General features: G+C 56.5%; 55 protein-coding genes, 2 tRNA genes and 2 pseudogenes (2 of these 59 only partly in view). 37 read left to right on the forward strand and 22 right to left on the reverse strand.

What is annotated here, in order from left to right; all coding sequences use genetic code 11:
* The 10 genes and pseudogenes from mutY to KQP88_RS25675 all read left to right on the forward strand — a co-directional run.
* Positions 1-142: the end of an A/G-specific adenine glycosylase gene (gene mutY / locus KQP88_RS24045; RefSeq protein ID WP_025262450.1), read on the forward strand. Its footprint begins 926 nt before the window's first position; 142 of the gene's 1,068 nt are visible here — the last part of the coding sequence; the start codon falls outside the window, past its left edge; its stop codon occupies positions 140-142.
* Positions 139-411, forward strand: coding sequence for an oxidative damage protection protein (locus tag KQP88_RS24050; protein ID WP_025262451.1), 273 nt, complete (start codon positions 139-141; stop codon positions 409-411). The genes mutY and KQP88_RS24050 overlap by 4 nt, the downstream gene beginning before the upstream one ends.
* A gap of 102 nt (positions 412-513) precedes the next feature.
* Positions 514-589 (forward strand) — tRNA-Phe (locus tag KQP88_RS24055).
* A 214-nt stretch (positions 590-803) separates the two neighbouring features.
* The gene (locus tag KQP88_RS24060) at positions 804-1,064 is read left to right on the forward strand and encodes a type II toxin-antitoxin system RelE family toxin (protein WP_216704375.1); all 261 of its coding nucleotides are present in this window, start codon (positions 804-806) and stop codon (positions 1,062-1,064) included.
* Complete coding sequence (locus KQP88_RS24065) at positions 1,048-1,374, forward strand: helix-turn-helix domain-containing protein (RefSeq protein ID WP_216704376.1); 327 nt, start codon at positions 1,048-1,050, stop codon at positions 1,372-1,374. The genes KQP88_RS24060 and KQP88_RS24065 overlap by 17 nt, the downstream gene beginning before the upstream one ends.
* A 197-nt stretch (positions 1,375-1,571) precedes the next feature.
* Positions 1,572-1,703 carry a YHYH domain-containing protein gene (locus KQP88_RS24070; protein WP_200993812.1) on the forward strand — a complete coding sequence of 44 codons (132 nt, stop codon included), beginning with the start codon at positions 1,572-1,574 and terminating at the stop codon, positions 1,701-1,703.
* Between the two features lie 29 nt (positions 1,704-1,732).
* Entirely contained in the window at positions 1,733-1,969 is a 237-nt protein-coding gene (locus KQP88_RS24075) for a hypothetical protein (protein WP_200993813.1), read from the forward strand.
* 267 nt (positions 1,970-2,236) lie between these two features.
* Positions 2,237-2,722: a hypothetical protein gene (locus KQP88_RS24080; RefSeq protein ID WP_200993814.1), complete on the forward strand. Its 486-nt coding sequence runs from the start codon at positions 2,237-2,239 to the stop codon at positions 2,720-2,722.
* 182 nt (positions 2,723-2,904) lie between these two features.
* A pseudogene (locus KQP88_RS25670) lies at positions 2,905-3,660 on the forward strand (MCP four helix bundle domain-containing protein); the annotation flags it as partial.
* Positions 3,661-3,786: 126 nt separating this feature from the next.
* The gene (locus tag KQP88_RS25675; protein WP_374011494.1) at positions 3,787-4,515 is read left to right on the forward strand and encodes a methyl-accepting chemotaxis protein; all 729 of its coding nucleotides are present in this window, start codon (positions 3,787-3,789) and stop codon (positions 4,513-4,515) included.
* 80 nt (positions 4,516-4,595) lie between these two features.
* Here the strand turns inward: KQP88_RS25675 and KQP88_RS24090 are convergent, their stop codons facing one another.
* From KQP88_RS24090 to gabP, 3 genes are all read right to left on the reverse strand, one after another.
* On the reverse strand, positions 4,596-4,934 hold the full coding sequence (locus KQP88_RS24090) for a type II toxin-antitoxin system RelE family toxin (protein ID WP_216704378.1): 339 nt from the start codon (positions 4,932-4,934) through the stop codon (positions 4,596-4,598).
* Positions 4,903-5,172, reverse strand: a complete 270-nt coding sequence (locus tag KQP88_RS24095) for a type II toxin-antitoxin system Phd/YefM family antitoxin (RefSeq protein WP_117167450.1) — start codon at positions 5,170-5,172, stop codon at positions 4,903-4,905. The genes KQP88_RS24090 and KQP88_RS24095 overlap by 32 nt, the downstream gene beginning before the upstream one ends.
* 194 nt (positions 5,173-5,366) lie before the next feature.
* Positions 5,367-6,758: a GABA permease gene (gene gabP, locus KQP88_RS24100; RefSeq protein WP_216704379.1), complete on the reverse strand. Its 1,392-nt coding sequence runs from the start codon at positions 6,756-6,758 to the stop codon at positions 5,367-5,369.
* A gap of 62 nt (positions 6,759-6,820) precedes the next feature.
* Between gabP and KQP88_RS24105 the strand changes: the two genes are divergently transcribed.
* The 6 genes from KQP88_RS24105 to KQP88_RS24130 all read left to right on the forward strand — a co-directional run bounded on the left by KQP88_RS24105 (position 6,821) and on the right by KQP88_RS24130 (position 11,555).
* Positions 6,821-7,204 carry a hypothetical protein gene (locus KQP88_RS24105; protein WP_216704380.1) on the forward strand — a complete coding sequence of 128 codons (384 nt, stop codon included), beginning with the start codon at positions 6,821-6,823 and terminating at the stop codon, positions 7,202-7,204.
* A gap of 82 nt (positions 7,205-7,286) precedes the next feature.
* Positions 7,287-8,060: an ABC transporter ATP-binding protein gene (locus KQP88_RS24110; protein WP_200993817.1), complete on the forward strand. Its 774-nt coding sequence runs from the start codon at positions 7,287-7,289 to the stop codon at positions 8,058-8,060.
* Positions 8,061-8,073: 13 nt separating this feature from the next.
* The gene (locus tag KQP88_RS24115) at positions 8,074-8,838 is read left to right on the forward strand and encodes an ABC transporter substrate-binding protein (protein ID WP_216704381.1); all 765 of its coding nucleotides are present in this window, start codon (positions 8,074-8,076) and stop codon (positions 8,836-8,838) included.
* A 66-nt stretch (positions 8,839-8,904) separates the two neighbouring features.
* Positions 8,905-9,600 carry an ABC transporter permease gene (locus KQP88_RS24120; protein WP_025262468.1) on the forward strand — a complete coding sequence of 232 codons (696 nt, stop codon included), beginning with the start codon at positions 8,905-8,907 and terminating at the stop codon, positions 9,598-9,600.
* Positions 9,597-10,286 carry an ABC transporter permease gene (locus tag KQP88_RS24125; protein ID WP_200993820.1) on the forward strand — a complete coding sequence of 230 codons (690 nt, stop codon included), beginning with the start codon at positions 9,597-9,599 and terminating at the stop codon, positions 10,284-10,286. Before KQP88_RS24120 ends, KQP88_RS24125 begins: the two co-directional genes overlap by 4 nt.
* Before the next feature lie 51 nt (positions 10,287-10,337).
* On the forward strand, positions 10,338-11,555 hold the full coding sequence (locus KQP88_RS24130; RefSeq protein ID WP_216704382.1) for a methyltransferase: 1,218 nt from the start codon (positions 10,338-10,340) through the stop codon (positions 11,553-11,555).
* Between the two features lie 332 nt (positions 11,556-11,887).
* Here KQP88_RS24130 and KQP88_RS24135 read toward each other — a convergent pair whose 3' ends face one another.
* The 4 genes from KQP88_RS24135 to KQP88_RS24150 all read right to left on the reverse strand — a co-directional run bounded on the left by KQP88_RS24135 (position 11,888) and on the right by KQP88_RS24150 (position 15,797).
* Positions 11,888-12,211: a DUF6124 family protein gene (locus KQP88_RS24135; protein WP_200993822.1), complete on the reverse strand. Its 324-nt coding sequence runs from the start codon at positions 12,209-12,211 to the stop codon at positions 11,888-11,890.
* Between the two features lie 456 nt (positions 12,212-12,667).
* Positions 12,668-12,997 (reverse strand): hypothetical protein, encoded by a 330-nt coding sequence (locus tag KQP88_RS24140; protein ID WP_025262471.1) that lies wholly within the window; start codon positions 12,995-12,997, stop codon positions 12,668-12,670.
* A 157-nt stretch (positions 12,998-13,154) separates the two neighbouring features.
* Positions 13,155-14,429 carry a glucarate dehydratase family protein gene (locus KQP88_RS24145; RefSeq protein ID WP_216704383.1) on the reverse strand — a complete coding sequence of 425 codons (1,275 nt, stop codon included), beginning with the start codon at positions 14,427-14,429 and terminating at the stop codon, positions 13,155-13,157.
* A gap of 21 nt (positions 14,430-14,450) precedes the next feature.
* Positions 14,451-15,797, reverse strand: coding sequence for an MFS transporter (locus KQP88_RS24150; RefSeq protein ID WP_216704384.1), 1,347 nt, complete (start codon positions 15,795-15,797; stop codon positions 14,451-14,453).
* Positions 15,798-15,903: 106 nt separating this feature from the next.
* Here KQP88_RS24150 and KQP88_RS24155 point away from each other — a divergent pair, with 106 nt between their 5' ends.
* The 3 genes from KQP88_RS24155 to KQP88_RS24165 all read left to right on the forward strand — a co-directional run bounded on the left by KQP88_RS24155 (position 15,904) and on the right by KQP88_RS24165 (position 18,682).
* Positions 15,904-16,815, forward strand: a complete 912-nt coding sequence (locus KQP88_RS24155) for a LysR family transcriptional regulator (protein ID WP_216704385.1) — start codon at positions 15,904-15,906, stop codon at positions 16,813-16,815.
* A gap of 204 nt (positions 16,816-17,019) precedes the next feature.
* On the forward strand, positions 17,020-17,853 hold the full coding sequence (locus KQP88_RS24160; protein ID WP_216704386.1) for a glycosyltransferase: 834 nt from the start codon (positions 17,020-17,022) through the stop codon (positions 17,851-17,853).
* 25 nt (positions 17,854-17,878) lie between these two features.
* Positions 17,879-18,682, forward strand: coding sequence for a 2OG-Fe(II) oxygenase (locus KQP88_RS24165; RefSeq protein ID WP_117167438.1), 804 nt, complete (start codon positions 17,879-17,881; stop codon positions 18,680-18,682).
* Between the two features lie 15 nt (positions 18,683-18,697).
* Here KQP88_RS24165 and KQP88_RS24170 read toward each other — a convergent pair whose 3' ends face one another.
* A complete protein-coding gene (locus KQP88_RS24170; RefSeq protein WP_216704387.1) occupies positions 18,698-19,708 on the reverse strand; it encodes a J domain-containing protein in 1,011 nt (336 codons plus the stop codon).
* A 652-nt stretch (positions 19,709-20,360) separates the two neighbouring features.
* On the opposite strand from KQP88_RS24170, the gene KQP88_RS24175 reads away from it, so the two are divergent.
* From KQP88_RS24175 to KQP88_RS25355, 3 genes and pseudogenes are all read left to right on the forward strand, one after another.
* Positions 20,361-20,436, forward strand: a tRNA-Thr gene (locus KQP88_RS24175).
* Between the two features lie 411 nt (positions 20,437-20,847).
* Positions 20,848-21,108 carry a DUF6124 family protein gene (locus tag KQP88_RS24180; protein ID WP_216704388.1) on the forward strand — a complete coding sequence of 87 codons (261 nt, stop codon included), beginning with the start codon at positions 20,848-20,850 and terminating at the stop codon, positions 21,106-21,108.
* 662 nt (positions 21,109-21,770) lie between these two features.
* Positions 21,771-22,679: pseudogene (locus tag KQP88_RS25355) on the forward strand (integrase domain-containing protein).
* A gap of 250 nt (positions 22,680-22,929) precedes the next feature.
* On the opposite strand, the gene KQP88_RS24190 reads toward KQP88_RS25355, so the two are convergent.
* Both KQP88_RS24190 and KQP88_RS24195 read right to left on the reverse strand, forming a co-directional pair.
* On the reverse strand, positions 22,930-24,447 hold the full coding sequence (locus tag KQP88_RS24190; protein WP_216704389.1) for an ApeA N-terminal domain 1-containing protein: 1,518 nt from the start codon (positions 24,445-24,447) through the stop codon (positions 22,930-22,932).
* 155 nt (positions 24,448-24,602) lie between these two features.
* The gene (locus KQP88_RS24195; protein WP_216704390.1) at positions 24,603-26,192 is read right to left on the reverse strand and encodes a DUF6119 family protein; all 1,590 of its coding nucleotides are present in this window, start codon (positions 26,190-26,192) and stop codon (positions 24,603-24,605) included.
* Positions 26,193-26,637: 445 nt separating this feature from the next.
* Between KQP88_RS24195 and KQP88_RS24200 the strand changes: the two genes are divergently transcribed.
* Together KQP88_RS24200 and KQP88_RS24205 are read left to right on the forward strand one after the other, a co-directional pair.
* Positions 26,638-27,627: an Abi family protein gene (locus tag KQP88_RS24200; protein WP_216704391.1), complete on the forward strand. Its 990-nt coding sequence runs from the start codon at positions 26,638-26,640 to the stop codon at positions 27,625-27,627.
* A 518-nt stretch (positions 27,628-28,145) separates the two neighbouring features.
* A complete protein-coding gene (locus KQP88_RS24205; RefSeq protein WP_216704392.1) occupies positions 28,146-28,460 on the forward strand; it encodes a hypothetical protein in 315 nt (104 codons plus the stop codon).
* 275 nt (positions 28,461-28,735) lie between these two features.
* Here the strand turns inward: KQP88_RS24205 and KQP88_RS24210 are convergent, their stop codons facing one another.
* Positions 28,736-29,524: a hypothetical protein gene (locus KQP88_RS24210; protein WP_216704393.1), complete on the reverse strand. Its 789-nt coding sequence runs from the start codon at positions 29,522-29,524 to the stop codon at positions 28,736-28,738.
* Positions 29,525-30,306: 782 nt separating this feature from the next.
* Between KQP88_RS24210 and KQP88_RS24215 the strand changes: the two genes are divergently transcribed.
* Complete coding sequence (locus tag KQP88_RS24215; RefSeq protein ID WP_216704394.1) at positions 30,307-31,065, forward strand: hypothetical protein; 759 nt, start codon at positions 30,307-30,309, stop codon at positions 31,063-31,065.
* Positions 31,066-31,134: 69 nt separating this feature from the next.
* Here the strand turns inward: KQP88_RS24215 and KQP88_RS24220 are convergent, their stop codons facing one another.
* The 7 genes from KQP88_RS24220 to KQP88_RS24250 form a co-directional block, all read right to left on the reverse strand.
* Positions 31,135-32,577 (reverse strand): RNA-binding domain-containing protein, encoded by a 1,443-nt coding sequence (locus KQP88_RS24220; RefSeq protein ID WP_216704395.1) that lies wholly within the window; start codon positions 32,575-32,577, stop codon positions 31,135-31,137.
* Positions 32,570-33,202: a DUF4062 domain-containing protein gene (locus tag KQP88_RS24225; protein WP_216704396.1), complete on the reverse strand. Its 633-nt coding sequence runs from the start codon at positions 33,200-33,202 to the stop codon at positions 32,570-32,572. The genes KQP88_RS24220 and KQP88_RS24225 overlap by 8 nt, the downstream gene beginning before the upstream one ends.
* 225 nt (positions 33,203-33,427) lie before the next feature.
* Positions 33,428-34,741, reverse strand: coding sequence for an OprD family porin (locus tag KQP88_RS24230; RefSeq protein WP_216704397.1), 1,314 nt, complete (start codon positions 34,739-34,741; stop codon positions 33,428-33,430).
* Positions 34,742-34,975: 234 nt separating this feature from the next.
* Positions 34,976-35,176: a hypothetical protein gene (locus tag KQP88_RS24235; protein WP_117167423.1), complete on the reverse strand. Its 201-nt coding sequence runs from the start codon at positions 35,174-35,176 to the stop codon at positions 34,976-34,978.
* 203 nt (positions 35,177-35,379) lie between these two features.
* On the reverse strand, positions 35,380-36,492 hold the full coding sequence (aguA, locus tag KQP88_RS24240) for an agmatine deiminase (protein WP_216706037.1): 1,113 nt from the start codon (positions 36,490-36,492) through the stop codon (positions 35,380-35,382).
* A gap of 5 nt (positions 36,493-36,497) precedes the next feature.
* Positions 36,498-37,376, reverse strand: a complete 879-nt coding sequence (gene aguB / locus KQP88_RS24245; protein ID WP_216704398.1) for an N-carbamoylputrescine amidase — start codon at positions 37,374-37,376, stop codon at positions 36,498-36,500.
* A gap of 251 nt (positions 37,377-37,627) precedes the next feature.
* On the reverse strand, positions 37,628-40,540 hold the full coding sequence (locus tag KQP88_RS24250; protein WP_216704399.1) for an aminotransferase: 2,913 nt from the start codon (positions 40,538-40,540) through the stop codon (positions 37,628-37,630).
* 260 nt (positions 40,541-40,800) lie between these two features.
* Between KQP88_RS24250 and rfbB the strand changes: the two genes are divergently transcribed.
* The 6 genes from rfbB (at position 40,801) to KQP88_RS24280 (ending at position 47,233) form a co-directional block, all read left to right on the forward strand.
* Positions 40,801-41,883, forward strand: a complete 1,083-nt coding sequence (gene rfbB, locus KQP88_RS24255) for a dTDP-glucose 4,6-dehydratase (RefSeq protein WP_216704400.1) — start codon at positions 40,801-40,803, stop codon at positions 41,881-41,883.
* Entirely contained in the window at positions 41,880-42,755 is an 876-nt protein-coding gene (gene rfbA, locus KQP88_RS24260; RefSeq protein WP_122321604.1) for a glucose-1-phosphate thymidylyltransferase RfbA, read from the forward strand. The genes rfbB and rfbA overlap by 4 nt, the downstream gene beginning before the upstream one ends.
* Positions 42,752-43,297 carry a dTDP-4-dehydrorhamnose 3,5-epimerase gene (gene rfbC, locus KQP88_RS24265; RefSeq protein ID WP_122321602.1) on the forward strand — a complete coding sequence of 182 codons (546 nt, stop codon included), beginning with the start codon at positions 42,752-42,754 and terminating at the stop codon, positions 43,295-43,297. Before rfbA ends, rfbC begins: the two co-directional genes overlap by 4 nt.
* Before the next feature lie 282 nt (positions 43,298-43,579).
* Positions 43,580-45,394: a sensor histidine kinase gene (locus tag KQP88_RS24270; RefSeq protein WP_216704401.1), complete on the forward strand. Its 1,815-nt coding sequence runs from the start codon at positions 43,580-43,582 to the stop codon at positions 45,392-45,394.
* Positions 45,391-46,776 carry a sigma-54-dependent transcriptional regulator gene (locus KQP88_RS24275; protein WP_216704402.1) on the forward strand — a complete coding sequence of 462 codons (1,386 nt, stop codon included), beginning with the start codon at positions 45,391-45,393 and terminating at the stop codon, positions 46,774-46,776. The genes KQP88_RS24270 and KQP88_RS24275 overlap by 4 nt, the downstream gene beginning before the upstream one ends.
* Positions 46,763-47,233 carry a YiiD C-terminal domain-containing protein gene (locus tag KQP88_RS24280; RefSeq protein WP_216704403.1) on the forward strand — a complete coding sequence of 157 codons (471 nt, stop codon included), beginning with the start codon at positions 46,763-46,765 and terminating at the stop codon, positions 47,231-47,233. The genes KQP88_RS24275 and KQP88_RS24280 overlap by 14 nt, the downstream gene beginning before the upstream one ends.
* A 26-nt stretch (positions 47,234-47,259) precedes the next feature.
* On the opposite strand, the gene cysQ is transcribed toward KQP88_RS24280, so the two are convergent.
* A complete protein-coding gene (gene cysQ, locus KQP88_RS24285; protein ID WP_216704404.1) occupies positions 47,260-48,099 on the reverse strand; it encodes a 3'(2'),5'-bisphosphate nucleotidase CysQ in 840 nt (279 codons plus the stop codon).
* On the reverse strand, positions 48,096-48,662 hold the full coding sequence (gene nudE, locus KQP88_RS24290; RefSeq protein WP_198729196.1) for an ADP compounds hydrolase NudE: 567 nt from the start codon (positions 48,660-48,662) through the stop codon (positions 48,096-48,098). The genes cysQ and nudE overlap by 4 nt, the downstream gene beginning before the upstream one ends.
* A gap of 99 nt (positions 48,663-48,761) precedes the next feature.
* Here nudE and yrfG point away from each other — a divergent pair, with 99 nt between their 5' ends.
* Positions 48,762-49,424, forward strand: a complete 663-nt coding sequence (gene yrfG, locus KQP88_RS24295) for a GMP/IMP nucleotidase (protein ID WP_216704405.1) — start codon at positions 48,762-48,764, stop codon at positions 49,422-49,424.
* A 54-nt stretch (positions 49,425-49,478) separates the two neighbouring features.
* Here the strand turns inward: yrfG and lysM are convergent, their stop codons facing one another.
* Positions 49,479-49,925 carry a peptidoglycan-binding protein LysM gene (lysM, locus tag KQP88_RS24300; RefSeq protein WP_216704406.1) on the reverse strand — a complete coding sequence of 149 codons (447 nt, stop codon included), beginning with the start codon at positions 49,923-49,925 and terminating at the stop codon, positions 49,479-49,481.
* Positions 49,926-50,078: 153 nt separating this feature from the next.
* Here lysM and KQP88_RS24305 point away from each other — a divergent pair, with 153 nt between their 5' ends.
* The 5 genes from KQP88_RS24305 to KQP88_RS24325 all read left to right on the forward strand — a co-directional run bounded on the left by KQP88_RS24305 (position 50,079) and on the right by KQP88_RS24325 (position 55,906).
* Complete coding sequence (locus KQP88_RS24305; protein ID WP_216704407.1) at positions 50,079-50,960, forward strand: LysR family transcriptional regulator; 882 nt, start codon at positions 50,079-50,081, stop codon at positions 50,958-50,960.
* A gap of 101 nt (positions 50,961-51,061) precedes the next feature.
* Positions 51,062-51,901: a formate dehydrogenase accessory sulfurtransferase FdhD gene (gene fdhD / locus KQP88_RS24310; protein WP_216704408.1), complete on the forward strand. Its 840-nt coding sequence runs from the start codon at positions 51,062-51,064 to the stop codon at positions 51,899-51,901.
* On the forward strand, positions 51,898-54,234 hold the full coding sequence (locus KQP88_RS24315) for an FdhF/YdeP family oxidoreductase (protein WP_216704409.1): 2,337 nt from the start codon (positions 51,898-51,900) through the stop codon (positions 54,232-54,234). Before fdhD ends, KQP88_RS24315 begins: the two co-directional genes overlap by 4 nt.
* 203 nt (positions 54,235-54,437) lie before the next feature.
* A complete protein-coding gene (locus tag KQP88_RS24320; protein WP_025262507.1) occupies positions 54,438-54,914 on the forward strand; it encodes a YMGG-like glycine zipper-containing protein in 477 nt (158 codons plus the stop codon).
* Positions 54,915-55,072: 158 nt separating this feature from the next.
* Positions 55,073-55,906: a hypothetical protein gene (locus KQP88_RS24325; RefSeq protein ID WP_216704410.1), complete on the forward strand. Its 834-nt coding sequence runs from the start codon at positions 55,073-55,075 to the stop codon at positions 55,904-55,906.
* A gap of 528 nt (positions 55,907-56,434) precedes the next feature.
* Here the strand turns inward: KQP88_RS24325 and KQP88_RS24330 are convergent.
* Positions 56,435-56,931 carry the 3' portion of a YdgA family protein gene (locus KQP88_RS24330; RefSeq protein WP_216704411.1) on the reverse strand. 988 nt of this gene lie beyond the right edge of the window, so only the last 497 of its 1,485 coding nucleotides appear in the window; the start codon falls outside the window, past its right edge; it ends in the stop codon at positions 56,435-56,437.

Consider the following 56,931-nt stretch of genomic DNA (forward strand, 5'->3'; position numbering starts at 1 on the left):
CCAGGAGTCTGCCCATCACGTGGCCGAAGCCGACTGGCTCTGGTATAACCTCGCCACCCCGCCGCGCCTGGGCCTCGCCGCCCCGGTGAAAAAGCTGCTCAAACGCGCGGCCGACGTATTGAATGCAGGAGAGTCGTCATGACCCGCACCGTAATGTGCCGCAAATACAAAGAAGAACTGCCCGGCCTGGAACGCGCTCCGTATCCGGGTGCCAAGGGCGAAGACATTTTCAACAACGTCTCGCAGAAAGCCTGGGCCGACTGGCAGAAACACCAGACCCTGCTCATCAACGAACGTCGCCTGAACATGATGAACGCCGAAGACCGGAAATTCCTCCAGACCGAGATGGACAAGTTCCTTTCCGGCGAGGAATACGCCAAGGCCGAAGGCTACGTTCCCCCCGAGAAATAAAGCGTTTCCAGCAATGAAGGTCGTAAGCGTCGGTAATAATTCAAATTTTTTTCAACATGACGCTTGACGACCTCCTGAAAAACACGTCTAATGCGCCCCGTTGCCCAGATAGCTCAGTCGGTAGAGCAGGGGATTGAAAATCCCCGTGTCGGCGGTTCGATTCCGTCTCTGGGCACCACTAATTAGATTCAGGTGGTGTCAAAGCCATCTGAAAAACAGAAACCCGCCTAGTGCGGGTTTTTTGTTGTCCGGGATTTAACCTCAAGCTGCAAACATCCCCGCCGCCATAGGTGCTCAATACCTTTGCAGAAACATCAGGATAAATCTCAAACGTTGTAAGCCTATAGATTTATAAGTAAAAATCCGTGCATTACTTATAAAAGACCTATATTTTGCCTGTAAACACGATCAACTGGACCAGAAAAGCCGTTAAGCAGCTCCTGAAACTGCATTCCCGGCATCAAATTCAGATTCGCGATGCGGTGACCACCCTCAGCACCATGCCGGACGTCACCAACGTCAAGGCCCTGAACCAACACGAATACGGGTATAGGCTGCGGGCAGGCAATTATCGCGTTCTGTTCGACTGGGATGGAGCAATCAGGATAGTCAGCATTCAAGAGGTTAAAAAACGCGATGAACGCACCTACTGACGTTCAAATCATCAATGGACCGGATGGCAAACCGGCCTTTGTGGTGATTCCTTACGAACAATACGTTGCACAACATCACCGCGACACGAATCTGATCCCACACGAAGTGGTCAGCCGCATCGTCGATGGGGCCTCCCCTATTCGCGCCTGGCGTGAGCACCTGAACCTCACTCAAGAAGAGGTGGCCAGGCGCATGAATATCAGCCAACCAGCCTACGCCCAGCAAGAAACAGTCGCCAAGCCACGCAAGGCCACACGCGAGAAAATTGCAGCTGCATTCGGAATCAGGGCGGATCAGTTGGAGCTGTAGGCTATCGGACAAGCCTGGCCCTGCGCTCTAGGATGCCCACAGAAACATCCCTACCCCACTGCTGCTCCCAGCGCAAATCCCGCTCAATAATTTCTGCCCACCCCAACAAGCCTTTGCTATATTCGAGCAACATCAAACAGCCAGCCCACCCGCTCAGGCGATGCGAACTCAGGGATTTATCAGCAGAAGGATCTGTCATGAAGTTCACCACCTTCCTCCTCGCAGCACTTCTCGCTGCAACCTCTCTTTCTGCAATCGCACACGGCGGCCGGACCGACAAGCAAGGCTGTCATAACGACAAGAAGGCCGGCACCCGGCATTGTCATTGACTGCGGGCGTAGCCCTGACGGAGACCAGTATGCCTTTGAACAAACCCAACCAGGACCTGCGTCGCGACCTGCAAGGCATCGCCTCCGATCTGAAATGGTCGGCGGTTGAGCTGATGCGTATTGCGGAGCGGCTTAGTACTTCAGGCAATGAGCCGGACGCCCAGGCCGTGCTGCGCATATGCAGCGTGATGCAGGCCGGGGAAGAGAAGCTGCAAGCGGTGACAAATGAGGTGTCACTGGGCAGGCTGGTACAGGCTCGTTCTTGAACACATGGAGCTGAAGGCAGTCACCGGAAATTAATTTTCCATGGCGATGGAACCGAATTCGCTCACCGGCCACTCACCTGTAACCCTTGCCGTTTTCAGGGCTGACAATCGCCACAGCCCGCCCCTCCAGCATCCCGATTCACAGCGCATGCCAGCCTTCAAGGCAACCCGGCAGACCTCATCAGACATGTCCACGCCCTTGGTTATTCAGACCGTCTGGGGTTCAATGTCGACCATTGCCCTTATCGCCTGCCAAAGGACCCGCTCATGGCCTCGCCAGACAAACAGCAAAAACGCGCAAAGCGCGCGAAGATCAAAGCCAAGCAGAACCGCTCGGGCAAGGCGACACAAAATGTCGTTCACCCGGTATTCGCTTCAGCCCTCGTGAATCAGCCGTTCGACGACGTGCAAATCGATCTGAACACCTTCGACTTCCAGGACATCGTCGAAAACGGTTTCGACCCGGCCGACTACGAAGACCTGTTCGAGGCCATGAAGGCTGCCGAAGCCATCAGCCTGCTGGCGCTGTGCGCGGTCTTCCTGCAATACCCGGTTCTGGCACTGGTTATCAGCGAAGAAGAGGAAGAACAGGCCACCGACTTCATGATGAGCCTGCTCATCAGCTACCGCGCCCTGTACCACGATGAAGACGAAGACGCCGCCTTCGAATGGATCGGCAGCCCGGCGTTCCAGACTGATTACAGAAAGGCCTCCGAGTTGCTGATGATGCGAGACTCAAAAGGGCACCGTTGAAAATGACACAAAAGCGTCATGCCCCCCACAATAACGACAAGAGCGCTCTAAACAGCAGGTTTCATCTAAAGCAGGCTTAAGCTTCTACCCGAAAACCCGATACATCTGCATACGCGCCTGTTCAGGCGCTCCTTAACGCAGTACATCGGATGAACTCGGGAGCGGGTATGTATTTGAGAAACATGAAAATTGCCAAGCGTACCCTGGCCTGTTTCACGTTTATGGTTGCCTTGGTTGTGGGGCTCGGCATTTTCAATATCCAGCAAATGAGCAACATTCGCTCAGAAGGCCTGGAAATTGAAAACGACTCGATGCCCGGAATTGCACTGGGCGACGACATCACCCTGGCATTTGCCAATACCCGCATCGCCATCCTCAGAATGATCTCGAGAAGCCCGACAGAGATCGAGCAGGCGTATAACGATCTGCTGAAGGAAGAGGACAAGTTCTACAACGCGGTCAAAGCCTATAAGCCACTCATCAATACTGATGCCGAGCAAAACCTGATCGCCAGTATCGAGTCCACTTACAAGTCCTACGCCGACGGCGCCGGGCAAGCCTACAAGCTCATCAGGGATAACCAGCCGGACGCTGCTCGCCAGGTCATCAGGGTGGACATGCCAAAGAGTGCCGAAGCCATGACCGCTGCGCTCTCCAGACTGGAAAAGGTCAACGACGACGCAGAAGCAGAGTCCAGCGCAAGTGCGACGGCAGCGTATGAAAATGCCAAGACCATTTCCATTTCGGTCATGATCCTGGCGGTGCTGGCAACTGTTGCTCTAGCCTGGCGCCTGACCCAGAGCCTTGCCGCTCCCATCAACCAGGCCCTCAAAGCCTCGGAAGTTTTTGCGTCGGGAGATCTGCGTCCGCTCGATGTGGACAGTCGCGGCGTCGACGAAGTCGCCTTGCTGCTGCAATCGATGGAGCGCATGCGCAAAAACCTGCAGGCCACCCTGAATCAGGTCGACGACGCGGCACAGCAGCTATCGTCCGCCACCAGCCAGATGAGCAGTCTGATGGCCAGCAGCAACGCCGACCTGGTCACCCAGAACAGTGAAATCGAAATGGCAGCCACTGCCGTGACCGAGATGAGCCAGGCGGTTGACGAGGTTGCGCGCAGCGCAGTGTCGACATCGGAAGAATCGAAATCATCGTCACGCTCGGCACAACAAGGGCAGGAAGAGCTCAAGCAGACCGTCAATTCCATCACTGAACTGACCCGCAATGTCAGCAGCGCATCAGAGCAAGCGCAGCAACTGGCAAGTCGTACACTGGAAATCAGCAAGGTTCTGGAAGTGATTCGCTCGGTATCCGAACAGACCAACCTGCTGGCCCTCAACGCCGCAATCGAAGCTGCTCGCGCCGGCGATGCAGGCCGAGGCTTCGCCGTCGTCGCCGACGAGGTTCGGGCGCTGGCACACAGAACCAATGAGTCGACTCAGGAAATCGAATCCATGATCGGCCATATCCAACAAGGCACCAAAAATACGGTGTCGGCGCTGGAAATCAGTACCGAGCAGGCTCAACGCACCAAAGGCCAGGCTGAATCCGCTAACGCAGCACTGGCGATCATTGCCAGCTCGGTGATGGTGATCGACGATCGCAACACCGTAATCGCCAGCGCATCAGAAGAGCAGGCACAGGTCGCCCGCGAAGTGGACCGCAACCTGGTACGCATCCGCGACCTTTCCGCACAATCAGCCGTAAGAGCGGATGAGACGAACAACGCAAGCCATGCCCTGGCGACACTGGCTACAGAACTGAACACCACCTTGCGTCAGTTCAAGTTGTGATGCGTGCGGATGAGCGGATCACACCCGCTCATCCACGAACAGGCCGCGCACTCAATGCAAATGCACTGCTTTGAATACCATCAATTGATTCTTTTTCTGGCCGCGTGATAGACGACCTCATTGTCACGTCGACCGACTGCAATCACCAAGACAACAAGCCTGGCATCTATGACCTCGTAAACCAGTCTGATGCCACTGGCTCGCAGCTTGATCTTGTAACACCCAGGCATATCTCGCAGCTTGTCAGCCTGAACCTTGGGCTCCAGCAATCGTGACCGCAGTTTTTTCAGTAGCTGAAGCTGAACTGTCTTGTCCAGGTCGTCGTATTCTTTTTTGGCATCTATCAAAAACTCAAGCGTGTAAGTTCCTGCGGTATGAGGGACCGACTTATCGCTTCTCTGCCTCGGCGATGAGGTCATTTATATCTACCTTCACAGTGCGGCCACCTCTGCGCTCTTTGATCTTGCGGGCAAGCGCAGCGTCATCGAGCAGATCGAGAAGCTCTTCATATCGTTCTGGCGAAAGAATGTAGAAAGCAGGCTCATTACGATTAAGGATCACCATCGGGTCGCCATTGCTTTCACGATACGTCCCCATGGGATCTTTCTTGAGGTCAGTCACAGACGCAGCGACTTCCGCCAGCAGTGCGTATGCCATTGTTTTTCTCCTGTCGACCCAAGGCCGAGTCACATAATGGTGCCTAAAAAAGTACTTTAAAAAGCATATTTAAATATACACAAAAAACGGCCGTTCTCATTTATCGAGAACGACCGTTCAGGGTCATGCGCTATTTTTTGCTTACGGCTGCAAGTGCGAATCGGGCGGCGCTCCGCTCATTCGCGATCAACGGCTCAACTCAAAGCAGCAGACCCGACCCGTGAAGCCTTGCGGCGGCGAGACACCAGCAGGCCTGCCGCGATGACCAGCACGCTGAGCAGACCGGTGGCGATGATTTCTACGCGATGGTCTTGCTGGACCAGCATCACCGTCAACACGGCCACGATGAAGAAAATCACCGCCCAGGTCAGCCATGGGAACAGCCACATCTTGAAGTCGATGGCTTCGCCCTTGGCAGTACGCTTCTGACGCATGCGCAGTTGGGAGACGGCGATGACCAGATACACCAGCAAGGCAATTGCGCCTGAGCTGGCGAGCAGGAAATCGAACACTGCGGCCGGAGCGAAATAGTTGGCGAATACCGTCAGGAAGGCCGCTGCGGTCGACAGCATTACAGCCCAGTGAGGCGTGCCGCTCTTGCTGACGCGTGTGGACACTGCCGGTGCATCGCCACGCTTGCCCAGGGAGAACAGCATGCGCGAAGCAGTGTAAAGCGCGGAGTTCAGGCAACTGGTCACGGCAACCAGAACCACCAGGTCCACGATCAGCTTGGCGTTGGGAATCCCCATCGCATCCAGCACCGTCTGATAGGAGCCCACTTCAGCCAGACGACTGTCGTTCCATGGCACCAGCGACACGACGATAAAGATCGAAACCAGATAGAACAGGAAGATCCGCCAGATCACCGAGTTGGTGGCCTTGGTGATCTGCTTGCCCGGGTTCTTCGATTCGGCAGCCGCGATGGTCACGATCTCGGTCCCCATGAAGGAGAACATGGTGGTCAACATTGCTGCCAGGACCGCGCCCAGGCCGTTAGGCATAAAACCCTGGGTATCGAACAAGTGGCTGACACCGCTGACATTGCTGGTCGGCAACAGACCGAAGATCGCCACAACACCCAGCACCACGAAAGCAATGATCGCCACGACCTTGATCAGCGCGAACCAGAACTCGAACTCGCCGTAGTTCTTGACGCTGAACAGGTTGGTAGCCGTCAGCAGCAGCGTAATCACCAGAGTGAACACCCAGATCGCCACGTCGGGAAACCAGGCATGCAGGATGGTCGCAGCGGCGTTGGCCTCCAGCGGGATCACCAGCACCCAGAACCACCAGTACAACCAGCCGATGGTGAAACCGGCCCAGTGCCCGATAGCACGGTCGGCGTATGTGGAAAACGAACCGGTATCGGGCGAGGCCACAGCCATTTCGGCCAGCATGCGCATCACCAGAACAACCAGCGTACCGGCTGCGGCATAGGCGAGAAGCACGGCTGGGCCGGCTTCGGCAATCGCATGGCCTGAACCTACAAACAAACCTGCGCCGATCACACCGGCAATCGACAGCATCGTGATGTGCCGAGGTTTCAGCCCCTGTTCGAGCTCGGAAGAGTTAGCGGTACTGCTCATGAAAACCACCTTTTGCAAGACGAGCGATACACACCGAAACCCCTCGTAAAAAGAAAGCAACGGTGCCGTTCTTTATTCTTGACGCAAAAAGTGCGCCAAAATATTTCAAAAACGACGTCGTGCCTGGAACACAAGGCTTGCAGCCCCGCAAGCATGGAAGTGAAAGAAAGAATTCGTTCTGTGGCCTGCAGGTTTTGTTACCGAACACCTCACGACTCACTCACATCAATGCACCGAAAACACACACCCTGAATCGATTAAGCCCGCATATGGTGCAAGGCAGTGCAAAAGCCCCTTCCAACACCCGGCCAAAGCTGGCAACATCGCGCCTTTTTCGCGCATTCAGGCTGGCAAACAGGCATCAAACAGACGCATCGCTTGCCTTGCGGCGACAGTCTGCTGCGATGATGCGACACCCATCGCGTAACCCTGCCCGCCAGACCTGACGCTGTTGGTTGTCCTTCAAGCCCTGTGCTAGCTTGGCGCTCGCCCCGGTCGAAGGGCGCACAAAATATATGAGGTCCCCACATGGCCGAGGCCACGCCCGCCCTGGAAATCCGCAATCTGCACAAGCGCTACGGAAAGCTGGACGTGCTCAAAGGCATCTCGCTGACCGCTCGTGACGGTGATGTGATCTCGATCCTGGGTTCATCCGGTTCAGGCAAGTCCACACTGCTTCGCTGCATCAACCTGCTGGAAAACCCTCATCAGGGTCAGATCCTGGTGGCGGGTGAAGAACTGAAGCTCAAGGCCGCCAAGAATGGCGAGCTGGTCGCAGCGGACAATAAACAGATCAATCGCATGCGCAGCGAGATCGGTTTTGTGTTCCAGAACTTCAATCTGTGGCCGCACATGAGCGTGCTCGACAACATCATCGAAGCTCCGCGCCGGGTGCTGGGCCAGAGCAAGGCCGAAGCCATCGAAGTCGCTGAAGCGCTGCTGGCCAAGGTCGGCATCGCCGACAAACGCCATGCCTACCCCGCACAGCTTTCCGGTGGCCAGCAGCAACGCGCCGCCATCGCACGCACTCTGGCCATGCAGCCTAAAGTGATTCTGTTCGATGAGCCGACCTCCGCGCTGGACCCGGAAATGGTCCAGGAAGTGCTCAACGTCATTCGCGCACTGGCCGAAGAAGGCCGGACTATGCTGCTGGTGACCCACGAAATGAGTTTTGCGCGACAAGTTTCCAGTGAAGTCGTCTTTTTGCATCAGGGACAGGTCGAAGAACAAGGCACACCACAGCAAGTATTCGAGAACCCGCTGTCGGTAAGGTGTAAACAATTCATGTCGAGCAATCGCTAACGGAGCAACCCCCATGCAGATGTACAAGAAGTTCCTGCTGGCAGCCGCTGCCACTGTGGCAATCAGCAGCAGTGCTTTTGCTGAAACCCTGAAAATGGGCATCGAAGCCGCTTACCCGCCGTTCAACAACAAGGACGCCAGCGGGCAGGTCGTCGGTTTCGACTACGAAATCGGCCAGGCCCTGTGCGCCAAGATGAAAGCCGAGTGCTCGGTCGTCACTTCCGACTGGGACGGCATCATTCCGGCACTCAACTCCAGAAAGTTCGACTTCCTGATCTCGTCGCTGTCGATCACCGACGAGCGCAAGCAGGCTGTGGATTTCACCGATCCGTACTACTCCAACAAGCTGCAGTTCATCGCGCCGAAAGACTCGCAGATCAACACCGAAACCGTCGAAGCCGCCAAGGCATCGCTCAACGGCAAGATCATCGGTGCCCAGCGCGCCACACTGTCCGGCACCTGGCTTGAAGACAAGCTGGGCGACAGCGTGACCATCAAACTCTACGACACTCAGGAAAACGCCTACCTCGACCTGGCTTCCGGTCGTGTCGACGCCCTGCTGGCCGACAAATACGTCAGCTATGAGTGGCTGAAAAGCGACGCCGGCAAGAACTTCGAGTTCAAGGGTGATCCCGTCGAGCAGAACGACAAGATCGGCATTGCCGTGCGCAAGGGCGACCCGCTGCGCGAAAGGCTCAATGACGCTCTGAAAGAAATCATCGCTGACGGCACCTACAAGAAGATCAACGACAAGTACTTCCCGTTCAGCATTCTCTGATCTGCCTGACGTGGCCGTTACGTCTTTCCTGAAGGCGTGACGGTCCGTCCCTAGCAAAGCCTGCCCATGAATATTGACCTCCAAGGATTCGGCCCGGCCCTTGCGGCTGGTGCGCTGATGACTGTTCAGCTTGCCCTCTCGGCCCTGTGTCTGGGGCTGATACTGGGGTTGCTCGGCGCCCTGGCCAAAACCTCGCCTTACAAGCCACTGCAATGGCTGGGCGGTACTTACTCGACGCTGGTGCGCGGTATTCCTGAATTGCTCTGGGTGTTGCTGATCTACTTCGGCACCGTCAACGGCATGCGCGCCCTGGGCGAAATGCTCGGCATTCCCGACCTTGAGCTCAACGCCTTTGCTGCGGGCGTCATTGCCCTGGGCCTGTGCTTTGGCGCCTATGCGACCGAAGTCTTTCGCGGTGCCATCCTGGCCATTCCCAAAGGCCATCGCGAAGCCGGTCTGGCGCTGGGCATGTCGCGTTCGCGCATTCTGTTCAAACTGATCCTGCCGCAGATGTGGCGCATCGCGCTGCCGGGCCTGGGCAACCTGTTCATGATCCTGATGAAAGACACCGCGCTGGTTTCGGTCATCGGCCTTGAAGAAATCATGCGGCATTCGCAGATTGCCGTCAGCGTCACCAAGGACGCCTTCGTGTTCTATCTGGTCGCCGCCTTCATGTACCTGGCCCTGACCATTCTGGCCATGATCGGCATGCACTTTCTGGAAAAACGTGCCGCTCGCGGCTTCGTGAGGAGCGCGTCATGAACTGGGAAGTCATCATCAAGTGGCTGCCGAAACTGGCTCAGGGCGCGACCCTGACCCTGGAACTGGTGGCAATTGCGGTTACCGCCGGTCTGATCATCGCCATCCCGCTGGGTATCGCCCGCTCGTCGAAACATCTGTACGTACGTGCACTGCCTTACGCCTACATCTTCTTCTTTCGCGGCACACCACTGCTGGTGCAACTGTTTCTGGTCTATTACGGACTGGCGCAGTTCGAAGCGGTACGCAAAGGGCCACTGTGGCCGTACCTGCGCGACCCGTTCTGGTGTGCCGTCATCACCATGACCCTGCATACCGCTGCCTACATTGCCGAGATCCTGCGTGGTGCAATCCAGGCCGTTCCGGTGGGAGAGGTAGAGGCTGCGCGGGCGCTGGGCATGTCCAAGTGGAAAGCGCTGTTCTACATCATCCTGCCTCGCGCAGCCCGCATCGGCCTTCCCGCCTACAGCAACGAAGTGATTCTGATGCTCAAGGCCAGCGCCCTGGCCAGTACGGTCACGCTGCTGGAACTGACCGGCATGGCGCGCACCATCATTGCCCGCACCTACCTGCCGGTGGAGATTTTCTTCGCGGCGGGCATGTTCTATCTGGCAATGGCGTATGTGCTGGTACAAGGGTTCAGATTGCTGGAACGGATATTACGCGTAGACGCCAGCCAAGGGCGCTGATATGAAGGGGGCTGGCTTTTACAGAGTCAGCCCTCACACCCGGTCACCATCATGCCTTCTGATACTTGCTTGCAGGATGAACACATTCGCAGCCGCTTTCGGGCGCTGGACAGTTTTCTGTTCGCGCATCAGGCGCTGTGGCGACCCAAGCCTTTCACGCACCTGCACATGCCGTGGGAGCAACGTTATCCGACACTGGCCCAGTGGCTGCGACTGCGCACGCTGGATGAGGCCGAAGCTGCGCACAACCACCCCGAACGTCTCGACGCGCCCTACCCCTTCGCACAACTGGCGGATGAAGCCTATGAACTTGGGCATCTCTGCGAGCTGCCTGCCTATCCACTCGAACCTGTGGAACCCCGCCAGAGCGTCGATGTGCCGGGGCGCAAATGGCAGCAGATCGAGGCCTTTGCCAGCCACCTGCAAGCCCGGCAAAGCGCTACTCACTGGCTCGACTGGTGTTCGGGCAAAGGACATCTGGGACGTCGCCTGACACTCAGCGGGCAGAAACTGACCTGCCTTGAACGCGACCCGGCCCTGATCGAAGCCGGTCGTAAACTCAGCGCCCGGCAACACATCGATGCGGAGCATCTGCAGCAGGATGTCATGGCCGATGACACCTGGCGCCACCTCAAGCCCGAACACACCCCCGTCGCCCTGCACGCCTGCGGCGATCTGCATGTGCAATTGATGCAGGTCGCCAGCCAGACAGGCTGCATACAAATGGCCATTGCCCCGTGCTGTTACAACCGTACGCGGTTCGACGAGTATCAGGCACTTTCCAGCGAAGGCCGCAGCTCCGCCTTGAAGCTGTCCCGGGACGAACTGGGCCTGCCAATGAGCGAAACCGTCACGGCGGGCGCTCGGGTGCGCCGTCAACGCGACACCTCAATGGCTCGCCGCCTGGGGTTTGACCTGCTGCAACGCCAGTTGCGGGGCGTCGATGAATACCTGCCCACACCTTCATTGCCCGTGAGTTGGCTGGAAAAACCCTACAGCGACTACTGCCGCGAGCTGGCAGAGATGAAAGACCTGCCAGCACCCGGCCAGCAGGACTGGGCTGAACTAGAGGCCGCTGGCTGGCAACGACTGGCCGAAGTTCGAAACCTGGAGCTGGTGCGCAACCTGTTCCGTCGACCTCTGGAATTATGGCTGGTCCTGGATAGAGCCATGTACGTTCAGGAACACGGCTACAACGTCAGCGTCGGGACCTTCTGCGACAGCCAGCTCACCCCTCGCAACCTGCTGGTGCTGGCACAAAAACAATGACCCAAATCAACGGAACATCCTGTGGATAACTCTGTTGATGAAAATTCAGACGAACGTTTTAAAACCTTAGCGCGCCAGTTACTGAAGCGCCTTGTTTTTTCCTGACACCCAGGTCAGAAGCCTTGAAAAACGGCGCTTCACGGCAAAATGCAAACAACCGCACGGATCGGCGCAAAAATCGTTCTGATTCTGAACGGGTTGTGCATAAAGGATCTGGGGCGGGGTGTTTTCAAAAGCTGTGACCTTCGCGAGCAAGCTCCCTCCCACGGTGTGGGCTAACCTCGAAAACTGGATGCAGGCCACAGTGAAGCTTGCTCACGAAAGATAGTGCATCAACTCGCTTCCACACACTCCAGTGATCGCTCCACCATCACCTTGGCCATTTCCGCCATATGCATGGCGGCAAAAGCCAGGTCGCGCTGCGAACCATTCAGATCATCTCCCAGCTCATAAACCGTTGCCGATGCACATCGCAGAAAATCCATCGCATGCAGCAGCGTCGCCTCAAGGCTCATGAAATCAAAACCTTTGTCATCTCCTTTTGGCGGACGACTTGTCGGCAGATAACAGGCCAAGGCACGCTTGACGACTGACTGATCGAAAACCGGTGCAGTGGATGCATCATTGAGGGGTGGATCAGGGGTAATTTTGACCATGCGTTTAGCTCTCCATATGGAGCTGCCAACAGATCGCTACTAAACGAAAGGGTGGCAGCTGTACGCGAGTTAGTAGACCGGTGAGCTAAGAACCGGCGCACCCGGAGGTGCCAAGCGCACAGCCGCCATAACAGGCAGGCATGAGACGCCTGACAGAGTGCGGTTGTGTTACGCCTTAACTCATTGGGCTACTAAACCCGATCACTGATAAGCAGCGACCGACGCAGACTAGAAGCACAAATTGAGAGACGCAAGCGGGCCGGGATTCTCTCGGAAAAGTCTGTCAAAAGAAAGGGAGCAGACCTGCAAGCTCAGGCCAAAAACATTGCAAAGCATCACAAGGCGGGGTGATTAAGGGAGGCAACTGTACGAAGGTTAGTCGACCGACGAGCTAAGAATCGGCGCCCCCGAAAGTGCCCTGCGCACAGCCACCATCAAGAAATGGGCTGCGAGAATTTACCTGCGCGCCAACTCATGTTTGACGCATTGTTCGTAGTAGGTCTGCTTGATCGCGGCTGGTTTGAGGCGTGACGAGCTTTTGTAGGTCTGCTCCGTAATGCCCATGGCGGTCATGCGCATCCAGGGTTGGGGAAACTTGCGGGCCTGCAGTTTGTTGCGTGCGCCGTAGAGGGAAATCCCGGCAAGCTTCGACTCCTGAGCCCCCGCGGCGATGCCCGAACCCCATGTGCATATAGAGCGAGTGCTCTTGGTCAACTCCTTGGCCTGAACCCCGACCGAGACGCCGGCCAGGACAAACACCGCAACGGTCAATGCAAAACTTCGCATAGCGCCAGCACCCAAGCTTCTGAAAGGAAGGCGAGTTTGCCAACGAAAAAGAAATCAAAGGGCCAGCTATGTGCTTCTTTTCATGGGTGTTTTTGAGGTGTTTCGCTGGTTCGCGAATGAATTCGCTCCCACACAAGCGAATTCATTCGCGAAAGCCTCAAAACCTTGGCTTGACGGTCTTCCAGTCCGGTTTGTAACGCTGCATCTGTTTCACGTCATCGCGCTGGCGGATGCCGCAGCTCAGGTATTGGTCGTGCAGTTTGCCCAACTGGTCGTAATCCAGCTCCAGCCCAAGGCCCGGAGCGCGGGTGATTTTTACGCAGCCGTCGACGATGGGCAGCTTGCCGCCTTTTATCACTTCTTCATCCGGTTCCTGCCAGGGGTAATGGGTGTCGCAGGCGTAATCCAGATTGGGGACCGAAGCGGCGACATGGGCCATGGCCATCAGGCTGATGCCCAGGTGTGAGTTGGAATGCATGGACACGCCAAGGCCAAAGGTCTGGCACATTTTCGACAGCGCCTGAGTATCACGCAGGCCGCCCCAGTAATGGTGGTCGGCAAGAACGATCTGCACGCTGTTCAGCGCAACGCTACGGCGGAACTCATCGAAATCTGTGACCACCATATTGGTCGCCAGCGGCAGTCCGGTGCGTTTGTGCAGCTCGGACATGCCTTCCAGCGTCGGCGTCGGATCTTCGTAATATTGCAGGTCATCGCCCAGCAATTCGGCCATGCGGATGGAAGTTTCCAGCGACCAGTTGGCATTGGGGTCGATGCGCAGCGGGTAACCGGGGAATGCCTTTTTCAGCGCCTTGATGCAGGCAACCTCATGCTCGGGCTCCAGCGCGCCGGCCTTGAGCTTGATGCTCTTGAAACCATAGGCCTCGATCATGCGCCGGGCCTGGGCCACGATCTGCTCTTCGTTGAGGGCTTCGCCCCAGTTGTCCGGCTTGTAAGGCGAGTCGATATGCTGCCCGTACTTGAAGAACAGATACGCACTGAACGGCACCTCATCACGAATCGCGCCACCCAGCAGGTCCACCAGCGGTACGTTCAGGTAATGGGCCTGAAGGTCCAGAAACGCGACTTCAAAAGCCGAGTAAGCGTTGCTCACCGCCTTGCTGGCATGGGAACCGGGCGCCAGTTCCGCACCGGCCAGGCTGTCGGTCTTGTTGGCTGCCACAGTCGCCTGCACGATGGCCCGCAACTGGTTGAGGTTGAACGGGTCAAGGCCGATCAGTTGATCCTTAACACGCTCCTGAATCGCCAGCGCCGTTGCGTCGCCATAGCTCTCGCCCAGGCCGATGTAGCCGTTGTCGCTCTCGATCTCGATGATCGAGCGCAGCGCGAAGGGTTCGTGAATGCCACTGGCATTGAGCAGCGGCGGATCGCGAAAGGCGATGGGGGTCACGGTCACTCTTTTGATTTTCAAGGTAATGCTCCCGATCAGATATCAATGTGTTGCAGCGCGACCAGGCACTGCCGCTTCGACAGGCTTGCCCCGTCGATTGGCAGGCGTTGTGCGGGCAAAGAAGATCACCACGGCAGCCAGCAGCGAGGTTGCCGCCAAGCCATACAGACCGCCCTCGATGGAGCCTGTGGTCTGCTCCAGAATCCCGAAGGTCGTAGGCGCGACGAAACCGCCCAGGTTGCCGATGGAGTTGATCAGCGCGATCACCGCTGCGGCGATGCGAGCGTCCAGATAGCTTTGCGGGATCGGCCAGAACAGCGCAGATGCAGCCTTGAAGCCGATGGCGGCAAAACAGATGGCCACGAAAGCGAAGACCGGGCCGCCGGTGGTCGACATGAACATGCCGAACGAAGCGATGACCAGCGTCAGCGCAACCCAGGCCTGCTGAAATTTCCATTTGCTGGCCATGGCCGCAAAGCCATACATCGCCACGATGGAAATGATCCAGGGCACCGAGTTGAACAGGCCGACCTGGAAGTCACCCAGATTGCCCATTTTCTTGATCATGCTGGGCAGCCAGAAGGTCGCGCCGTAGATGGTCAGGGCGATGGAGAAGTAGATGAAGCAGAACAGCGCAATCTGCCGGTCGGCCAGCAGCCTGAGCATCGAAGGCCTGGCGACCTGCACGGCCTCACGCTCGCGTTGCTCCTGGGCAATGGCTGCAATCAGGACGCTTTTCTCTTCCTCACTCAACCATTTCGCTTCGCTCGGATGGGACTGCAACCAGAACCAGACGAACCCGCAGAGCAACACGGAGGCAAAGCCTTCGATCAGAAACATCCACTGCCAGCCATGCAGGCCAAGCCCCGTGATATGCAGCAGTGCTCCGGAAACCGGCCCGGAGATCACCGAAGCGATGGCTGAACCACTGAGGAAAACCGCCATGGTCTTGCCGAGTTCGGAAGACGGCAGCCATTGGGTGAAGTAGTAAATGATGCCAGGGAAAAAGCCGGCTTCGGCCGCGCCAAGGATGAAGCGCAGTACATAGAAACTGGTCTCCCCGCGCACGAACGCCATGGCCATGGCTGCCGCACCCCATGTGAACATGATGCGCGTCAGCCAGACGCGAGCGCCGTAGCGTTGCAGCAACATGTTGGATGGCACTTCGAACAGCGCGTAGCCGACAAAGAACAACCCGGCACCCAGCCCATAGGCCGCGGCACCAATGCCCAGGTCGGTTTCCAGGTGGCTGCGCACGAAGCCGATGTTCACGCGGTCGATGTAGTTGACGATGAACATCACCACGAACAGCGGCAGCACATGACGCTTCACTTTGGCCGCTGCCCGGGCAAGCACGGCAGGGTCGGAGGGACTCTGGAGATTCTTCAAGATGCGACTCCCGTTCATTGTTTTTGTAGGGACGAGCCGATCATGGACGCGGTGATTGTTCCCGTCTAATCTAACTTGGCATTCCATTGATACCCGGATTAGATCAATGTTCGAGCTGACTCAACTGCGCTGCTTCACCACTGTCGCGACTGAACTCAATTTCCGCCGTGCCGCAGAACGGCTGAACATGACTCAACCGCCGCTTAGCCGTCAGATCCAGTTGCTGGAGCATCATCTGGGCGTTGATCTGTTTACCCGCAACACGCGCAATGTGGCCCTGACGGCCGCCGGCCGCGCCTTTTTCGTCGAGGCCCAGAACCTGCTGGAGCGCGCGCAGCAGGCCGCCGTCACGGCCAGACGCTTCGCCGAGGGCGATATCGGATCGGTCAATATCAGCTTCGTCGGCAGTGCGGTGTATGAGTTTCTGCCCAAGGTCATCGCCGAAGCGCGGCTCAAGCAGCCACACGTCAGAATCAACCTGTCGGAAATGAACACCTATCAGCAGCACGAGGCACTGCGCGGTCGTCGCATCGACCTGGGCATCGTGCGCACCCCGCTGCTGGAACCGGGCTATGCCACCGAATGCCTGGTGCGCGAACCCTTCGTGCTGGCCGTGCCCGGCAATCACCGGCTGGCCAGCAGTCCAACCGTGTCGGTCCAGGATCTGGATGCGCAGCCCTTCCTGATGTACTCCCACTCGGCCTATCCGCCATTCAACGAGCTGCTGACCGGCATGCTCCGCTCGGCACGGGTTGCCCCTGAATATGTGCAATGGCTGGGTTCGTCACTGACCATACTGGCGCTGGTCAATGCGGGAATGGGGCTGGCACTGGTCCCACGCTGTGCAACGAGTGTGGTCTTCAGGAACGTGGTGTTTCGGGATATCGATCTGGGGGAAGGCGTACAGAGCGAACTGCATCTGATCTGGACCGAAAACAACGACAATCCGGCGTTTGCAATGCTGCTGGAAGGGATCAGAAAAGCCGTGCGCGAAGGCTGGGGCGACAGCAACCATTAGGGTTTACGTATCGGGCGGAGGATTATAGGATAGCCCCCGCTACTTTTCCTGCTAGTTGCATAAGGATATTACCCTCGTTACATGGCTATTGATCTAGATAGTCATGATCTACATGCGTGGGCGTCTTTCAGGAAACATAAAGAAACAATTAAATGCGAAACCGATTTTTGCGCCTGCGTCCAAGCGATTAATGAGTACATGACGATGAGCAATTCTGATTCTGTATCTGATAAAACACCTACCTTCAGCATTGCCATAGTCAATTACAAGACTCTCGAAATTACCAAGATATGCCTGGATCTATTGCAACAGCATCTGGGCAACACCCCGCATCAGGTCTGGGTGGTGGACAACGATTCCGCCGATGACAGCACCGAATACCTGCGCACACTGGACTGGATCAACCTGATCGAGCGCAAGAGCCCCGGACCGGAGTGTGGTCACATCGCTCACGGCAAGGCTCTCGACATGATTCTCGAGCGGACCGAAACCGATTACCTGTTCCTGCTGCACACCGATACATTCATCTTCGACAAGAAGGTGTTTTCCATGATGCTGAAGAAGTGCATCAGGAACCCGAAAGTTGCAGCAGTCGGCTGTGTAGAACAGCTGAACCGTGGCACGGCCAGAACCATCTGGCGCTTCAGTTCCCGCCTGTTCAAACATCACTTCCGTCGCCTGAAACTCGCTCTGGGCCTGCGCTCCAAACAGCCGAAGCCCTACCGCGAAGCCCACCTGAAAAGCTTCTGCACCTTGTGGAACACCAAGCTGATGAAGCAGCACAACCTGCACTTCCAGATGGATGAGCGGGTGCCGGGTTATACCCTGCAGGACACCATGGTCGAGCTTGGCTATGACATCGAGTTTCTGTCACCACGCAAGATATTCAGCTACCTGGACCACATCCAGGCAGGTACTGTTTCGGCAGCCGGTGGCTATGACACGACGCATCGCCGGGTCAAGATGTACAACGAGATCCTGGAGCGTATCAACAAGAACAACGCTCGCAGGCAAAATGCGCCGACAATGAACACCTGATGAATTTCCGACTATTGGAGCGGCAATGACTGCGACTCACCACACACTGCCCATTACCCTGGCTCCAGAGCTTGATTTCGACCTGGCAGCCGCTGGCGAGCTGGGCCAGTCGCTGACCGATAGCTACACACAGGCCACACCGTTCGCGCATATCGTCCTCGACGACTTTCTACCGCCGGACCTGATCGCCAGCATCTGCGAACACTTCCCCGCCGAGCCGACCGACAACGAAATGCTCTACGAGCGCGGCTACAAGGGGCAGCACAAAAGACAGATCAGCCCCAATGAATGCGACCCTCACCTGAAGAAGATCTTCAGCGCCTTCAACTCGGCCCCCATGCTGCACTTTCTTGAAAAGCTCACCGGCATCGAAGGCCTGATACCTGACCCCTACTTCACCGGCGGCGGCCTGCATGAAACCAAGAAGGGCGGCTTCCTGGGCGTGCACTCGGACTTCAGGCTGAACAAGAAGCTCAATATCGACCGCCGCATCAACGCCATCATTTACCTCAACCCGGACTGGAAAGAGGAATACGGCGGCAATCTGGAACTCTGGGATGTGGACATGCGCACATGCCTGAAGAAAGTCCTGCCGATCTACAACCGCTGCGTGATCTTCAACACCGACGCCGACAGTAACCACGGTCACCCGGAACCGCTGACGACGCCCGAGCACATCACTCGCCGCTCGGTTGCGCTTTACTACTACACCGCATCAAAGGGGCCAATCGACCCCACGCAAAGAAACAAGACCCACTACAAGCCAAGGCCCAAAGACCTCATCAGCCCCAGGTACTACCTGAACAAGCTCATCAGAAAGAAAAACTGAAGGATCTGGCAGCCGTCAGAACTGATCGTTTTTCAGGTTGGAGAACTGCGAATTGCGGTTCTGTAGCTTGCGCAGTGTCAGCTTGTAGACACTGGATTTGACCTGGCTGCCCATGGGCGTTTCCTCGAGCAGAATCCGGTTCGAGGCGAACGCACAGCCGGTGTTGAGCATCTTGTATTTGAGCAGGTACAGGCCGGCGTCCATCTTGGAGAAAGCGAACACCGATCCGGCCGGAATGAACGCATGCCGAAAGGCATTGCGGCCCACCGCATCGGTGACCTTGGCGTAAACCGCCGACTCACCGCCCGTATTGTCGATGATGATCTGCGACCAGCCGTTGTCCTTGCGCAGCGGCATGTCCTTCACATAACCCGCCTTCTGCGGCCATGCAGCGCCCATCGGGTCGAGATCCGGTATCACGCACTCGGGCTGGGCCGGATCCACCAGCTTGATCGGATTTCCCACCGGAGCTTCTTCAGGTGCGGGAACTGGTGCTGGCTTTACCCAGGAATGAGCAACCGGCAACGCCTCGGTCGGCACATAGGCCTTGCCTGCGTTCGGGTCATACCCCATCCAGACACCGGCTCCGCAAAAAATCATGAACACCAGCGCCCAACGCAACACACTGCGCCGTCGCTTGCGACGCGAAACCTTTGAGGATGGACCGGCCTGAGACGTATTCGGCTGCGCCGCACGAGGTTGCACGGGCCGGGTGGCAGGCGCAGCCGCCGCGTAGGCACTGGCAGCGCGCGCACCGGCTGTTTGCAGCTGTCGGCTGCGCAGATAGGCCTCTCTGGCTCTTTGCTCTTCATACGCAAGCTGGGCGTCATAGGCGGCGCGCTTTGCAGCATCAGCCAACACATCATGAGAGGCATTGAGAATGCACATCCTGTCTGAAGCGTCGGGGGCCGGATTCCTGTCCGGGTGCAACTGCTGGGCCAGCTTGCGATAGGCCTTCTTGATCTGTTCAGGAGAGGCATCGCGAGCGACCTTGAGCTGCTCGTAATGAGTAAGAGTTCTCTGCATACGTCTTGCAATCCATGGCGACATGCCACTTAACAAGCTCTATATCGGCAAGATTTGCTCTTACATCAGTCCACGACAGACTGAAATGCCCGGATCCTTGGACCCGGGCATTTTTTGAAGCATTAGTTCAGATTAAAAATGACTACTTTTCAGACAACCCCCGACCAGCGGTTTACTGCATACCGTGGCAAGGTCTCGATCCCTCGAATACTCATGACAATCCTTGTCCTGTCGCTGAAAAGCCAACAACCCTTTCCGTGTTGCCAGTGGTCCGGGCCGTTGAAACCAAGCTTATGCAAGCCCCCCCAGCCCCGCAAATGGGGGCAAATCGCCAATAGCTGTCCCAAGAGAAAAACCAGTGCGGATTGCCATCACCACTCAAGCACCTGATTCAAAAGGCCCGCTCAAAAAATCCGAATACCGGGTAAGCATCAGCCCCATAGCACGGGCACCCAAGACAACGCCCAACTGCCCTGCTTTCAGCGTCACCCTCCAGCCTCATCGCCCAGCAACCGGAGAAATCCCCTACATATCGACCCGTAGCAATCCTGCATTCAGACCACAGGCCACACCACTCCTCGGTTTTTTTCAACCGAATCAGACAGCTAGGCTTTACAAGCGCAACAGACTCTATATACTCGCAGCCCATTACGCCGGTATAGCTCAGTTGGTAGAGCAACTGACTTGTAATCAGTAGGTCCCGGGTTCGACTCCTGGTGCCGGCACCATACGAAGTACCAAAAGAGGCTCACCGAAAGGTGGGCCTTTTTTGTTTGGGGTGAGCTTTTGTGGGAGGGAGCTTGCTCGCGACGGGGCCAGTTAACCGCCCACCAACGCTGTAGGACTCTTCTGAACTTCAGCAATCCCCCTAGCAACCGCTTGTAGATGCCTGACGCCACGACTACCTTCCTGCCTGTCGCCAAAACCAGCGACCGGGTTTAGTCGCCCGAACACGTCAAGCCAACATGCGCCCCTAGCCAGCGCCGCGTCATCGAGACCGGCGTAATGCTTTATGGTAGCTGTGCACGGGGCACCTTCGGGTGCGCCGGGTGCTTGACGTTCCGGTCGACTAACCCGTGCATGGCCGCCACCTTCGTTTAGTCGCGAAAGTGATGGCTCAACTACGTCAAGGAGTCACCATGATCGAAACCACCCCAACCCCACCCCGCGATATCACCACCAGCCTGTTCACCGTAAAGCAAGGCGTCAGCGTTGAAGACGCGCTGATACTCGCATCCGAATACCTGACCTGCGCAGCAGCCACCGCTCATGAAACGGCGGATAACAGCTCAAAGGAATACCGACCGCTGGCTCGGGCCGTGGTGCATCAGATAGAGGCTGCGTTGGCGTTGGTGGAAGCTTCGGTGGTTGGGTTGGAGAAGAGGCCGTTGGCGGTGTAAGAAGCCATTCGCTGTGGATATCGCTGAAGCCGTTATGGAAGTGTGGGCGCGGATCGGAATTATCCACAGGTGTCAGGGCGAAAGAGATTTATCGTCTGGCAGCTTATTTCTTTTCATAGCTACCTTGCAGTGACCAATACGTTTGGCCATTTCATTAAGCCAACCTGCGTCCGTCTCTTTCTACCGGAATGAGAGGGGCGTCTCCTAACTCTGCTGCATTTGCGGCATTCCCCCCTCGTGACAGTCGGTGTGACAAACGCCGATGTCTCCAGCAACAGCGATGTAGATGATGGTGCCGCAGACCATGGATTGGACTGCACTTGGCTGACAGCTAGGCATGCCCCGATCACCGCATAGCTGCCTTCATACGGCTCAGGATCTCGCGGCGCTGGTTTCGTCAGCCAATGCAGCCTCCACCACCCGCCCACCGGTATCGGTGCTCCGGAGGCCAGATCATAAGTTGCCCATGCTCCCGGTCGTAAGGAGTCGCCAGTCCCGCGTTAGTGGACAACCCTCACAGGTCGCAGGGCCCTTGATCACTGATAACACTCAGCATTCTTGGCGGGATGACGTGGGGCGAGGACTGGAGCGCAGAAGATGAGGTGACCAATATGGCATTGGTGGGTAGACGTGATGGCCGCAATTTCGGCTACGGCAGATAGTTGAGCTACGCGGGGCGGCAAGCGCTGAAAGACATGTTCGGCGGAGGCCACTACGGCACGGTCAAGGCGCACTGTGATCGGTGGTAGGCATTCGTGAGGTAGTTCCGCTCCGAACAGGGCCCCGGTATCAATGACACGCGGCAGATTGATCGGAAGGTGTTGGCCGACTATACGGCGTATCTGCGCGATGTGGTTGGGCGCAGTGACCTCGCCGTCAGTACTGCATAAAATCGGCTATCCAGCGTTAACAGGACCATGGCGGCGCTTCGCGGTGATCATTGCGTGAAATTGCCAAGCCCGAGCAAGGCGTTGGGAATACAGCGCACCGGGGTTCGACAGTCTGTACCACAGGGCCAAAGCCGCGAGCAGGTTAAGCAGATCGTCGATGCGCTTTGCAGTCGTGATCAGTTGCGGGCCGCCGCGATCATTCTGTTGGCGCGAGCCACCGGCATGCGCTTGCGTGAGGCCATCTTGGCGGATCTGCCACGACTAAGCCGCGAGGCTAACAACCTAGCAGGATGAACATTCAAGACGGCACCAAAGGCGGCCGCGCCGGTACCTCGGCGCCACATTGGCTTGCCGTGGACGACCATGTTCGAAGTGCACTTGGGTTTGCGCGAAAGGTGTCGCCTGCGCACAGCCGCCACCTTATTGCGCCAAACGAAAGCTACCTGAACGTTCTCGCGGGATATCCTCCATGCCCACAACCTCAAAGGCTTTCATGAGCTACGGGCGGCGTATGCATGTGATCGCTATGAGCAAATCACCCAATACCGCGCACCTATCAACGGCGGCCAAAGTTGTCTGGTAGATAGGAGCCTTGATCGTGAAGCCCGGAGGCAGATCAGCTATGAGCTGGGACACGGTCGGATCAATGTAGTCGCTGCCTACATTGGAGGACGGACATGAGGAAGCCATTCGACATGGAACTGCTCCTAGCTGGTGTGCTGGCTGGCTCGCATGTAACACGGAAAACGGCATCTACGTCAGGGAAGGAGCATCCAAAAGGAAATAGCAGAACGCTGACAGTTAGAACCCCCTTGGGCTTGGCAAAGAAAAGATGTCGCATGGTTTTTTAGTTCATCGCCTCACTCAACACAGCAAGGCGACAAAATATTATTATTTGACGGTACGAGCACTCATTCGCCTCTTAGAGAATTCATGGAAGCTCAAGGAGATTCTTTAAGCGATTAACATTTTCTAAATAATTTCTTGCATACACTCCAAACGGATGTGTCATTGATGTTTCTTGCTCGATCCAGGCTTTCAAATCCCACCCAAGATCCAGTAGATCAGATGCAGCGAAAACAAACTCCAGAGTATCAGTAAGGAAGGCAAACTCCGTGAAATTACTTTCATAGTCAAATGAACCCTTGCTGCCATGCACATAGTGATTACGTGACAATACCGCATGATTACATGGCAAATACAAATCTGGAAATTTTTCTCCAACCGCCGAAATTACTTTTTCAGCTCGGTGATATATTTTATCGCGCAAACTTGCATTTCCAATTCTCCCTAAGCTCGATAGAACAGACTGCCTAGCGAAGCTATCCGGCAACTCTTTGAATATATCACGGCATTTTTTCACTGCATCTTTGAGCAAAGCATCTGCTTCCTTTACTTTAGGCGCATGGCTCTCAGGCAACAAGTCAAACATATTGGCAGCACCAACTATACGATTGACACTATAGCTGTCAAAGAAGGCAGTCGCGAATCGTGTCCTGGGGCGACTCATACTCCCAGTACTATTGATCCAACCTGTCATTACTTTGGAAAATTCTTCGGGACGTCGTTCTGGAGACAAAAGGGCGTCGCCGAGACTGATCTTTGAATCACCGTCAACACGTTCGTTGCACAGGCTCCAATATAAGCGTGCACAACTAGGAATATCAGGCGCCGGGGCCGTTGAGCGATGGGTGAGTTCGAGCTCAATCCAGCGATAACGCTGACGGTGTCCAAGGATAAGCTCAAACAAACTGTGCAAGCTTATAAGTGCATCAATCGCTATGCCGAGTGTCTTAGCTTCTTTAAATTCGATATTAACAGTGACTTCATTGCTTATTCCGATTCCGGCAGCACTTCCCATGTTATGAGAAGTCCTATTCGTCAATGATATTTTGCCAACATCCGATTGACCAGCTAATATTTCCCATGCGCCGCTGAAATACAGAAGATGCGGATAATCACCAATTTGAGGGTCAAATTCGAGTTTTGCCCACCCATAAGTTTCTCCTATTTGCTCCTGACGCTTGTGATCGCTCTCAAGTAGCTGGCGAACGTCTTCTACGTCTGGGTGTAACGCCTTGAAAGTTTTGTGACTGCTTAAAAGACAATCGACGTTCTCGAAATGGTAGCGAACTGCCTGAATGACGCGCTCACCAGAGCGAATGAACTCTTCACCGACAGCGATATAGTGTGGGAAGAAAATGCTTTCACATTGCGAGTTGTCATCGAACCTATATTTCTTCTTACCATTCAGCACACAATCCAGAAGCGAGGCCTTTTTACCATCGTTCATCACCCCATGAATATCTGTATATTCGGCTTCGGGACACTCCCAGAATTTCTGCCCAACAAGTTTCAGGTTACTGTTCGCTCCCGCAACCTTTAGAAGCCCGGCAAACTGGCTATCAGTTGAAAGAAAAATTCCATTGTACTGTTCGTGCGTATGCATAAGGAGTCACCAGCAGTCAACTATAAAGGAACCACGTATCCATGATTAACAAAAAGGCAATTTATATGTACAAGATAGGCAATTAAGCAATTGTGGACATGTCAAAAATCTAAAATGTGCATCACCTGTAAATACAGCCAGCCACACCTTGAAACTTAGATAACATGCTTCGATATGTATATCTTTGGCTTAAGCCCGAACCCCTTGACAAGCTTGTGCCATGACTCCACAGCTAGAAGAAACTGAATGGAATTGTAGTCAGTGATCTTTTCTATATCACCCTCAAATACAAACCACAACGAAGCCGTTTTTATTGACTTGTCAAATGTTATCGTCTTCCTTTTGATTAGCTCTATGGAATCTTTGGACTGCTCGATATTGTAGATCAATTCAGAGTTGGTCTCAGAAATCTTTACAGAAATGATCTCACCTGACTTATATATATCAGCGACCTCAACCCGGTACTGGTTTTTCTTTTTCTTTAGTGACTGTATCAGAGTCAACTGCCTATCAAGCAATACAAACCCACGCTCAGCACATATTTTCTGGTTAAAATATGCTTCCCGATAGGTTAGCTTATCATCGACTGGCTCGTTGGCAGCGATTTTTCGCTCTTTCTCAGCTTTCCATCGCTGAAAGTCTGCTTCTACTAAATCTTCTTCAACAACTATATCGATACTTTCTAAGGAACGCTTCAGATAATCCATGAAAGTCTGGTTAAATACAAACCACTCCCCGCCCTTTAGGAAGTAATCTGCACCATCGAAGGATATCGGAAAGTCGAGCAGCTCTTTAAGCGGCTTAGTAAAAGCCCCAGACTCCTCGTTCTTAAACTGGACAGAGATCTCATTAATGTTTGTAATCTCTGCATGGTCTTGAATAAAGCCTGAGACACTAGCAATGTCTAGCGTATTCCCTAAGTTCTTGCGGAATATATTACCCTCAGTTCTTGCTGAAATTCGATAGTCGTAGTCATGAAAACTAAAGCATATTGCAACCCCGTGCACTTGGAACTCCTGAATGGCGACGCCCCCCTCACCACGCTTCAAACTCTCAAACGCTACAGAATCCAGCTCACCGCTCAACTCCTCTGTCACAGCCTCCAATTTTGGCAAGTGTATAATTTTATCATCCTGGTAACTTTTCTCAATCTGTTCAAAAATTTCTGATAATTCAAGCGGAGCCTTATCCATGTCCATTTGGATAGAGTCTGCAAAGATAATATTACGTTTGCCCCAAATATCCTTGTCTGCTGCTTTTAGCTTGAGGTGATCAACCGACTCCCCAGGCTCGTAACTATCAATCTGAAATTGCTGGTACGAAGAAACATCCTGTCTTTTTGTACCCGTAAAGTAGCAACTTTTCTTCAGCAATATTGAATTTTCGTCTGCCATACGAATGGCCAAGTCAATACCAAAATCAAGCTGGATAAATTTAGATAGATAAAAGTGCGACTTACCCAAGCTTACCGCATAAATTGTTTCAGGCTGGACTGTATGCTGGCAAAGCAACATCCCGAAATTGAAAATATTTTTAGGTGCTGGCAAATCATCTTTAAAGAAGGTCCGATAAGTATCCCACCACCAAACGTCATTCCCCGGATTAACTTCAGAATAGTAAAATGTCTTTGAGTAAGCATTTGCAACATGAGTCTTCTGCTCAGCTAACCCCACCGCCCGGAGCTTATCTTTGAGCTGCTCCAACTTATGGGGTTTTACCTTGTATATATTATAAGTATTGGCCATGCCCGCCTCCTTTGGAGTATCTTCCCTAGCGAGCACTAAAGGTGCCATTTCTGAATCCCCAACGCAACATGTGCGCATGCTAGAAAATTACTGGCCCTCTTTCATGGATTTTCTCAAAGCCATACAACTCCAGTCGGGTTTACTAAGCTACCTAGAGAGTTCTAATGAATAAAATATGAAATCAACGGGGTGGCTTTAGGATAGTTTTAGCGATTCCAATCAGGAGGAGAGCTTTAAATTTCTTTGAAAATCATAATGTTAACGGATAATTCGACTCCTGGTGCCCAAAACAAAGCCCACGCCCTAGCCGTTACAATTTCACGCTAACGCAACATTGACGGGCTCTAACACCTACCTATAATGCACCCCAACACACCCGCCAAGCCTAGGTTGACCCAGTCAGCAAGCTCAAATCGTGCGGGTTTTTTTTGCCCGGAGAAACTACATGAGGCCCTTCGATAAGCCGGCCCTCAGCGTAGAACAGCAATTGGAACTGCTAAAGCAACGAGGCCTGCACGTCGCCAACGATGATCGGGCTATGCGTTTTCTGGAAGTGGTCACGCTGTTTCGCTTGAGCCCCTACATGAGCCCCTTCCAAGGGCCAGACCCTGAACACAACTTCAAGCCCGGTAGCACTCTGAAAGCAGTCGTCGACATCTACCGCTTCGACGGTTCATTACGACGCATCACCATGGATGCCATCGAACGTGTCGAAGTCGCCATACGCGCGACTATGAGCAATCACATGAGCCCCAAGTATGGGCCTGGCTGGATAGCTGATGCGTCCGTCTTTTCCTCGTCATATTCACACTCGGATCTACTGCGTCCCTTGCGAGATCAACTGAGCAAGGAACGTAACAAACTTGGACGTGAGATAGACCGCATAAAAAAGAGCCGTCAGGCTGATGGCGTCCAGCAACAGCGGATTGAAAACCGCATGCGCGATAACTATTTTCGATTCTACGGATCGACTTACGCCCATCCTGAGTTACCGCCCGCTTGGGCTGTTCTGGAAGAGCTCAGCCTTGGAACGGTGTCTACCCTCTTCAATGCCATAGGCAAAAGTGTCGACAAGAAAGCGATCGCTAGCAGATTCAATCTGCCTTTCGAAGTCCTGGCCTCTTGGCTCCACACCCTTACCTTCATTCGAAACTGCTGTGCCCATCACTCACGACTATGGAACCGAGAGCTCTCGATTCGTCCCTCCCTCCCCAACGAATGGATCATCCCAAATGCGCATGCTGGTCAGCCTCAACCCAAACAGCGGCTGTACATCGTATTGACGATGCTAGCCTATCTGACCGACTTGATCAGTCCAGACAGCCAGTGGAAATTTCGCCTGGCCGAAATCATGGATCAACAGGAATTGGGTTATTTGAGACTGATGGGATTTCCAAATGATTGGAAACGCCAGCAGCAATGGTGTTTGGAGTAAGGAAGCCAGAAATAGACCACGATTGCCTTGCTTGATCACTCAAATAAAAAATCGTGGCCTGTCACAAATAGAGCAGACCGACTACGACCCTAGGCAAACAAACAGAAACAACCTTCCCTCATAAACCCCATCAAGCTGTAGGACCCTTCTGAACTTTAAGGATATCCTCTTGCCCGTCTTGCGCCTCACGTAAACCAAGGCCTAACCTCGCTGCGTCGCTGATCACAGCGATCGGTTTGACAGGCCGTTCAATCGAAGCGCAACACCCTCTATCAGCCACGCGGATTGCGTTATGGCGGCTGTTCGTGGGGCACATTCGTGTGCGCCGGGTTCCTTGATTCCTGGTCTGTCAACCCGCGTACAGTCGCCACCATTCTGATTGACAGCAGAAGGTGTCGGCTCAACCAATCAGGGAGATTCGACATGATCAGATCAACACCACATTCGCCCCAGGCTCATGCAACGACCCGCGATTTCAACATCGGTCTTTTCAATGTAAAGCCCGGTATCGAGTTCATATGAGTTTTGTTGAGCTTTGCCTGAAAGGCGACGTACTGGAAGAAGAAATCGATCAGTTCGTGGAAGACTGGCACGAAGGGCGCCAAGGTGCGGACATCGAGCTGCATGAGCATCTCGGTATGAGCTGGGAAGAATATCAGTTGTGGTCTACCACACCTTCCGTGCTGCCGTTTGTACTGGCTGCACGTAAATGCGGCATCAGATTGGAAGACCAACTGGCCCAAGACACATTTGCCATAGCCACCAGCGCAAGCTCTGTTGCCGAAGCAACCAAAGTTGAGGTTTGGCTGCGCAGCATTGGCAAAATCCAGTGACGCCAGAAGGCAAAGTGGCTAGCCGCGTCCTGCCCATTCGGAAATTGACACTACACTTCGATCTCGATCAATTCGCCACTGAGTATGGTGAGCTTGAGTCATCCTTGGTTCCTTAGGCGGATTAAGAAGCTGCCATCCACCGTTGCGACACGGAAAAAGGGTTGCAAATCTAGTAGTCGGACCGCGCCCACGCAATCAACGTATGTGTCTTGTTGTTTCGTAGGCTTTTTCTGGCAAGGCTTTCTAAACCGATTGATAGCGAGAGGGTGACCCTATCAAGAAACAACAACCCTCTCAATCTCGCCCTCACCCCTCACATCCGCCGCAACCCCACTCGTATCCGCAAAAACATTAACCGCTCTCCTCTTCCGCGCATCACGAAGCTGCATCCAGAGCAAACTGGCGGCCAGTGAGGCGGCGACGATCAGAGTCAGCCACAACACGATCAGCAGATTGAAGGAAACGCCATTGTTCAGTTCCCGGAAGATGCCGAGGGCAAAGGCGGTGTACCAGGACATTGCGGAGAGTGCGCCTGATACCAGGAAGATGGCGATGCGGGTACGCGATACGCCTTCAAGAATCGGTTGGCTCATGTCGCGCAACACGACGGGCAATACGAATACGTGGATAAGCATGCCGTTTAGGGTCAGGGCGGCGACTATGCATACCTTTGCCCAGAGTTTGGGGTTGCTGAGTTTTTCCGGGGACTCCAGGCCGTAGAGGGCGAGGAATCCCAGGCCGGAAAGCCATAGCAGGCCGAGGCCTATGGCGACTACGGTGCTGATGAAGGTGAAGGTGCTCTTGATTTCAACCGGCAGACTGCCCTTGCGCATCCAGCGAAGGATCCAGTAATCCAGCATGGTCGCGCCGCCCAGGCCGAAACACAGGCCGAGAAGATGCAGGCCTATCAGGACGGTCAATACTCGTACGTGAGGAAGTGGATCGGGCAAATCGATGCGCAGCGCACGTGGGTCTGCCAGCACAGGCTCACTGGCAATCAATGCCACTGCTCCCGCTATCAAAGGGATGACTAAATAAAGCGGGTTAGCAGTTCGTTTGTCCATTTGTAATTACCTCGGCCAAGGAGACCTTATCCATGAGAAAGCCAGATCCTTGCCGAAGAATAATGAACAGGAATTAAAAGTATAATTAAAATTCTGAATTATCTAATTCAATAAATACTTCTTGATTTTTATTGCCTACCGGTGAGTAATTGGAAGTTTTTATTTTTCTTATTAACCCTCGGCGATTGAAATACTTTTTTACAAAGCTTGTCTCAATCTTCAGGCTTTTACCCATACTTACTTTCACGTAAGTACTTTAAAACTTCTGAAAGCAAATTAACAGCTTCATTTTTTAAATGTTCGCACCCCGATTGGGTCGTGGCCACTCCACGCCTTGGTAACGGTACAGACGTGCAGCAACGGTGCCCGCGCCTGGGGCTTGCTCAAGGAACACTGTTGACAGCGAGACCTAGGATGAACTGAAAATCATCGTGGGCGGCGTGTGACCCCATTCACAGAAAGCCGTTCGGGGCAGTACGTGTAAAAGTCTTGATCACGCATATTGATGATGAAGAACTTTATAACGATTGCTATCGAGTGGGATTACAAATGAAATAGTGGAAAACCTGTCAGTTCAAGCAATACCCAAGCCTTTCACATAAGCGAGCAGACCGAGGAGAGCGACGGCTAAAAAGTATGAGCTACACATCTTTACCTCTCACATCATTGCTGGATAATGGCTTTCGGCCACCCTTCCTCACCTAAGGGTTTCTATCGCAATAATCCGTTAGCCGTCTTCAAACAGGATGATCAGGCTACGGGACAAGGAGTTAGCACCGTTGATGCCGTCACCAGACTCATCCCCCCCTCTGAACCGCACTCAGAAAATCACTTCCTGGATTGCCAAAGGCATGACAGGTATCGGCGTTGTACTAGGGGTCATGTGGACGCTGATTACCTATGCGATACCCGATCCTAGTGTGCTCGGCTTCAGCTTCATCAGTTGGAAGAACGTAGTGTTGCTGGTCAGTACATTCCTGTTCCTGGGTGTCGTATCCATAGGGTGGCAGATACGCAACTTGATGCCGGTGTTCAGGGGATTACTGCAGTTCTTCATGGTCGCCGTTTTGTCTTTTGGCTTTTTCACTTTGGGCACTGAATACGCCAAGCCATCTTTTGAGTTCGCCAAGCTGCAATCCAAGATCGTCGAGAATGATGGCAGCAATCTTCTAGGCAAGCGTATGGAGGTGCTGGATAACGTACGGATCGAGCTGGATGGCTGTGAAAGCATTGGCCGCTTTCCTAATTGCACTTTTGTGCTGACCAATCTGAATGTGGATCGTTTCTTCCGCTTTGACGGCAGTACCCGACTGTTTGATGAGTCCGGCGGCCCACTGAACCCCGAGAAAATTCGGGTCGGGCAGGTCGAAGACACCTACCGGCTACAATTTCAGCTAATTCGCAACGTACCGACACGAGTGACGCTGGCCTTCCAGCAAAGCAGCGACAAGCTGAATAAAACACCAGCGATCAAGCTGGCCTTTCAAGATGTGAACAGTGAGTTACTGACACTCAAATTCAGTGAAATCGTGATGCGCTAACAAACAGGCGCGTAGGCGTCAGCCATTCGCCTCGTCTCGAATGCGCCTCCCAGTACATTGCTCTGATATCTACCGTTTGCCTTCCAGACGCCGTCTGATCGTGCCTCCTTGGGAGGTCAGACGATATTTCTGGTTACGGCTGGTAGGCTTGTCAGGGACGGTCATGGCTATGATCCCCTGCTCCAGAGCTGGTACCAGGTACTGTTTGCGAAAGTGCTCGGCATCGCTCAGCTTCAGTTGCTGCTGAAGATCCATGCGGCTCACTTCACCATCCAAGGCCAGGATGAGTTTTTCGACTTCCGGGGTGACTTCCGGGGTGACTTCCGGGGTGACTTCCGGGGTGACTTCCGGGGCGAAGAAGGTAAGCGTAACCCCGGAAGATCCTTCGGAGTGCCAGATGGGTGCAGGGAGACCTGCATCTTCACATGCTCGGCGAATCAATACGCTTCCACGCCCTAGCTTTTCCATGTAACCGAGCAGGTAGAGAACATGGGCAATATCCGGGTTGCGCAATACGGAAATGTGCCCCTGTTGGAGTTGCTCAGCACTGACCCCTTCAGGCAATCCACCCGAGTTCCAGATCTGCACCTGTGACGGACTGATTTCCACTTTGATGCCTCCGGAAAAGCTACTGTAGTCACGGTGGGCAAAAGCGTTGACGATGCCTTCACGGATAGCCATTTCGGGATACAAAGGGAGGTCTTCACGCTGAGTGCTGTCGCTGCTGAAGCGCGCTCTCGAGGGCGTGTTGCGCATGATGAAGGTGAACAGTTGCTCGATCACCTCGGTCATGGGGCCCGCAAAGTGCTGCAGGTCCTGGTATTCATCAGCGGTCTTGCTGCTATAGCAGACAGCACGCACCCTGGCCTGCGGATGACGCCGCACAGGATCTCTGGCAAGCAATACATCGGCGGCATTGGTCATGCGTCCATACTTGGCCAGCGACAATAACTGCAGTTGATGCAAAAGCCCCTGCTCCGACTGCTTCGCCTCAAGCGGGATGCGCGAAGCGGAGAGCAATTTGCGACACGCCGAAGCAGAAAGCAGTTGCTCGTCCAGTTCGGCTGAAAACAGACGCTCCCAACGCTCAGGCTCAACCTGCTTGCGCAGCACCATATCGCGGATGGTTTCAATATCGGCCTTACGTGTCTGCTCACCCTCACGGATGTAGATATCATTGCGAAAAGCGTATGGAACGTCCTTGCCGGAAGGCACTTCGATCACCAGGACTTGCTTGCCGTCGATATCCTGAACTTCAAACGAAAACAGCACAGGCGGCTGGATCTGGGCCTTCAGCATGGCTTCCAGCTTTTGAGCTGTCTGCGCTGCGCTTTCAATACCCAGAACCTCTCCGTCCCTACCAACGCCACATACCAGATACCCGCCCAGCGAATTGAGAAACGCACAAATCTGCGGACCACAGCTTTCAGGACGTGCATGACTCTTGAATTCCAGAGTCTGATTTTCACCCAGCAGCAAAAATGCTCTAAGTTCGGCGGGAGTCTTATTCATCCTGGCCTCTCAAGCGTTGGGCAACATCTTTGCTGTTGCCCAGATGATCCAGCAGCCGTTGTTCGACGTCCTGATATCGCGAGAACTGCGCGACGACAAACAGGTTGGCATCGTCATCGCGCTCATATTTCTGAACCCAGTTTCCCTGGCGCTCATCCAGAGGCAAGTGCTCCATGGTCGCGTCTTCATACATATCAATGACTTTCAAATCAGTGATTGAGGTCGATTTGGGCTTGAGCGTGAGCGTGTGTCGTTCGGTCTGTTTGCGATGGCCAAGGTCGGCCAGCAAGCGCCGAGCGAATACGACATGGTCATGGGCGAGAAACCAGCGCGGCTTTTTCAGTTCCACAGCTCGTTTTATTTCCTTATGGGTGATGGAAATACCCGTTTTATCTACTCCGCTGCCATATTGCGGGGTAATGATACCTAGAAACAGATCGCATTTTTCCACGGCCATCAGGCAGCTCTCAAATGCCGACTCCTCGGAAAAGACGGGAACAGTGCCTTTATGGGACATCCAGACCTCATAACCGAAGCTGGTCAGCAACGTGTAGACACGATCCAGGAGCTCTTCCACACCAAAGACAGTGGAAGACACCATAATCTTGAGTTTTTTACCATCCATGTTCTAGTTGATCCGGCCTCGGTTTCAGGGCCGAAAAGTTACAGCGTCAACCTTCGCCTGCCTAGTGCTCTGTCTCAGAAAGAAATAATCAAGTATTACCACACCACCGTCAGCCTCTGCCCTGACAGCTTGAGCGTCCCGGCCTATGCCTGACAGTCACCCATAAAAAATGCCCCGATCCAGAGACCGGGGCATTTTTCAAACAGCGGTTACACAGTCACGTCATTAGAAGACGTTGATTGGGTAATCCACGAAGATACGAACTTCGTTACCTTCGCTGTTGTAGTTCTGAGCATCAGCGGAAACACGCAGGATCGAGCTACGCAGGCGAACGGACAAGTCTTTGGCCGGGCCGCCTTGTACAACGTAGGTCACCTGGTTGAAGAACTCACGCTCTGTGCCATTGCCGCTACCTGGGGTGCCGTCGTCGATGTTGTCGCCACGAACGTAGGCAGTCTTGTAGCTCAGGCCTGGAGTGATCAGGCTGGACAGGTCGACGCCGTAGGCAACTTGCCACGAACGCTCGTCCTTGCCGTTGAAGTCAGACCAGTAGGAGTTGGCCAGGTAGATGGTGTTGCCGCCATCACCGAAACCACGGTTATTGAACTGGCCAGCCTGATAGCCACCATAGTTGTAGCCGGTTTCGCCGGTGCTGCGTTGGTGAGCCAGGGTGAAGGAGTGGATGCCCACAGCCCAGGTCGCCGCCAGGCTCCAGATCTTGTTGTCACGCGCGCCAGCGGCGGCGGCAGCAGAATAGTCCTTGTCCAGCTTGGTCTTGTAGCCGTTGAAGTCCAGAGTCAGAGACTGGTCTTGTGGCAGAGCGAAGACGTAGTTCAGGTTCAGGTACTGCTTCTTGAATACGTCTTCGTTGTCGGAAGCGTAAGCAGCGGCGCTGAATGCGTCGGTGAACTTGTAGCTACCGCCGAACACGTTGATGCTTTTCAGGTCACCACTGTCACGACCTTCAGCGCTCTTGCGAGCTTCCTGAGTGAAACGACCGGCAACCAGTTCCAGACCTTCGATCTCTTTGGAAGTGATCATGGTGCCGGTGTAACTTTCTGGTAACAGGCGCGAGTTATCGTAGCTCAGCACTGGCAGCTGAGGCATTTGATCGCCGTACTTGAGCACAGTGTTGGAAACGCGGAATTTTACCGCTGCGCCAGCACGAGACAGGTCGTTGGCTGCGGAGCCATTGGTGCCATCTGCATCAGGGCTGCCCTGCTTGAAGAAGTCGATACCGCCAGCGCCGCTGCGACCTTTACCACCATCCAGACGGATGCCGTACAGACCGAATGCATCAACGCCCACACCCACGGTGCCCTGGGTGAAACCGGACGTGAAGTTACCGATGAACGCCTGGCCCCATTCAGCCTTGTCGTCATCACCATTCTTGTAATCGCGGTTGATGTACGCGTTACGCAGATTGATGGTCAAGTGGCTGTCGTCAATGAAGCCCTTGGAATCTGCTTGCCCCTGCGCCATTGCCTGGCTAGCGCTGATAATGCCCAGAGCGAGCAAACCGATACGTTTATTAAACATCTTGTTTTCCTTCTTTACGGATTGACACGCGCCGTGGCGGCTTCCCTGAGAGAGGGCGACCGAGGATTTCTGACTTTGGGCGAAAGTACAGAAGACCGAACGAGATCATCGCAGCGGACTACGAATGGACGTACATGGCGTATAGCCACAAGCGGTGGGACGTGAATCCTAGTCCCAAGGCTTGAGGGGTGTCAAACATGGAGATGGCCGTGTTAGAAGGGTCCTACGCGATAATCAGTCTTTCAGCACACCCAACAGAGCCTCGAGTTCCGCATCGTTGAACAGGCCTGCCGGATATCGCTGCAGAAGCATTGCCCGCACATCCGGTCGGGGTTTCGGGAGTTTGGTCGTCCTTAACCAATCCGCCATCATCTGGCGAGCCTCGTAACTGGCAGACAAACCACGAGCATTATGCCGGTTGATACCTGCGTTCATAATGACAACCTCTTGAGCCGTGAGGGGCTAAATCTACGGACGCTTTGTGACAGAAAAACGAAAAAAACCTCCCGCTATTTACCCACCGTCGGGCCAGAATCAAGGTAATTGCTACAAAGCGTTACCCAAAAAAAAGCCTATCGGTTGATAGGCTTAGTGCAGCAAAAAAAGGACCATTTGCCAGTCAGGGATGTAAGCAAATATTACAAAGGCGTCTTCCGGGGAGCAGGTTGCTGTTGGGTCAGGCAATGGATATTACCTCCGCCCAGCAGTAACTCACGGCCAGGTGCCATCACCACCTCATGCTCAGGGAACAGCCGCTGCAGGATTTCACGGGCTGTCTCGTCCATCGGATCATCGAAACTCGGGGCAATGATGCCGCCGTTGACGATCAGAAAGTTCACATAAGAGCCCGCCAGACGCACCGAAGGGTCGCGTTCCTGACTGCCGTGCACCTTGTCGACGCCTGCACATTCTTCTTCGGTCGCGAACAAGGGACCGGGAATAGGCATTTTATGGACGGTGATTTCACGTCCTTTGGCATCACGGGTGTTTTCCAAAATACTCAACGCTGCATGACAACGTGTGTAGTTGGGGTCTTTGGGATCATCGGTCCAGGCCAGCAACACCTCACCCGGACGCACGTAGCAGCAGAAGTTATCCACATGCCCGTCCGTTTCGTCGTTGAACAGACCATCGGGCAGCCAGATGACCTTGTCCACCGCCAGGTTATCGCTGAGCACCGCTTCGATCTGCTCACGGGAGAGGTTCGGGTTGCGGTTGCGATTGAGCAGGCATTCTTCAGTGGTAATCAGGGTGCCTTCGCCATCGACATGGATCGAGCCGCCCTCAAGCACGAAGCCTTCGGTGACATAACGCGGGCAACGTTCGATTTCCAGGACCTTGCTCGCCAGTTGCGAGTCCAGGTTCCACGGCGAATACAGGCCGCCGTCAAAGCCGCCCCAGGCATTGAAGTCCCAGTCCACGCCACGCACTTCGCCCTGGTAGTTGATGACGAAGGTCGGGCCGGTATCGCGCACCCAGGCATCGTCATTGCTGATTTCCACTACACGAATGTTGGGCATGTCGAGGTGGGCGCGGGCGTTGTCATATTGCCTGGCAGACACCGCAACCGTGACCGGCTCGAAACGGGCAATCGCCTTGGCGATGGCAACATGGGCAGCCTGCGCGGGCTTGCCGCCCAGGCGCCAGTTGTCGGGACGCTCCGGCCAGACCATCCAGACCTGAGTCTGTGGCGCCCATTCGGCGGGCATGTGGAAACCGTCGGCGCGGGGCGTGCTCTTGAGCGTCGTCATGGCCATCAGGACTCCAGCGAGCCGTCGAGGGTCTTGATCGCGCCGTACAGGTTCGGGCGGCGGTCACGGAACGAGCCCCAGGCGCTGCGGATGTGCTCCAGCTCGTCCAGGTCGAAGGTGTGAACCAGCACGCCCTCTTCGGTTTCATCGAGTTCGGCGACTTTTTCACCGAACTGGTTGGCGATGAACGACGAGCCATAGAACGTGATGTCGTAACCGTCCTGCTCTTCGTTGCCGATACGGTTGCTGGCGATCAGCGGCATCAGGTTGGCGCCGGCATGGCCCTGTTGCACACGCTGCCAGTGATCGCGGGAGCTGATGGTCTTGTCATGCGGCTCGCTGCCGATGGCGGTCGGGTAGAACAGGATTTCCGCACCCTGCAACGCCATGCTGCGCGCGCACTCCGGGAACCACTGGTCCCAGCAGATGCCCACGCCGATTTTCGCGTAACGGGTCTGCCAGACCTTGAAGCCGGTATCGCCCGGGTTGAAGTAATACTTTTCGTGATAGCCAGGGCCGTCCGGGATGTGGCTCTTGCGGTAGATGCCCAGATTGGTGCCGTCTGCATCGATGATCGCGATGGTGTTGAAGCGCGCACGCCCCGCCAGCTCGAAGAAGCTGATAGGCAAAACCACTTGCAGTTCGCGAGCGATGTTCTGGAAGTGCTTGATCGCCACGTTGGATTCCAGGGTGGTCGCCAGCTGCAGATAGTCCGGGTTGGGCTTCTGGCAGAAGTACGGCATCTCGAACAGTTCCTGGATCAGGATGATCTGCGCACCTTTGGCAGCAGCCTCACGTACCAGCTTTTCAGCGGTTTCGATATTGGCTTCCAGATCCCAGGAACAGGCCATCTGGGTGGCGGCGACGGTGACGATACGGCTCATGGAAATGCCTCCTGGGCGGGCTCATGAAAATCTTGGATGACTTGAAAAACTCAGTGGGAGCGAATTCATTCGCGAATGGCGATTTCGCAAATGGTGACTTCGCGAATGAGCGGAACGCCGCCCGATTCTCTCCCACAGGTATCAGATATCAGTAAACAGTTGCCGTTTTATAACGGATAAAAATCGGCTTTTAAAGAGGATAACGGCTCAAAACAAAATAAAACTCCAATTTAAGCCGATACCCATCGAATTTATTCCAGTTCGCTCAACACCTTGGACACACTCTCGACGAAAAATTCCACGCTTTGCCGAGTGGTGCACATGGGCGGTTTGATCTTGAGAATGTTCAGGTAATCGCCAGTCGGCTGCATGAAAATGCCCAGTTCGCGCAGGCGTTCACACAGTTGAGCGGTTTTTTCGGTGGCCGGTTCCAGGGTCTGACGGTCCCGGACGAATTCGACACCCAGGTAGAAGCCCATGCCATGCACGGCACCCACCAGCGGATGTTTATCGGCCAAGGCCTCCAGTCGCGCCTTGAAGTGGTCGCCGACCTGACGAGCGTTTTCCCACAGATTTTCTTCTTCCATCACATCCAGCACCGCCATGCCGATCCGGCAACTGACCGGGCTGCCACCGGATGACGAGAAGAAATAACCCTCGGCTTCCAGCGCTTCGGCAATTTCGCGGCGGGTAATAACGGCGCCCAGCGGGTGGCCGTTGCCCATGCCCTTGGCCATGGTGATGATGTCAGGCACCACATTCTGTTCTTCAAAACCCCAGAAGTAATGGCCCAGGCGTCCGTAACCCACCTGCACTTCATCGGCGATGCACACGCCGCCCTGCGCACGGACCTTCTGGTAGACCTGTTGCAGATAACCCGGCGGCAGGGAAATCCCGCCGGCATTGCCATACACCGGCTCGCAGATGAACCCGGCCACTTGCCGCTGCTGTTCGGCCAGGTTTGCCAGCGTCTGATCGACACTGCGCACGTAGTCCGGCGTGCTGTCGCTGCCGCGATAAGGGCCGCGATAGGTATTGGGCGCTGTTACTGGATGCACCCAGTCCGGGCGCGTGCTCAATGCCTGGGGATTGTCGGCAATCGAAGTGGAGATGGCATCGGTCGCCACCGACCAGCCGTGATAGGCCTCCAGCACGCTGAGCATGTCGCGCCCGCCGCTGTAGGCCCAGGCCAGACGAATCGCCAGGTCATTGGCCTCGGTGCCGCTGTTGACCAGAAACACGCGGTCCATCCCTTCAGGTGCCAGTTTGAGCAGACGCTCGGAAAACTCGACGATGGCGGCGTAGTGAAAGCGGGAGTTGGTGTTGAGCAGCGACCACTGGCGACCGGCTTCCCGGGCCATGCGCGGATGACCATGGCCCAGCACCGCCACGTTATTGAGCATGTCCAGGTAGGAACGGCCTTGCATGTCGATCAAGTGATTGCGCCAGCCACGCTCGATCTGTGGCGGAGCCTGGTAATAATGTTTCTGCGAGCGGGCGAAGCTGGCATCGCGGCGGCTCAGCAGCTCGGGCGCATCCGCAACAGAAGGTGCATCACAGTCAAACCCCAGCAAGGTCGCGGGCGATGGGCTCAGCACTCGCCATGCAGCGGCCCGTGATGCTGTAGTGAACAGTGGCGGGCTCAGTTCGGCATCCGTGCAAAGTTGCAGCAGCAGGGAACCACCGCCCTGCCCGATCACATCACCCGCCGCGACGAGACTTCCGGGCTTCAGGTCTGTCACGGCGCCCCACAGCCTCACGCTCAGCGCATCGCCCACCAGCCACAACGCCGCATCGGCTGTCAGGCGCAGGGTTACGTTGAAGGGTGCATGCAGAGGCGTTTCGGCTGGCAGATGCAGTTCGACGTGCAAGGCAAAGGTGTCGGGCTCTGTAGCGCTGTCGGGCAAGGTGCGTGACAGGCGATATTCACCAAAGCGGCTCGAGGCCTGCCCGGTACGGGCGGCGGCTTCCATCAGCAAGCGCTCGTCGATACCACTTTGCTCCCAGTTCCCGGCCACGAAATGCTCGCTGAGCACGCCCAGATCAACGATCTGGAATTCACGGCCAGCCAGGCTGGGCAGCAGTGGGAAATAGACCGGCTGTGCAGCAGTCTCCGGCTCGATCCCGACCGCCTGCAGAATGGCAGCTTCCATCAATTGCATCGGCACCGAGGTCGCTACCTCGAAGATGCCCCATTCGCCTTCCAGATTGGCCTGGATATAGGTGTTGCCCGGCTCGACACTGGCCTGCTGCTCACTGCTGAGCACCAGCACCGCCGAGCGGGCGACGATCAGTGGCCACAAGGCCTGCAACTCAGCGGTCTTCAGCGGATTGATGGCGTGGTAGGCGCGAATCGCCGGCAGGATGTAGAAAGGATCACCTTCGGCATGATGCAGCAGCGCAGCGCAGGTGACCGACAGATCCGCCACTCGCCAGGTAGTGACCAGATCCCCGAAATCGATCAGGCCTTGCAGTTGCCAGCGCCGCTCCGCATCCCGAGTCCAGACCACATTGTGTTCGGTGATATCCAGATGGACGGCCTGGATCGGCAGTTCCGGAATGAGTGGCAGCAAACGCTTATGCGCCTGCTCGGCGGCCTCCATGAGGCAGAGACGCTCATTGGCGTTCGAGATCACGGGCAGCAGGTGCCTGATCAGGGCCTGGGCATGCCGGGGGTCCCATTGCAGGATGCGCTCAAGACCGGGGTGTTCAAATGCCGCAAGCGCCTGATCGACCTGAGCGCACAGCTCGCCGAGACGGGTCACCACCTCATGGCTCAGATGCTGAACATGGCCCAGAGACTGGCCGTCGATAAACTCCAGCAAACGCACATGAACGGCCCGGCCATCGACGTCCAGAGACAGCAACTGCTCGGTGCTGTTGGCGCGGATCACGCCCGGCACGCGCACCGCCGAATGACTGGCCAGATGCTGTAACGCCCCATGCTGGGCGTCCAGCTCCACAGTGGAGTAATCGCCGTGGCAGATTTTCAGCACATAGCGGCGTTGCCCGGCGTCGAGCAGAAAGTTGCGATCCTGCTGGCTGCCCAACTCTTTCAGGGCACCGCTCAACCCGTAATGCTGCTCAAGCAGTTGCAGGGCCTGGTCAGTATCGACCTGCGGACAAGGCAGGCTGGAGCGGCGGATAAGCGTAGCGAGCGGCATGTAACAACCTCGTTCTTGTTATGATCCCCGGCCAGATCGGCAACGGCATTCCAATCGAGCAACTATAGGGTGCCTGATCCTCGTCACCAACTTCTGTTCAGTGAACGGACGGCGGTTTTATGGCGACGGCGCTGTGATCTATCAATTTATTTCATTACGTGTGCACCGGATATTGTCCGATGCTGTCTGCATACCGCACGTCGCCATGCGACAGGCTATGCTGCATAACGATCAAGACCTACTACAGAGAAGACCCGATCATGCGAATACTCGTGACCGGTGGAGCAGGCTTTATCGGCTCTGCATTGATCCGACATCTGATACAGAACACTGAGCACGAAGTCCTCAACTTCGACAAGCTGACCTACGCGGGCAACCTTGAATCACTGAGTTGCATCGCGACCGACACACGCTACGAGTTCGTACAGGCCGATATCTGTGATCAGGCCAGAGTCCGTGCCGTGCTCGAACGGTTCGAGCCCCACGCCATCATGCATCTGGCGGCCGAGTCCCATGTGGACCGCTCCATCGATGGCCCGGGCGACTTCATCCAGACCAATATCGTCGGCACCTACAGCCTGCTGGAAGCTGCTCGCGGCTATTGGCTGACATTGCCCGAAGCCGAGCGCCGGGTCTTTCGCTTCCATCATATTTCCACCGATGAAGTGTACGGCGACCTGCATGGCGTCGATGACCTGTTCACCGAAACCACACCTTATGCGCCCAGCTCGCCCTACTCCGCCAGCAAGGCTGCTTCGGACCATCTGGTGCGGGCCTGGCATCGCACTTACGGGCTGCCGGTGATCGTGACCAACTGCTCGAACAATTACGGGCCGTTTCATTTCCCCGAAAAGCTGATCCCGCTGATGATTCTCAACGCGCTGGCAGGCAAGCCACTGCCCGTGTACGGCGACGGCCTGCAGGTGCGTGACTGGCTGTACGTCGAAGATCACGCCAGGGCGCTGCTCAAGGTGGTGACCGAGGGCGTGGTCGGCGAGACCTACAACATCGGCGGGCATAACGAGCAGAAGAATATCGATGTGGTGCGCGGCATCTGTGCCTTGCTGGAAGAGCTGGCGCCGACACGTCCCGCGGGTGTGGAGCGCTTCAGTGACCTGATCACCTACGTGGTCGACCGTCCCGGCCACGATCAACGCTACGCCATCGATGCGGGCAAGATCGAACACGAGCTGGGCTGGACGCCTGTCGAAACATTCGACTCAGGGCTGCGCAAGACCGTGCAGTGGTATCTGGATAACCTGGACTGGTGCCGCAGGGTTCAGGATGGCAGTTATCAGGGGGAACGACTGGGCTTCACTGACCACAAGGATCTGATCGCATGACCAAGGGAATCGTACTGGCCGGGGGCTCGGGCTCACGCTTGCACCCGATCACGCTGGGCATCTCAAAGCAACTGCTGCCGGTCTATGACAAACCGATGATCTACTACCCGATTTCGGTGCTGATGCTGGCCGGCATCCGGGAAATCCTGATTATCTCCACGCCCCTGGATTTGCCGCAGTACCGCAAACTGCTGGGCGACGGCAGTCAGTTCGGCGTAAGCTTTCACTACGCCGAGCAGCCCAGGCCCGATGGTCTGGCTCAGGCGTTCCTTATCGGGGAAGCGTTCATCGGCAATGACTCGGTGTGCCTGATTCTGGGGGACAACATCTTCCACGGTCAGCATTTCAGCGAGCAACTGCAAAAAGCCGCGGCAAATACCAAAGGTGCCACGGTGTTCGGCTACTGGGTAAAAGATCCGGAGCGCTTCGGTGTCATCGATTTCGACGATGAAGGCCGTGCGCTCTCCATCGAAGAAAAACCCGAGGCCCCAAAATCCAACTACGCGGTCACAGGTTTGTATTTCTACGATAACGAAGTGATCCAGATCGCCAGGGACGTGAAGCCCTCACCACGCGGCGAGCTGGAAATCACCGATGTGAACAACGCCTATCTGCAGCGCGGCGAGTTGCGGGTCGAACGTTTCGGGCGGGGCTTTGCCTGGCTCGATACCGGAACCCATGACAGCCTGCTCGATGCCTCGGCGTATGTGCAGACCATCGAACATCGACAAGGCCTGAAGGTTGCCTGCCTTGAAGAAATCGCTTATCAGAATGACTGGATAGACTGTAAACATTTACTGCACCGTGCCGATTATTTTGGCAAGACCGGTTACGGCCAGTATCTGTTCCAACTTGCAGGGGAACGTAAGTGAAAGTAACAGCCACAAAGTTGCAAGACGTCTTGATCATCGAACCCAAAGTGTTCGGCGATGAGCGCGGCTTCTTCTACGAAAGCTACAACGCCAGGGCTTTCTTCGAAGCGACCGGCATCAAGCCGGACTTCGTCCAGGACAACCACTCGCGTTCGCAGAAAGGCGTATTGCGTGGCCTGCATTACCAGATCGAAAACGCTCAGGACAAACTGGTGCGGGTCACGGCTGGCGAAGTGCTGGATATCGCCGTGGATATCCGCCGCAGCTCTCCGACATTCGGCCAATGGGCAGGTGTACGCCTGTCGGCTGAAAACGGGCGCCAGTTGTGGGTCCCCAAAGGCTTCGCCCATGGTTTCGTGGTGCTGAGCGATTACGCAGAGTTCCTGTACAAGACCACCGACTACTACACCCCTTCCGCCGAGCGCTGCATTCGCTGGGACGATGCCGACCTGGCCATCGACTGGGAGCTGACCGACGCACCGCAGTTGTCGGCCAAGGACCAGCAAGGCAAGAGCCTGAAAGACGCTGACCTGTTTGCGTGAGTGCCTGTCGGCGTGACGGCAGGCATAATGCAGCTTTCTGAGACGCCTGCTCTGACGCGATCATGAGGTTCGCGAATGAATTCGTTTACGCACTGAGCTGTAGGAGCGTGCTTGCCCGCGACCGAGTGCGAAGCGCTCGCAAAATTTACGACTGCTAACGCAGCCGGTCGCGGGCAAGCGCGCTCCTACCTCACGTTGAAATTCATGATGTTGAGTTTTGTTTGATAAGAGCGAACTCATTCGCGACAGACAGGCCAGCACACTTTCGGCCATCGCCCAGACATGACTACCAAAGCCGCCATTCCAAATCGTCCCCGCTGGCGCAGCCTCGCCCTTCTGGCCTTGTGCCTGGCCCCGATGCTGTGGCCGCTCGAACACCTTGCCGAACGCTACTACCGAAGCGAGCTGGCCAGCCAGAATCGCCAGACCCTGGACCTTTACGTGGCCAGCCTGCTGGGCACCCTGCACCGCTACGAAACCCTGCCACAGATTCTTGCGGACCTGCCGGCCCTGCATGATGTGCTGGCCCGACCTGGCGATCCGGCGACACAACAGCACGCCAATCAATTGCTCAAGGACATCGTCCGGCAAACCGGTGCAGACGTCATGTACCTGATGGACCGCAACGGCCTGACCATAGCGGCCTCCAATTCGGAGCAGCCCGACCGCTTCATAGGCCGCAACTTTTCGTTCCGGCCTTACTTCAGCGATGCGCTGGCCGGGAAACTGGGGCGTTTCTTCGGCCTGGGTACAACCTCGGTCAAGCGTGGTTACTTTTTCGCCGCGCCGGTCAGTGACAACGGCGAGGTCACGGGCGTGCTGGTGGTCAAGGTCGATCTGGACCACACCGAAACCCTGTGGGGCAAGACGCCCGAACAATTGCTGCTCACTGACCAGAACGGCGTGGTGATCCTGACCTCCAACCCGGAATGGCGCTTCCGGGCGACACGCGAACTGAGCGAAGAAGAAAAGAAAGCCATCGTCGCCATACAGCCTTACCCGACCCGCGACCCAAAGCCGCTCAAGCTCGATGAACGTGCCTGGCTGACCCAGACCCGCTCGATTGCCGAAACCGACTGGAACGTCAGCATCCTTGCGCCCCGTGTGCTGCTCGACCGGCAGGTGCGTACCGTGGTTGCGATTGGTGGCGCAGGCCTGCTGGTGCTGATGTCGCTGCTGGGCCTGATGATGCAGCGCCGGCGTCATTATCTGGATCGCATCGCCTTCGAGGCCAAGGCTCGGCGTGAACTTGAAATGCGCGTCATGGAGCGCACCAGCGACCTGGAAGGCCTCAACAGCCGGCTCAAGCAGGAAGTTCTTGAGCGCGAGCAAGCTCAGCAGGAACTGGTCCGCGCTCAGGATGAACTGGTACAGGCCGGCAAGCTTTCGGCACTGGGCACCATGTCGGCCAGTATCAGTCATGAACTCAATCAGCCGCTGGCGGCGATCCGCAGCTATGCCGAAAACGCGGAAGTGCTTCTGGATCACCAGCGCACCGAAGACGCTCGCGGCAATCTGAAGCTGATCAGCGAGCTGACCGGCCGCATGGCGTCGATCATCGCCCACCTGCGCGCCTTCGCCCGCCGGGACCGACACGCACCGGAAAGCGTTGCGCTGCAACCGGCACTGGACGATGCCCTTGCGCTGTTGGCCAAACGACGTCGCGCCATGGAGGTCGAACTGATCCGCGACCTGCCGGACGCGACCCTGTGGGTTCAGGCCGGTGAAACCCGGTTGCGCCAGGTGTTGGGCAACCTTCTGGCCAATGCGCTGGATGCCCTGACCGAAAAAGGCCCGCCCCGCAGGCTGTGGATAAGTGCCGAAGCCACAAGCGAGGGCGTCAACCTGTACATTCGCGACAATGGCTCGGGCTTTACTCCGGAAGCACTGGCCCGGGCACGCGAACCGTTCTTCACCACCAAGACCCGCACTCAGGGCCTGGGGCTCGGGCTTGCGATCTGCGATACGCTGATGCGCGCCCTGGGCGGCGAGCTGTTGTTCGCCAATCACCCGACCGGTGGTGCATTGCTCACCCTGCGTCTGCGCGCCGGTTCTTCCGGGGCCAACCTTCAACCGCCAGAGGATCTTTCCGCATGAGTTCGGATACCGCCATCGACAGCCAGATTCAAGTGGTGCTGATCGACGACGACTCGCACCTGCGCCAGGCCTTGAGCCAGACGCTCGACCTGGCGGGCATGAAAGTCCTGCCACTGACCGAAGCCAACGGGCTGGCCAGCCGCATCGGTCGCGACTGGCCGGGCGTCATCGTCAGCGATATCCGCATGCCCGGCATGGATGGCCTGGAACTGCTGAGCCACCTGCACAGCCAGGACCCGGAATTGCCGGTCTTGCTGATCACCGGCCATGGCGATGTCCCGCTGGCGGTCCAGGCCATGCGCGCCGGGGCCTATGACTTCCTCGAAAAACCCTTCGCCAGCGATGCCTTGCTCGACAGCGTGCGCCGGGCGCTGGCACTGCGACGTCTGGTGCTGGATAACCGCAGCCTGCGGCTGGCCTTGAGTGATCGCCAGCAATTGAGCACCCGGCTGGTGGGTCAGTCCACGCCCATGCTGCGCCTGCGCGAACAGATCGGCGCACTGGCGGCGACCCGTGCCGACGTCCTGATCCTAGGTGAAACCGGCGCTGGCAAGGAAGTGGTTGCCAGGGCCTTGCACGACCTGTCCAACCGTCGCAACGGCCCGTTCGTGGCGATCAACGCCGGGGCGCTGGCCGAGTCGGTGGTGGAAAGCGAGCTGTTCGGTCATGAGCCCGGCGCTTTCACCGGCGCGCAGAAGCGTCGCATCGGCAAGTTCGAATTCGCCAACGGCGGCACGCTGTTTCTCGACGAAATCGAAAGCATGAGCATGGACGTGCAGGTCAAACTGCTGCGGCTGTTGCAGGAGCGTGTGGTCGAGCGCATGGGCAGCAACCAGCAGATCCCGCTGGATATCCGCGTGATTGCCGCCACCAAGGAAGACCTGCGTCAGGCCGCCGATCAAGGGCGCTTCCGGGCGGACTTGTATTACCGCCTGAATGTCGCTTCGCTGCGCATTCCGCCGCTGCGTGAGCGAGGCGAAGACGCGCTGATGCTGTTCGAGCATTACGCCGATGCCGCCAGCATGCGCCATGGCATTCCCAAGCATGAACTCACGCCGGGCCAGCGCGCTCTTTTGCTGCGCCACAACTGGCCGGGCAACGTGCGCGAACTGCAGAACGCCGCCGAGCGCTTCGCTCTGGGGCTGGAACTGGAGCTGGAAGGCAGCACCACGCCGGACGCCGCACCGGTCAGCGGCGGCTTGAGCGATCAGGTGGAAAGTTTCGAGCGCGCCCTGATTGCTGCCGAACTGACCCGCCCGCACAGTTCGGTCCGCAGCCTCGCCGAAGCGCTGGGGCTGCCACGCAAGACCTTGCACGACAAGCTGCGCAAACACGGCCTGAGTTTTGGCGACAGCACGGGAGCAGCCGATGAGCTCGACTGAACAGGGCTCGCCCGCACAGGCGCTGGAGCGCGTCCTGCACCACGACATCCCGCTGACCCGCGAAATGGGCATGCGGGTTATCGACTGGCAAAACCACAGGCTGCGCCTGCATCTGCCGCTGGCCCCCAATATCAATCACAAAAGCACGCTGTTCGGCGGCAGCCTGTATTGCGGCGCGGTGCTGGCGGGTTGGGGATGGCTGCACCTGCGGTTGCAGGAAGCCGGAATCGACGATGGGCATATCGTGATTCAGGACGGACAGATCAGTTATCCGCTACCGGTTCGCAGCGACGCCATTGCCCTGTGCGATGCACCGGATGATGCACAGTGGGACAAATTCATCGCCACCTATCAACGCCGCGGCCGTGCGCGCCTGACCTTGCAGACCCGCATCACGGCGCAGGACAGCGAAGCGGATGCCGTGAGGTTTACCGGACAGTTTGTGCTGCATCGGTGAACCGGCATTCGCGAATGAATTCGCTCCTACCGAGCCAGTTCCAGCAGTTTTTCACGCCATTTGGCCTTTGCAGGCAAGGCCAGGAAGAACGGGTTGAGCAGTGATTCGCGGGCCGGGTAGCTGAACGGTTCGCCATCGAGTTGCAGCACTTCGCCGCCAGCGCCTTCAAGTACACCTTGAGCGGCAGCGGTATCCCACTGGGAAGTCGGAGCCAGTCGCGGGTAGCAATCGGCTGCGCCCTCAGCCACCAGACAGAACTTCAATGAGCTGCCGATACTGGTCAGTTGCAGCTCGCCCAGGCAGGCAGACAGCCCGGCCAGCAGGCGCTCCTGCTCAGGGCTGGAATGGCGACGGCTGGCGACAACGGTAAATTCCTGCCCGGCACCCGGCTCGTCACGCACCGCGATGGGCGCGATGTGGCTGTCATTGTCGCTGCGCCAGGCTCCCAGCCCGGCACCACCGAAATAGCAGCGATTGTTGGTGGGCATGGACACCACGCCAAACACCACACGCCCACGCTCGATCAGCGCCACATTAACCGTGAACTCTTCGCTGCCGGAAATGAACTCCTTGGTGCCGTCCAGCGGATCAACCAGCCACCAGCGCTCCCAGCCTGCACGCTCGCTCAGGGGAATGTCGGCATCTTCTTCGGACAACACATGAATCGAAGGGTCAAGCGCCTGCAACCCCTCGACCAATACCTGATGAGCCGCCAGATCGGCAGCGGTCACGGGGGAATCATCGGCCTTGGCGGTCACGGCGACGCCCGAGCGCCAGAACGGCAGGATCGCCTCACCCGCCAGCCGGACCAGATCGATCACAGGAGCAAGAAGCGGATGCTGCAGGTTGTCGAACACATCGGTCATGGCAGGAAAAATCCACGTTGGGTTAACAGGTCGCGCGCCAGATACAGCGCCGCCAGGGCGCGGCCTTCAGTGAACTGGGCGTTCTGGGCCAGATTGGCCAGCTCTCGCAGGTTGACCTGGTCTACACGAATCGGCTCGGGCTCGTCGCCTTCAAGACGCTCTTCGTAAAGATCAGTGGCCAGCACCACCTGAATCTTCTGGTTCATGTAACCGGGCGACAAGGACAGCTCAGTCAGGTGTTCCAGTTGGCGGGCACCGAAGCCTGCTTCTTCTTTGAGTTCGCGATTGGCTGCCGCCAGTACATCTTCGCCCGGCTCGATCAGGCCCTTGGGCAAGGACAATTCATATTCGTCCGTGCCGCCGCAGTATTCTTCGATCAACAGCGCATGATCGGCGTCGATCATGGCGACAATCATCACCGCGCCATATCCCGCCCCACGACCGACCAGCCGCTCATAAGTACGCTCGACCCCGTTGGCAAAGCGCAATTGCAGCTCTTCGACTCTGAACAGGCGACTGCTGGCGACGATTTCGCGGGCGAGGACGGTAGGTTTCTGGCGCATGACAGGCTCCTTTGCGATGACGGGGTACTATACCGTGGCTTTTCCGATTGTCTGTCTCGGATATGCTTACATCCGCCATCAATTCCTGAAGAGGCCAGAATGCTTTCAATGCCCTGGAGCGATATCGATACCGTCCTGCTGGATATGGACGGCACTCTGCTCGACCTGCATTACGACGACCACTTCTGGATGCAGCACTTGCCCCAGCGCTATGCCGAATTGCATGGCGTCAGTCTGGCCATGGCTCTGCTGGAGATGCAGCCGCTGTTCGAGCGCCATGCGGGAACACTCAACTGGTACTGCCTGGACTTCTGGAGCACGGAGTTGAAGCTGTCGGTGCGCGACCTGAAACTCGAAACCGCGCACCTGATCGCCTTGCGACCTGATGCCCAGACCTTTCTGGCTGCACTTCAGAAAGCCGGCAAGCGGGTGATCATGATCACCAACGCCCATCGCGATTCGCTGTCATTGAAACTGGAGAGGATTGAGCTGGCACCCTACTTCGAGCGCCTGATCAGCTCCCATGACTACGGCTTCCCCAAGGAAAACCAGCAGTTCTGGGACGCCTTGCAGGCCGACACCGCGTTCGACCCGGCGCGCAGCCTGTTTATCGACGATACCCTGCCGATCCTGCGCAGTGCCGGACGCTTTGGTGTGGCGCACTTGCTGGCAGTCAGCGAACCCAATAGCCAGAAAGGGCCAAAGGACACAGAAGAGTTCGAGGCAGTGAAGGATTATCTGGAGCTGATCAAGGGTTTGTAGCGAATTCATTCGCGAAGAGGCGCGAATGAATTCGCTCCCACTCCATTTCAAGGCCTAATCAGGAATCCTCAACTGCTGCCCCGGATAGATATGGTTCACATCCTTGAGCAGCGGCTTGTTGGCCTCGAAGATTTTCTGGTACTTGTTTGGGTCACCGTACACCCGCTTCGAGATGGCGCTCAGGGTATCGCCCTTTTCCACCGTGACGAACCGGGCAGCCGCTGTTGCAGGCGCACCGGCCGCGAGGGTCAGTTGATCGTCCACGGTATCGACGCCCGAGATATTTCCCAGTGCCAGCAGGATCTTTTCCTTTTCTTCCTGACTGGATACCTCTCCTGTGACGGTGACCTTGCTGCCATCCAGCGTGATTTGAACATCGGGATTACCTAATCCAAACTCGGAAATACGCTTTTTCAGGGCTTCATCGGCATTGGCAGTACCTGGTGTCAGTGCATCGAGGATGTTTTCCCCTGCCGTTTTCAAGAACTCGAAAAGACTCATTGCTCATTCTCCTTCACGGTTGTTGCCACGCCCGCAAGGATTAACCATAGCTCCCGTAACCGTGGGTTTGCGGAGTTCCGACCAACGTTGCCCACCCCACAGGCTTCGTTGAACGCGTAGAATCAATTCCCTGCCTCGCCTATCGGAGTGAAGATGGACATCAAGCAACTGAAATTCCTGATCGCGCTCGACGAGACTCGTCACTTCGGCCAGGCAGCAGCACGCTGCAATATCACCCAACCCACACTGTCCATGCGCCTGCGCAATCTTGAAGAAGAGCTGGGCTTGCCGCTGGTCATGCGCGGGCAGCGTTTTGAAGGTTTTACCGCTCCCGGTGAGCGGGTGCTGGCCTGGGCCAGAACCGTTCTTTCGGCTTATGACGGCTTGCAGGCTGAAGCAGCGGCCTGCCGTGGGCATCTGGTCGGGACCCTGCGCCTGGGTGTGGTGCCGCTTTCGAGTTTCGATCCGCTCTCGCTGTTGCACCGGCTGCATCAGATCCACCCCAATCTGCGCTTCGAGCTGTCTTCGCTCAGCTCCGAGCAGGTTCTGGAACAACTGGCGAGCAATCGCATCGATCTGGGCGTGTCATATCTGGAGCGCCTGGATAACGAACGCTTCGACACCCTGACGCTGGATGAAACCCGCATGGGCCTGCTATATGACCGCCGCCACTTCAGCTTTGGCGAAGAGCCATTGACCTGGAGCGAGCTGGTCGAACTGCCACTGGGCGCGCTGACCAGCGGCATGCATTTTCGCCAGTCCATCGATCACAACTTCCACAGCCGCGGCCTGCATCCGCAGCCACTGCTGCAAACCGATGCCGTTCACCAGTTGATGCAGGCCGTGCATGGCGGTTTCTGCTGCACCATCATGCCGCTGGACGGCGGTCTGGACATGCTCACCGAACACCTGGGCCTGCACCCCATCGCCGATGCACGCACGCTGGCACCCATCGGCCTGATCATGCGCCGCAGCGCGCCGCGCTCAGCCTTGGCGGAGGCCTGCTTCACGCTTCTGGCAGAAAACCAGAAATAAGTATTGATCGACGTCATCTATCAGAGCATTGGAACTAGCGATTAGACGATATCCGACAAGAGGCCTAGGCTAAGCGCTATCAAACTGCCGGTAATCAGTCCATGCACGCCAAGCGCACGGCCAGCGCGGCGCCCGCTCTTGAGGCGCACGCACCTCAAGCAAGCCAGTCCTACAGCTACTCGAATCTCGAGGGCGATGACTCGGCACAGAACGCGCTTGCCGAAGAGGTAGCGCTCGCCATTGCCTACAACGGCATCAGCCAGGCAGTCATGCTGGTCAGCCCCACGGATCTGGAAGACTTCATCGTCGGTTTCAGCCTGGGCAGCGGCATCATTGCCTCGGCAGACGAAATCTACGACTTCAGGCTCAGCGGTTGCGGGTCGGCCATGCAGGCCGAGGTCGAGATCGCCAGCCGTGCTTTCTGGAACCTCAAGCAGCAGCGTCGGCAACTGGCCGGTACCAGCGGGTGCGGACTGTGCGGCGTCGAAGCCGTCGAGCAGGCGCTGCCGGAGCTGAACGTATTGCCGGGCGCGCCCTTGCCGCCTGCCGAGTGGCTGCAAGGCCTGCGCCAGCGCATCGGCGAATTCCAGCCACTGGGCCAGCATTGCGGTGCCGTGCATGCAGCCGTGTTCATGGACAGTAATGGCCAGTTGTTGCTGGGCCGTGAAGACATCGGACGCCACAACGCCCTGGACAAGCTGATCGGCGCCCTGATCCGCCAGAACATTGCCCTGACAGGCGGCATTGCCATCGTCACCAGCCGCTGCAGCCTGGAACTGATCCAGAAAGTCCTGCGCGCCGGCATCCAGACGCTGGTCAGCCTGTCGTCGCCCACCGGCCTGGCCCTGCAATGGGCGCGCCGTCACAACCTCAATCTAATTCACCTGCCGCAGCACAGTGCGCCGCGGGTCTATAGCCCTGCGATGGAGATTCAAGCGTGAGCACTCATCACCAAGCCGACAAAACCCCGACGCCTCGCTACAAGCCTTACAAAGGTCCGGCAGGTGGCTGGGGCGCACTGATCAGCGTGACACAGGCCTGGCTGGGCAGTGACAACGCGCTGAAAAACCTGCGCATGATGCTCAAGACCAACCAGAACGGCGGCTTCGACTGCCCTGGCTGCGCGTGGGGCGACTCGCCGGAAAGCGGCATGGTGAAGTTCTGCGAGAACGGCGCCAAGGCGGTCAACTGGGAAGCCACCAAGCGCCGCGTGGATCCTGCGTTTTTCGCCCGTTACAGCGTCAGTTCGCTGCTGGAGCAAAGCGATTACTGGCTGGAGTATCAGGGCCGCCTGACCGAGCCGATGGTCTATGACCCGCAAAGCGACCGCTACAAGCCCATCAGCTGGGACGATGCCTTCGCGCTGATCGCCAAACACCTGAACAACCTGCCAAGCCCGAACATGGCTGAGTTCTACACCTCGGGTCGGGCCAGCAACGAAGCGGCTTACCTGTATCAGTTGTTCGTCCGTGCCTACGGCACCAACAACTTCCCTGACTGCTCGAACATGTGCCACGAAGCCAGCGGCGTGGCGCTGTCGCAAAGCGTGGGTGTGGGCAAAGGCACCGTGACCTTCGATGACTTCGAGCACGCCGATGCGATTTTCGTACTGGGCCAGAACCCGGGCACCAACCACCCGCGCATGCTCGATCCTCTGCGCGATGCGGTGAAGCGTGGTGCTCAGGTCGTGTGCGTCAACCCCCTCAAGGAGCGTGGTCTCGAGCGCTTCCAGCATCCACAGCATGCGATGGAAATGCTCACCAACGGCGATCGCCCGACCAACACCGCGTATTTCCGTCCGGCACTGGGCGGCGACATGGCACTGCTGCGCGGCATGGCCAAGTTCCTGCTGCAATGGGAGCGCGAAGCCCAGCTCAACAATGCGCCCGCCGTCTTCGATCACGCCTTCCTCAACGAACACACCCAGGGCGTTCTTGATTACCTGGCGGCCATCGACGAAACCTCATGGGAGGAAATCCTGGAGCAATCCGGCCTGCCATTGAGCGATATCGAGCAGTCGGCCCGCATGTACGCCAAAGGCCAGAATGTGATCATGTGCTGGGCCATGGGTATCACCCAGCATCGTCACTCGGTCGCGACCATCCAGGAAATCGCCAACCTGATGATGCTGCGCGGCAATATCGGCAAGCCGGGCGCAGGCCTGTGCCCGGTGCGCGGCCACAGTAACGTGCAGGGCGACCGGACCATGGGCATCAACGAGCGCCCGCCGGTGTTCCTGCTCGATGCTCTGGAAAAGCGCTTCCAGTTCAAGGTCCCTCGCGAGAACGGCCATAACGTGGTCGAAGCCATTCACGCCATGGCCGAAGGTCGCTCCAAAGTGTTCATCGCGCTGGGCGGCAACTTCGCTCAGGCAACACCGGACAGCCCGCGCACTGCTGCAGCACTGAGCAACTGCGACCTGACCGTACAGATCAGCACCAAGCTCAACCGCAGCCACCTGTTCCACGGCAAGGAAGCGCTGATCCTGCCGTGCTTCGGCCGTACCGATATCGACATCCAGGCCAATGGCCCGCAAGCGGTCACCGTGGAAGACTCGTTCAGCATGGTGCACGCCTCCAACGGCCAGTTGCAGCCCTCTTCGTCGCTGATGCGTTCGGAGCCTGCGATCATCGCCGGTATCGCCAACGCAACCGTCGGCAAGCAGCCGGTGGACTGGCTATGGCTGATCGAGGATTACAGCCGTATTCGTGACCTGATTGCCGACACCATCCCGGGCTTCAAGGACTTCAACGAGCGCGTCAAGAATCCTGGCGGTTTCTATCTGGGCAATGCCGCAGGTGCCCGCCGCTGGAACACAGCGTCGACACGCGCCAACTTCAAGCCCAATGCGCTGCCGCTCAGCCTGATTCATGAAGGCATCAGTTCCACGGGCCAGACCCCGGACCTGATCATGCAGTCCATGCGCTCCCACGATCAGTACAACACCACCATTTATGGCCTGGACGACCGCTATCGCGGCGTGAAAGGACAGCGTGACGTGTTGTTCGTCAACGAAGCCGACATTATCCGCCTGGGCTTCCAGCCGGGTCAGAAAGCAGACTTGATCTCGATCTGGGGCGATAACCACGAACGCCGCGTCAAGGGCTTCACCCTGTTGCCGTTCGATATCCCGGCAGGTCAGGCGGCGGCTTACTATCCAGAGGTGAACCCGCTGGTGCCGCTGGAAAGCGTTGGCGAAGGCAGCCATACCCCCACCTCGAAATTCGTGGCAATCCGCCTGGAACGTTCGAGCGAGCCGGCACGAATCCTCTGATTCCGCTGCCCATGAAAAAGGCCCGAATTCGTAAGAACCGGGCCTGTATCAAGTAAGCTCAGACTGTCTTTTTCACGTTAAGTTCCCTATGTAAAACAGTAACTTAGCTATTTGTGTGTCAGTCGTGTTACTCGTCGGAATTTCGTTGCTACATTGTTTGCGGCATATCAGGATCGCGCCGTCATCCCTATGAGATTCCATACATGAAGTATTCCTCGATACTGTTGTTGTCTCTTACTCTCGCAAGCGGTTTCGCCTCGGCAGGCGGAACAGTTGAAGCGGGCGTAGGCGGTGCATTGGGTGGGGTACTGGGTTCGGCTGTCGGTCAACAGATCGGCGGCAGCACAGGTTCTGCGATTGGCGCAGGCCTGGGCGGCGCAGCGGGCAGTGCGGTTGGCGCAGACCGTCGTAACCGTACAGAAGCTGCCATCGGTGGCGGCCTGGGCGCAGCGGGCGGTAACGTGATTGGCCGCAGCGTAGGCGGCAACACCGGTAGCCTTGTCGGCGCAGCCGCTGGCGGCGGTGCAGGTGGTGCCCTGGGTAACTACATGGGTAACGAAAGCCGCGAAGACGATCGCCGCTATCGCAATGGTCGTGACGATCGTCGCGAATACCGCGGCCATGGCCATCGCAAGCATTACGGCCATCGCAAACACGGTCGTGACTGGCGTCACCGTTAATCGATATGCGCAATGCCAGACTGGCCGCCCTGAAAAGCGGCCAGTTTTCGTTCAGCCGCTAAAAAGCAGAAATATGCCCTTCAGGAATTCAGGCCCCTGCCGAAACGCCGTCTAGAAAAATTGCGCGTTGCCTATCGATCAGCACTCAAGGAGCAGGGATGGATTCCACCAAGCCACAGGATGACGACGGGATCATTCGCATTCAGCGCCTTGTCCCCGGTCAGGTCGATGTGGTGCTGGGCTCGCACCCCGGAAAACAGCGAATCGTCAAACCTCGTAAATCATCACGTGGCTACGTATTGGCTTTTCTCTTCCTGGGCATTTTCGTAGTGCTGGCAGTGGGGCTGTCCACCCGAACCAGCACACCCAAGCCTGCACCGATCGCACTCGAACAACCAGAACCTGAGACTGCGCCTGAACCCGTCGATGAGGCGCCCGTTCAAGTCGCCAACGAGCTTGCACGCCCGGCTTTGCGGGTGGAGCCCTACATTGTTCCGACGCCTGTGGCCGCCACTCAGGAATCAGCTCCCGTAGCCCAACCTCTGGATAACTGCATCAAGGATGGCAATGTCATTGATGAGAGTGTTCTGAACTGCCGCTTCGGCCAGGCTTCGCGCCCTGCTCAGGCTGCACCTGCAACAGCCATGGTGTCTGCCAGCTACATGGCGGATTTCAAGTCCGATGCCTCACGCAAAGCGCCTGCACGCCAGCAGAAGCCGCATACGGTTGCCACCGTGTCGATTCGCGAGTGGGATGGTAATGGCCGTTATCGTGCGCAATGGCGCCTCTACGAAAACCGTATCGACGGCGATAGCGTGTGCGAGAACTTCCTCAATCGCTCGGTGGAAAGACGCGAATGCCGCCTTTCTGCCCAGGTGTTTTTCAAGGAAGAGTGCCGGGAATGGAACAAGCGTGCGGCACGGGATCGCAACGAAGAAAGCAAAAATACAGCTCAGCGCTATTGCGAAGCCATGACGACCTTTACCCCCTGAAATCATTATTGAGATTAAATCTCAATCTCATATATAGCCAAAGGCTTACACGAGCTGACGGCATTTGGCTCTTTTTACCCTACGGCGACCTCCGTATTATTGGATCCAACAGGTGGCGAACAAGGAGTTCGCCAGGATCAAGGATGATCGACCATGGCCGGGATGGCTGCCGACAGGGAGTTGGAATGGTCTTGGAAAAACCCGCTTCGGCGGGTTTTTTATTGCCTGCGAAAATGTGCGAACTGGGGGCTCATTCGCGAAAAAGCCCACGTATAGCCAAAAGCTTACACGCACGCCGGTGAATGACTATTTTCGTACTGCCGCGAGGCCCGTATTATTGGATCCAACAAGTGGTGAACAGGGAGTTCACCAGGATCAGGGACGATCGACCATGGCCGGGAAGGCTGCCGACAGGGAGTTGGAATGGTCTTGGGAAAACCCGCTTCGGCGGGTTTTTTGTTGCCTGCGAATTACCGGCTTGCAGGGTTATTGCGCCCTCTGACGCAATAACCCTGATGGCAAACCTTGTTACTGACTCAACGCCCCTACCTTGACCATCACTGTGGCCAGGAACTGTTGCAGGGTCATTTTCTGCCCGTTGAAGTCGACCATGCCGTTGGCGTAGTGCAGGTCGGAAACGATGTTGTTGCCCTCGACCTTGGCCAATTGCAGCATGGTGGCCATGGCACTGAGCATGTCACTGGCGGCAGCGGCCTGATCGGCGATGGCCTGGGCGTCGGTCTGCCCGTCAAAGCCTGCCTGCAGGGTCGCCACATCGTTGATCATGGGCTTGGACAAAAGCACCCGGGCCTTGAGCTGGCTGATGGTCTTTATCACCGTGTCGCTGCCTGGCTGATCGATGGAGCCTGGATCGGTCAGGTCCACGGCAATGCTCATGTGGCTTTCACCATTGGCGGTCTTGAGCGAGAGTTTTTCCAGCTCGATATGAGGCTTGCCAGCCAGAAACTTGCTCAGCTCGCTCTTCATCAACTGCTCGTCGGCCGGGCTGAGTTTCAGCTGGAAGG

Origin of the sequence: Pseudomonas lijiangensis (genome assembly GCF_018968705.1) — a bacterium.
Lineage (GTDB): Bacteria > Pseudomonadota > Gammaproteobacteria > Pseudomonadales > Pseudomonadaceae > Aquipseudomonas > Aquipseudomonas lijiangensis.

Bases quoted from the DNA above. Each gene is read 5' to 3' on its own strand.
- KQP88_RS24050 (WP_025262451.1), top strand. From the start codon at position 139: ATGACCCGCACCGTAATGTGCCGCAAATACAAAGAAGAACTGCCCGGC.
- KQP88_RS24065 (WP_216704376.1), top strand. From the start codon at position 1,048: ATGAACGCACCTACTGACGTTCAAATCATCAATGGACCGGATGGCAAA.
- KQP88_RS24070 (WP_200993812.1), top strand. From the start codon at position 1,572: ATGAAGTTCACCACCTTCCTCCTCGCAGCACTTCTCGCTGCAACCTCT.
- KQP88_RS24075 (WP_200993813.1), top strand. From the start codon at position 1,733: ATGCCTTTGAACAAACCCAACCAGGACCTGCGTCGCGACCTGCAAGGC.
- KQP88_RS24080 (WP_200993814.1), top strand. From the start codon at position 2,237: ATGGCCTCGCCAGACAAACAGCAAAAACGCGCAAAGCGCGCGAAGATC.
- KQP88_RS25675 (WP_374011494.1), top strand. From the start codon at position 3,787: ATGGCAGCCACTGCCGTGACCGAGATGAGCCAGGCGGTTGACGAGGTT.
- KQP88_RS24090 (WP_216704378.1), bottom strand. From the start codon at position 4,934: ATGACCTCATCGCCGAGGCAGAGAAGCGATAAGTCGGTCCCTCATACC.
- KQP88_RS24095 (WP_117167450.1), bottom strand. From the start codon at position 5,172: ATGGCATACGCACTGCTGGCGGAAGTCGCTGCGTCTGTGACTGACCTC.
- gabP (WP_216704379.1), bottom strand. From the start codon at position 6,758: ATGAGCAGTACCGCTAACTCTTCCGAGCTCGAACAGGGGCTGAAACCT.
- KQP88_RS24110 (WP_200993817.1), top strand. From the start codon at position 7,287: ATGGCCGAGGCCACGCCCGCCCTGGAAATCCGCAATCTGCACAAGCGC.
- KQP88_RS24115 (WP_216704381.1), top strand. From the start codon at position 8,074: ATGCAGATGTACAAGAAGTTCCTGCTGGCAGCCGCTGCCACTGTGGCA.
- KQP88_RS24120 (WP_025262468.1), top strand. From the start codon at position 8,905: ATGAATATTGACCTCCAAGGATTCGGCCCGGCCCTTGCGGCTGGTGCG.
- KQP88_RS24125 (WP_200993820.1), top strand. From the start codon at position 9,597: ATGAACTGGGAAGTCATCATCAAGTGGCTGCCGAAACTGGCTCAGGGC.
- KQP88_RS24130 (WP_216704382.1), top strand. From the start codon at position 10,338: ATGCCTTCTGATACTTGCTTGCAGGATGAACACATTCGCAGCCGCTTT.
- KQP88_RS24135 (WP_200993822.1), bottom strand. From the start codon at position 12,211: ATGGTCAAAATTACCCCTGATCCACCCCTCAATGATGCATCCACTGCA.
- KQP88_RS24140 (WP_025262471.1), bottom strand. From the start codon at position 12,997: ATGCGAAGTTTTGCATTGACCGTTGCGGTGTTTGTCCTGGCCGGCGTC.
- KQP88_RS24155 (WP_216704385.1), top strand. From the start codon at position 15,904: ATGTTCGAGCTGACTCAACTGCGCTGCTTCACCACTGTCGCGACTGAA.
- KQP88_RS24160 (WP_216704386.1), top strand. From the start codon at position 17,020: ATGAGCAATTCTGATTCTGTATCTGATAAAACACCTACCTTCAGCATT.
- KQP88_RS24165 (WP_117167438.1), top strand. From the start codon at position 17,879: ATGACTGCGACTCACCACACACTGCCCATTACCCTGGCTCCAGAGCTT.
- KQP88_RS24170 (WP_216704387.1), bottom strand. From the start codon at position 19,708: ATGCAGAGAACTCTTACTCATTACGAGCAGCTCAAGGTCGCTCGCGAT.
- KQP88_RS24180 (WP_216704388.1), top strand. From the start codon at position 20,848: ATGATCGAAACCACCCCAACCCCACCCCGCGATATCACCACCAGCCTG.
- KQP88_RS24190 (WP_216704389.1), bottom strand. From the start codon at position 24,447: ATGCATACGCACGAACAGTACAATGGAATTTTTCTTTCAACTGATAGC.
- KQP88_RS24195 (WP_216704390.1), bottom strand. From the start codon at position 26,192: ATGGCCAATACTTATAATATATACAAGGTAAAACCCCATAAGTTGGAG.
- KQP88_RS24200 (WP_216704391.1), top strand. From the start codon at position 26,638: ATGAGGCCCTTCGATAAGCCGGCCCTCAGCGTAGAACAGCAATTGGAA.
- KQP88_RS24205 (WP_216704392.1), top strand. From the start codon at position 28,146: ATGAGTTTTGTTGAGCTTTGCCTGAAAGGCGACGTACTGGAAGAAGAA.
- KQP88_RS24210 (WP_216704393.1), bottom strand. From the start codon at position 29,524: ATGGACAAACGAACTGCTAACCCGCTTTATTTAGTCATCCCTTTGATA.
- KQP88_RS24215 (WP_216704394.1), top strand. From the start codon at position 30,307: ATGCCGTCACCAGACTCATCCCCCCCTCTGAACCGCACTCAGAAAATC.
- KQP88_RS24220 (WP_216704395.1), bottom strand. From the start codon at position 32,577: ATGAATAAGACTCCCGCCGAACTTAGAGCATTTTTGCTGCTGGGTGAA.
- KQP88_RS24225 (WP_216704396.1), bottom strand. From the start codon at position 33,202: ATGGATGGTAAAAAACTCAAGATTATGGTGTCTTCCACTGTCTTTGGT.
- KQP88_RS24230 (WP_216704397.1), bottom strand. From the start codon at position 34,741: ATGTTTAATAAACGTATCGGTTTGCTCGCTCTGGGCATTATCAGCGCT.
- KQP88_RS24235 (WP_117167423.1), bottom strand. From the start codon at position 35,176: ATGAACGCAGGTATCAACCGGCATAATGCTCGTGGTTTGTCTGCCAGT.
- aguA (WP_216706037.1), bottom strand. From the start codon at position 36,492: ATGACGACGCTCAAGAGCACGCCCCGCGCCGACGGTTTCCACATGCCC.
- aguB (WP_216704398.1), bottom strand. From the start codon at position 37,376: ATGAGCCGTATCGTCACCGTCGCCGCCACCCAGATGGCCTGTTCCTGG.
- KQP88_RS24250 (WP_216704399.1), bottom strand. From the start codon at position 40,540: ATGCCGCTCGCTACGCTTATCCGCCGCTCCAGCCTGCCTTGTCCGCAG.
- rfbB (WP_216704400.1), top strand. From the start codon at position 40,801: ATGCGAATACTCGTGACCGGTGGAGCAGGCTTTATCGGCTCTGCATTG.
- rfbA (WP_122321604.1), top strand. From the start codon at position 41,880: ATGACCAAGGGAATCGTACTGGCCGGGGGCTCGGGCTCACGCTTGCAC.
- KQP88_RS24270 (WP_216704401.1), top strand. From the start codon at position 43,580: ATGACTACCAAAGCCGCCATTCCAAATCGTCCCCGCTGGCGCAGCCTC.
- KQP88_RS24275 (WP_216704402.1), top strand. From the start codon at position 45,391: ATGAGTTCGGATACCGCCATCGACAGCCAGATTCAAGTGGTGCTGATC.
- KQP88_RS24280 (WP_216704403.1), top strand. From the start codon at position 46,763: ATGAGCTCGACTGAACAGGGCTCGCCCGCACAGGCGCTGGAGCGCGTC.
- cysQ (WP_216704404.1), bottom strand. From the start codon at position 48,099: ATGACCGATGTGTTCGACAACCTGCAGCATCCGCTTCTTGCTCCTGTG.
- nudE (WP_198729196.1), bottom strand. From the start codon at position 48,662: ATGCGCCAGAAACCTACCGTCCTCGCCCGCGAAATCGTCGCCAGCAGT.
- yrfG (WP_216704405.1), top strand. From the start codon at position 48,762: ATGCTTTCAATGCCCTGGAGCGATATCGATACCGTCCTGCTGGATATG.
- lysM (WP_216704406.1), bottom strand. From the start codon at position 49,925: ATGAGTCTTTTCGAGTTCTTGAAAACGGCAGGGGAAAACATCCTCGAT.
- KQP88_RS24305 (WP_216704407.1), top strand. From the start codon at position 50,079: ATGGACATCAAGCAACTGAAATTCCTGATCGCGCTCGACGAGACTCGT.
- fdhD (WP_216704408.1), top strand. From the start codon at position 51,062: ATGCACGCCAAGCGCACGGCCAGCGCGGCGCCCGCTCTTGAGGCGCAC.
- KQP88_RS24320 (WP_025262507.1), top strand. From the start codon at position 54,438: ATGAAGTATTCCTCGATACTGTTGTTGTCTCTTACTCTCGCAAGCGGT.
- KQP88_RS24325 (WP_216704410.1), top strand. From the start codon at position 55,073: ATGGATTCCACCAAGCCACAGGATGACGACGGGATCATTCGCATTCAG.